Origin of the sequence: Klebsiella sp. KE9456, assembly GCF_043832615.1 — a bacterium.
GTDB classification, from domain to species: Bacteria; Pseudomonadota; Gammaproteobacteria; order Enterobacterales; family Enterobacteriaceae; genus Klebsiella; species Klebsiella indica.
Genome location: NZ_JBDYQK010000003.1, coordinates 1 through 57,671, shown reverse-complemented (window position 1 = coordinate 57,671; position 57,671 = coordinate 1). Strand labels below are relative to the sequence as shown.

The window sequence follows — 57,671 nt, the reverse complement described above, 5'->3', positions numbered from 1 at the left end:
CAGTGGCGGCAAATGGATTTGTTAACCGACGATGTTATGGCCCGTACCCCAGGAGACCTCAGTTCGCAACGTCTGGCCAGAGTGCGCCAGGTACACCATATGTCAGAACTGCGGATCAACGCGACGAAGGGGATACACGCCAATAGCCCGGTGAGCGGCAGCCGCGATCTCAACTGGGATACCGCTATTTATGGCCCGCCGCTGGCCGACAACTGGCGGTTATTCGCAGGTACTCGCTTTGCGCAAAGCAATTTTACCGAGGGTAAAGGCAGCAGCCGCAACCTGTTCGGCGGTATCGAATGGCGTCGGCGTGACTACCGGGGCGAACTGGAAGTGTCGAATAACCATTTTCACGGCACCAATAAACCGGGCTTACGTCTCTCAGCCTGGCATCGCCTGAACGACAACTGGCAGACAGGCGGTGAAATCGAACGGCTTTCCAGCACAACTCCGCTACGCGCATTACGCAATGGAGTGCATTCAAACCGTGGCGAAGTATGGGTGCGCTGGTATCAGAATGAGCAGCGCGAATATCGTCTGAGCGCCGCCGCAAGCGACTTTTCAGATAACAACCGCCGTCAGGAATATCTCCTCTCTGGTAAAGAGCAATTGTGGCAAACCCCAACGCTGACGCTCGATCTTGAGCCCGGGCTCTCCTTCAGCGCCAACAGCCGCTCTGACACCATGTACTACAACCCGAAACGGGATCTTTCCGCCGCCGCCGCGCTGACGGCTAACCATGTGATATATCAGCGCTACGAGACCGTCTGGAGCCAACAAATGGCCGTTGGCGGCGGCAGCTACTGGCAGAAAAACCACGCTCCAGGCGCGATTGCTTTGCTCGGCTATGGACAACGCATTCGTTTAAACAGCGTCATCGATGCCGGCGTGATGTTGAACTGGGATAAACGCCCCTACGACGGTAAACGTGAAAGTAATCTTTCCGTTTCCTTTGATACGAATTTACGGTTTTAAGGATAAACATGCTGAGCAAAAGTATCCGCATCAGCCTGATAGTTATCGGCTGGCTATGGGTTATCTCCGGTCCGTATGCGCAAAGCATCACGTTCCTCGCGCCAAAAGAGAGACCGCAGCTGGAGATGAACAAGCCGTGGCCTAAGAATAAGTTTCTGGTTCTGGCTTACCATGATGTTGAAGATGGCCCCGCCGACCAGCGCTATCTGGCAGTGCGCACTAGCGCGCTTAACGACCAAATAAGCTGGCTACTGCATAACGGCTATCATGCGGTCAGCGTCCAGGATATTCTGGATGCCCACAATGGCCTTAACACTCTGCCAGAAAAAGCTTTTTTACTCAGCTTCGATGACGGCTATAGCAGTTTTTACACGCGCGTCTGGCCGCTACTCAAAGCATGGAACGTACCCGCACTCTGGGCGCCGGTAGGCAGTTGGGTGGATACGCCGCTCCAGCAGCAGGTTGATTTTGGCGGCCTGATGACGCCACGAGAACGCTTTGCTACCTGGGACATGGTGCAAGAGCTCAGCCGTTCTCCGCTGGTTGAAATAGGCGTTCATACCTGGGCATCCCATTACGGAATTCTGGCTAATCCACAGGGCAGCCATGAACCCGCTATCGCTAATCGCCGGTATGACAAGGACTCTGGCCGCTACGAAAGCGATCGGCAGTTTTCCCGGCGCGTTAGCCAGGACGTGAGCAAAATAACCGAAAAAATAAAACAGGTCACCGGTAAAACGCCGCGAGCCTGGGTCTGGCCCTATGGCGCAGCCAGCGGCACCACGCTCGCTATCGCCAAAAGCCAGGGTTATCAGTTGGCCTTTACCCTTAATGATGGGCTGGCTGACGTTCGGGATCTGGAGAATATTCCACGTTTGCTTATTTCAGGAAATCCCTCGATCAAAGCCTTTTCTAACTCCGTTACGCAGATTCAGGAATCAAGCCCGGTGCGGGTTGTCCATGTCGATCTCGATTATGTGTATGACAAGAACCCTGTTCAGCAAACAAAAAATATCGACCGGCTGATTCAGCGTATTTACGATATGAAAATAAATTATGTTTTTTTGCAGGCGTTTTCCGATCCCCTGGGTGACGGCAACATAAAATCGCTCTACTTTCCGAACCGCTGGTTACCGATGAGGGCCGATCTGTTTAACTTTGTCGCCTGGCAGCTTCGGAGCCGCGCCGGGGTAAAAGTCTATGCCTGGATGCCGGTTCTCTCTTTCGATTTAGACCCGTCCCTTCCCCGGGTACAGCGCCAGGAACCGCAAACCGGCCGTTCACAGAAATCCGTCAGCCCCTATATCCGGCTATCGCCCTGGGATGCGCGGGTACGCAAACAGATCGTTGATATCTACGAGGATCTTGCCCGTTACGCCAGCTTCGACGGCATATTATTTCATGATGACGCCGTCCTCACGGACTTCGAAGATGCCGGCCCGGCTGCCATGACCGCATGGCATGAAGCGGGTTTCACGGGGGATATCGACACCATTCGCAACAATGCAAGCCAGCTTCATGCCTGGAGCCGTTTTAAAAGTCAGGCGTTAATTCAATTTACCCAAACGCTAAGTTCAGCGGTTAAAAGCGTACGCGGCCCGCAGGTTAAAACAGCGCGCAATATTTTTGCCATGCCAATCCTCGAACCGGAGAGCGAAACCTGGTTTGCGCAAAATCTTGATGATTTCCTCGCGACCTACGACTGGACGGTTCCCATGGCCATGCCGTTGATGGAGTCAGTCCCGTCAAGCGAGAGCGACGCCTGGTTGAGCAGACTGGTTCACGCCGTAGCAAGTCGGCCTGCGGCGCTGGATAAAACAATTTTTGAGCTACAGGCCAGAGACTGGAACCGCCAGCAACAAAACGGCATATCCGATAAGCAGTTAGGAGAATGGATGCGCCAGCTTCAGCTTAACGGCGTAAAAAATTACGGCTACTACCCGGATGACTTCATTAACAACCAACCTGATATTTCGCGCATCAGGCCTGAATTCTCATCGTACTGGTATCCTGCAAATGACTGATCGAATTATCGCATTCTCTCTTTTATGCCTGGTATTCGGGCTGCCGTTAAGCATGGCCGCCATCTTTACCGGCGAACTGATTCTGGATTTCGTTTTCTTCTGGCCGCTGTTTATGTCGATCCTGTGGATAACCGGCGGGCTCTATTTTTGGTTCCAACTGGAACGACACTGGCCATGGGGAAAAGAGACGCCGCCGGTACTTGATGGCAACCCATTGATCTCTATTTTAATCCCCTGCTTCAATGAGGAAAAAAACGCCAGAGAGACCATCAGCGCGGCGCTGGCCCAGCGTTATTCAAATATTGAAGTTATCGCTATCAACGACGGCTCTTCAGACAATACCGCTCAGGTTCTTAACCAGATGGCAAAAGAATCCGCTCAGTTGCGGATTATTCATCTGGCCGAAAATCAGGGTAAAGCGGTTGCCCTTAAAGCGGGCGCTGCCGCCGCGCGCGGCGATCTGCTGGTTTGCATCGACGGCGATGCCCTGCTCGATCGCGATACGGCGGCTTATCTGGTCGCGCCGCTTATTCAGTATCCACATGTGGGCGCGGTAACCGGCAACCCGCGAATCCGCACGCGATCAACGCTAATTGGCCGTATTCAGGTCGGCGAGTTTTCATCCATTATCGGGCTGATTAAACGCACTCAGCGCATCTACGGTCGGGTCTTTACGGTCTCCGGGGTTATCGCCGCATTTCGCCGTCAGGCGCTGGCGGATGTGGGCTACTGGAGCCCGGACATGATAACCGAAGATATTGATATCAGCTGGAAGCTACAACTCGGGCACTGGGCGATCTTTTTTGAGCCCAGGGCGCTGTGTTGGATACTGATGCCGGAGACGCTAAAGGGGCTATGGAAGCAACGTCTGCGCTGGGCGCAAGGAGGTGCCGAGGTCTTTCTGGTCAATCTTCGTCGGCTATTTCACTGGGAGCACCACCGTATGTGGCCGCTGCTGCTGGAGTACGCGTTCTCGACGCTGTGGGCGTTCGCCTATGGGATCACGATTGTTCTGTTTATCGCCAGCCATATTATCCCTCTCCCGGCCAATCTCACCGTGCGCAGCCTGTTTCCGCCGGAATTTACCGGCCTGTTGCTGGGCGTAATGTGTCTGCTGCAGTTTATCGCCAGCCTCTATATTGAGCGGCGCTATGAAAAAAAGGTCGCCAGCTCGCTGTTTTGGGTTATCTGGTTCCCGATGGTGTACTGGATGATTGGTCTGTTCACCACGCTGGTCGCCTTCCCCAAAGTCATGCTGAAACATAAACGTTCCCGGGCTCGCTGGGTCAGCCCGGATCGAGGAAAAGGAAGAACCTGATGAACGAAAAAACGCTAATCTTAACTGAAGACCGCTTATTACCCCGGCTTTTCGATGGCGCGTTAACCCTTCTCGCCTGGGCCGGTTTCCTGTTCTTCCTGTATGCGAATGTGCTCATGCAGATAACAGCACACAGCAGTCATCGCTGGGAAATCATCGTTGCCTCTTTTAATACCGTGCTGGTATATCTGCTGATTGCGGCAATCAACGCCTGGCTGCTTATTCTGTGGTACCAGTATAACCGTCGGCGCATTAACGCATGGCGACATGGTCGTCTGTCATCGCTGCGCCACGACGAGCTTGCCGAAAGCTTTGATGTTGCACCACAAATCATCTCGGAGATGAGCCAATATAATTTACTGACGGTTTATCATGATCAGATTGGCAGAATTATCGATCTGAAAATTAGCCAGTCAGCGGAAAAGGCGTATTGACGCCAGGCGGTATAACCTGCGAGGGCGTTATCAACCGCCCGCTTTCTTAATTGCCGCATCCAGCGAGGCCTTGTCCGCCAGCCCCGGGAACACGGTAATCGTCGCTTCCGTCGCATCGGTGGTCGGCATCACGATAACCCCAGGCGTACCGCTTAAGCCGATATCCTGCGCCAGATGGTTAATCTCCTCCAGCGCGGGCTCGACATCCGTGGCTTTCTTCGCATCGAAATTCACTTTCTTAGCCTGCTGCTGAATATCGGCAGCCGTCAGCTTGCCTTCATTATGCCCGGTCGCGTAAATCCCGTTATGGAACGTCAGATAAGCTTCAGCCCCCTTCTGCTGATAAATCTGCAGCCCCATTTTCGCTGCGTCCAGCGAAGTGGCCCAGCGGCTGCCAAAAATAGGCCACTCTTTAAAGGCAAAACGGACGCGTGGATTCTCTTTAATCACCTGCGCCATTACCGGCGCCAGGCGGCTACAGTAAACACATTGATAATCAAAAAATTCGATTACCGTCACTTTGCCGTCTTCAGGGCCATAGGTCGGTGTATTTTTATCCAGGGTCAGCTCAGCGGCGTTCTTTAGTACGGCCTGAGTGGCTGCGCTGGCCTGCTGCTCTTCCTGAATTTGTTGCAGCTTCTGGCTGGCCTGCAGCAGCACCTCCGGATGCGCGACTAAATAGTCCGCCGCGATTTTGCCAATACGGGCTTCCTGCTCGGGCGTAAAGGTCGGGGCAGGGGCATCAGCGGCGTTTGCCAGCGCGGGAAACAGCGTGGCGCCAATCAAGGTGAGTGTCAGTAAATGCTTATAGCCGGGCATGTAGGAAATCCTTGCGATAGGTGAACGGCAGGTGGGCCTCTGCCAACAAAATATCATCCTTTGCCCGCGGATCATTGCCGGACGGCACAATGATTCGTAACGATATTTTTCAATAACCGAAGACGTTCTCTCTTGGTCTGGTAGTCAACAGAGGTAAACGGGAGTACGCTTCGTCCCCTGTTTTTCCCTGTAGGGTCTCTTTTTTAGCTGCATGAGTTGAGTATGAACGCGTTTTTCAGTCAGTGGGACGTAACCATTATTTTGCTGCAAATTATCGCTATTGATCTGTTATTGGGCGGCGATAACGCCGTCGTGATCGCAATAGCCTGTCGTAAACTTCCCGCGCACCAACGAACCAAAGCCATTCTTCTCGGCACCGTCGGCGCCATAGTGGCCCGCGTACTGCTGCTGGCCATCGCAATCTATTTGCTCTCATTGCCGTGGCTAAAAGTGGTCGGCGCGCTGATGTTGTTATGGATCGGTATCAAGCTGGCCACCAGGCAGGAAGAAGAGAGCGAAATCAACAGTTCCAGTAACCTGTGGCGCACGGTGCTTACCATCACCGTCGCCGATGTTATTATGTCGCTGGATAACGTACTGGCGGTTGCGGCTGCCGGAAAAGGCCATCTGGTGCTGGTCGCATTGGGCGTATTAATCAGCATTCCCATTATCGTCGCGGGCAGTAAACTGGTGCTGGCAAGTCTCAACCGCTTTCCCTCCCTGGTGATGCTGGGAGGAGCGTTGATCGGCTGGATTGCCGGTTCAATGATGATGACCGATGTCACCATCGTCCATCTGTTTCCCCACGCCCCCGACAGCCTGCCGCTGCAAGGTGGGGCCGTCGGTGCAGCGCTGGTGTTGCTGGAGAGCATGCGCAAAAACCGCAGCGCATCTGTCAAATAGCGTTGTCAGTACTCTGTCGCCGTCAATCCCGACGGCGTCAAGTTTCCCCCCACTTTTCCCCCACATCCGTCCTCATTTGCCCTACGCTTATTACAGACACCTGATCCAGGGATCTGTAACCGTAACCTTGCGCATAAATGAGATAACATCATGGAATTAAAGGATTATTATGCCATTTTAGGGGTTAAGCCAACGGACGATCTGAAAACCATCAAGACCGCCTATCGCCGTCTGGCACGTAAATATCACCCCGATGTCAGCAAAGAAACCGATGCCGAAACCAAATTCAAAGATCTCGCCGAAGCCTGGGAAGTCCTCAAAGACGATCAACGGCGCGCTGAATACGACCAGCTCTGGCAGCATCGTAACGATCCGCAATTTGGTCGTCAGCAGCAGCATGCCCACGAGCAGAGCTACAGCCAGCAGGATTTCGACGACATCTTCTCCTCCATGTTCGGTCAACAGGAACACCGTAGCCGCCGCCAGCACAGCGCGCGGGGACATGATTTAGAGATTGAAGTTGCGGTCTTCCTTGAAGAGACGCTAACCGAACAGACGCGCACTATCAGCTATAACCTGCCGGTTTATAACGTCTTTGGCATGGTAGAAAGCGAAACGCCGAAAACGCTGAACGTCAAAATACCTGCCGGGGTCGTTGATGGTCAGCGCATCCGCCTGAAAGGCCAGGGCACTCCCGGGCAGAATGGCGGCCCGAACGGCGACCTGTGGCTGGTGATTCACATCGCCCCGCATCCGCTGTTTGATATCGTCGGCCATAACCTTGAAATCGTCCTGCCGCTGGCCCCATGGGAAGCCGCGCTGGGGGCCAAAGTCACCATTCCGACGCTGAAAGAGAGCATCCTGCTGACCATTCCGCCTGGCAGCCAGGCCGGGCAGCGCCTGCGAGTGAAGGGTAAAGGACTGGCAAGCAAAACCACCACCGGCGATCTGTATGCGGTCATTAAAATCGTGATGCCGCCAAAACCGAATGAAAAGAGCCGCGCGCTCTGGCAACAACTGGCGGATGAATACGCCAGCTTCGAGCCACGTAAGACATGGGGGAAAGCCTGATGGCTAAGATAACAGTGACGTTCACCATTACCGAATTTTGTCTCCATACCGGCGTTTCCGAAGAGGATCTTAACGAAATCGTCGGTCTTGGTATGATTGAGCCCCGCCAGCCGCAGCGGGAAAACTGGCTGTTTGATGATAGCGCGATCGCTATCGTTCACCGTGCCTTGCGCTTACGCAAAGAGCTGGAGCTGGACTGGCCGGGTATCGCCGTGGCCCTGACGCTAATGGACGAGAACGCGCGCCTTAGCCGCGAAAACCGCATCCTGCAACATCGACTGGCGCGTTTTCTGACGCACAGTTAAGTCCCTCTCTCCCGCGGAGAGAGGGACCAGGCGACGTTCCCGGTATTCTGTCAACCAGACGCCTTTCTTATTTCCCGGCTTGTGCTATGCCAGGCCGGGTTACATAAACATTCAGCCAGTAACAATCCCAGCAAACCGTCTTTTTACCCGTCTTACGCTATTCTGAACTGGAAACAGAATGCCGTTCTCCCCTCCTTAACCTATTTTCGAATGCTTATGGCGACCTGATTAGTCACCACTATTGACTGTTCCGTTTCGCCTCCCGCTTCCGGTACCCGGCGATATTTATCCAACAGGTGAATCTGAATACGTCTCAGCATATCGCCATTCAGTTTGTAGTAGCGAAAATAGAGGAATAGCGTCAGGGCAAAAAAGAGCGTTGGCAGCGCAATCATAATCGCCTGCATCCCCAACAGCGTTTGTGCCGATTGAGCGACATTCGGTACATAACCAATGACGCCCAGGACGATAGCGATAAACCAGGCCGCAAACGCCGCCCCCGCTTTCACCACCAGGGTCTGAACTGAGTAAGCGATACTCTCACAGCGGATATTCATCGTATATTCGCCGTAGTCAACGGTATCAGCCACCATAATGACTTGCAGCACCCAGAACAGTGCAGTGCCAATATTCAGCAACACGCCAGCCAGTGAAATCAGCGCGATGTTATATATCCCCCCTATTGCCATCAGAAGCAGCACGCCGCAACCCAGTACCGGCATTATTGATGCGCCTGCCCAAAGAATGCGCCGTGACAATCCTTTCACCAGCTTTGGAAAAAACAGTAACGTCAACAGGTTCGCCGCCCCAGCGTAGGACATGTAATAAGGGAACATCTCCGCGCTACCAATAACGTAAGTGAAGTAGTAAATGGCGAAGCCAGAGATAATATTCGCTGCCGTGTTATAGGCCAATGCCATCCCCAGCAGGCAAGCAAGTTGATCGTTCCGATAGATAAGCCCCACCATCTGCCGCAGCGAAAGATGGCTGGAATCCTCGCTAACACCGCTATCAGAGGAATAAACTTCATGTACATTACGCAAAGTCACGATGGTTGAAACGATAAAAAACGCAATCAACACCAGTGTGAACATCTGGAAACCAAAACCGCGATCGGCGCCACCGACAGCGCTGACAAACGGCAGCGTTATCCCTGCGGTGACAAACCCCGCCAGGCTGGCAAAAAAGCGCGGATAGGGTACCAATAACTCACGTTCGCGTTTATCAAGAGTAATTGTCGGCACCAGCGACCAGAACGGTACATCCATGATGGTATAGGTGAATCCCCATAGCAGATAAGTCACCCATACCCACGCTAATAGCGCACCACCGGAAAAGTGATGCGCACTGAACAACATGTACAGCACGATCGAGTTGGTAAGAGTTCCAATCAGTATCCATGGTTTGAATTTTCCCCATCGCGATCGCGTACAATTTACTATCCATCCCATGATTGGATCGGCTATCGCATCAAGGATCCTTGCCACCAGAAACAGTGTGCCGACCACCCCGACCGACAGTCCAACGATATCGGTGTAGTAATACATCAGATACATATAAACGATACCGATAGCGAAATCTTTACCAAAGGCACCAAATCCGTAGCTGAGCTTTGTTGTCATTGAAATACTCATAGGGCACAGATCGCTGTCACCAGCGCCTCCTTCAGGTGTTTGATAGAGCATTACGGGTGCCGCCTGGCCCATCGCGGCCAGCGGAATGTGAAGATTAGCGGCGCACCCATTCCGGCAGCCAGTCGCCGTGGCTGGCGATCAGATCGTCCACCAGGGCGTAGATCTCTTCGATCCCCAGCACGGCGGAAGTGTGCGGATCCATCATCGTGGCGTAATAGACGTAATCACGGTTTTCCGTGAGGATCGCCTCGGTGAGTAAGGTCTGCACGTTGATGTTGGTCTGCATCAGCGCCGCCAGATGTGCCGGCAGCGTGCCGACTTTGGTGGGCTGAATGCCGTTGGCGTCCACCAGACAGGCCACCTCCACGCAGCAGCCCTGGGGCAGGTTATCAATGAGACCGTCGTTGCGCACATTGCCATATATCACGCTGGGTTCGCCGGTCCAGATAGCGTTCATGATGGTGCTGGCATATTCGCGCGAAGGTTTAACGTCGATGCGTTCGCCGCTCTTATAGCTCTCCAGCTCCTTATGCCAGTTAGCCAGTTGTTCCACGCAGCGTTTCGGATATTCATCCAGCGGCACCTTGTAGCGCGCAATAAGGTCTTCCCGCCCCGGCTTGATAAACCACGGCGTGTATTCGGCGAAATGTTCTGAAGATTCAGTCACGAAGTAACCCAGTTTTTTGAACATTTCATAGCGCACGATGTTTTCGCAGCGTGGGTTGCCGTGCAGATTCGGCTTCGGCGCCCGCCCGTCGGCGTAGGCCTGCAACAGATCCGGGTAAATACTGACGTAGCTGCCGTCGGCCAGCTTTTTCTCCAGCGACAGATAAAATGCCATATGGTTGATCCCCGCGCAGCGGTAGCGTAAATCCGCCGGATCAAGATCGAGATCGCGCGCCAGCTCTTCCGAGGTTCCCTGTACCGAGTGGCACAGGCCAACCTGCTTGATATGCGGGTAGCGGGCGTACATCGCCCAGGTATTCATCGCCATCGGGTTGACGTAGTTGAGCATCGTGGCGTCCGGGCACACTTCGGCCATGTCCTCGCAGATCGCCCATAAATGCGGAATGGTGCGCAGCGCGCGCATAATGCCGCCAGGCCCCAGCGTATCGGCAATGGTCTGCTCCAGACCGTGGCGTTTACAGACCTCGAAATCGGTCACGGTGCAGGGTTCATAGCCGCCAATCTGGAAGGCGACGACGACAAAATTGGCGTCCTGCAATGCGGTTTTGCGATCGCGGTGGCAGCTGATTTTGCCGTTCGCGCCGATGGAATCCATCAGCTTACGCACCACGATATGCGACTCTTCCAGGCGGGTTTCATCAATATCCATCAGCGCGATATGCGCCGATTTCAGCGCCGGACGCTGGAAGACATCACCGAGAATATTTTTGACGAACACCGTTGAACCGGCGCCGATAAAAGTAATTTTAGGGGCGGACATCGCGCTCTCTCCATCAGGTTATTGAACCATTGCAGAGTGGCACGCCGCCGCCTCGTTACGCTGCCCTGTTCCCACCGGAGGATTCCCGGAAACTCAGATCGACCATTGAACGCCACAAAATATGAGTTTTCGGGAACAGATCGTCCGAAAAGGAGAGAAAACGGGCCATGTATTCCGCTAAGCTGTAGGCAACCCAGGACCACCGCGCAACCACTCCGACGCGCCAGGAATCACTGACATGATGGAACACCGCTTCACCTCTCTGCCCCCCGATCCGCACATGTGCAGCAGCGACGAAAAACAGAGCCGCAGCCCGCTGGCGCTCTATTCCGAATATCAGCGCATGGATATCGAACTGCGCCCGCCGCATGCCATGCCCACCAGCCACTGGCACGGCCAGGTTGAGGTGAATGTGCCGTTCGACGGCGATGTGGAATATGTGATTAACAACGAAGTGGTGCGCATTGAGAAGGGCTACATCACCCTGTTCTGGGCCTGTACGCCCCATCGGCTTACCCGCCCCGGAAATTGCCAGCAGATGGCGATATTCAATCTACCAATGCATCTGTTTCTTTCGTGGCCGCTGGACCGTGAACTGATTAATCACGTCACCCACGGCATGGTGATTAAATCCCTCGCCGCCCAGCAGCTAAGCGCGTTTGAAGTACGCCGCTGGCAGCAGGAGCTGAGCAACGACAATGAACAGATCCGTCAACTGGCGATCGATGAAATCGCCCTGATGCTCAAGCGTCTGAGTCTCTCCGGCTGGCAGCCGCTGCTGGTCAATAAAACCTCACGCACGCATAAAAACAGCGTCTCGCGCCACGCCCAGTTTTATGTCAGCCAGATGCTGGAGTTTATCGCCGCCCATTATGACCAGGCCCTGACCGTCGATGCCGTCGCCGAACACGTTAAGCTCAACTCAAACTACGCGATGGGCGTGTTTCAGCGAGTGATGCAGCAAACCATGAAGCAGTACATTACCGCCATGCGTATTAATCATGTACGCGCGCTGCTTAGCGATACCGACAAAACCATCCTTGATATCGCCCTGACCGCCGGTTTCCGTTCCAGCAGCCGTTTCTACAGCACCTTTACCCGCTATGTCGGTATGCCGCCGCAGCAGTACCGCAAATTGAGTCGCCAGCGCCGTCAGAGCCTCACGCCGATACAGGCGTAAAAAATGCCGCCGGGGTTTCCCACGGCGGCATGTATCACCATAAAAACGAATTAGTCGTTAATGCGTGGATGCTGCTGCACCAGACGGGTCCGTTTTTCCTGTAGATCAGCGATTTCCTGATCGATATCTTCGATTTTCTGTTCGATGTTATCGTAGTGTTCGCCGAGAATTTCTTTTGCTTCCTGGATATCGGAGGCCGCAGGCGTCGCCCCTTTTAGCGGACGATTCGCCGTCTCTTTCATCGACAGGCCGGTAATGAGGCCGATAGCCGCAATCACCATCAGGTAGTAAGCCGGCATCATCAGGTTCTGCGTACTCTCCACCAGCCACGCCGCCAGGGTTGGCGTCAGACCGGCAATCAGCACCGAGATATTAAAGGCGCTGGCCAGCGCGCTAAAACGGATATGCGTCGGGAACATCGCCGGCAGCGACGAGGCCATCACCCCGATAAAACAGTTCAGTACAACCGCCAGCAGCAACAGACCGGCGAAAATCAGGCCGAGAACGTTGCTGTTAATCATAATAAACGCCGGGATCGACAGCACGAACAGCGCAACGCTACCAATCAGCACGAACGGGCGGCGACCAAAGCGATCGCTGAGCATCCCGATAACCGGCTGCACGAACAGCATCCCGACCATGATGGCAATAATAATCAGTACGCCATGGTCTTCCGAATAGTGCAGGTTATGCGACAGATAGCTCGGCATATAGGTCAGCAGCATGTAGTAGGTCACGTTGGTGGAAATCACCAGACCAATACAGGTCAATAAGCTGCGCCAGTGTTTCGTCGCAATCTCTTTAAAGGAGACTTTCGGGCCTTCCTGCAAACCTTCGCGGTCGCCCTGTTCAAGGGTATCCACATGCTGCTGGAACGCCGGGGTCTCTTCCAGCGCATGACGCAGGTACAAACCGATGATCCCTAGCGGCAACGCCAGGAAGAACGGGATACGCCAGCCCCAGTCGAGGAAGTTCGCTTCCCCCACCACGCTGGAAATCAGTACCACCACGCCCGCGCCCATCACGAAGCCGGCAATCGACCCGAAATCCAGCCAGCTCCCCATAAAACCACGTTTTCTGTCCGGCGAATATTCCGCCACAAAGATCGACGCGCCGGTATATTCGCCGCCGACCGAGAACCCTTGCGCCATTTTACACAGCAGCAGCAGAATCGGCGCCCAGATACCAATTGTGGCATACGACGGAATAAGGCCGATACAGAATGTACTTATCGACATAATAACGATGGTTATCGCCAGAATCTTTTGTCGGCCATATTTATCGCCCAGCATCCCGAAAAACAGGCCACCCAGTGGACGAATTAAGAAAGGAACGGAAAAAGTACCGAGTGCGGCAATCATCTGCACGCTGGGATTCGCGTCGGGGAAAAAGACTTTACCCAGCGCATACGCAACAAAACCATAAACCCCAAAATCAAACCATTCCATCGCATTGCCCAGCGACGCTGCGGTAATCGCTTTCTTTAGTTTGCTATCATCAATGATGGTCACATCCCGAAGCGTGATTGGCTTTACTTTTTTCCTTTTAAGCATAATTTTCCTCTTTTGCTCTCGCCTTGAGCGCACGAATCTGCGCCAAATGACAACGTCATTCGCGTCATGCGTTGGGAGCGGCGAATTGCTGTGCTCCACATTTCAAGCGTAGCAGGTTTGCCTGCACTGTCTGCGGACAGTCCGTACAACCGAACCTGTTGACGCCTGCTCTGGCCATAATTAACTACGCGGAATCGCTAATACGTCGCGTAAATTGTCGATCGCGCTTTTTTACCCTAACAGCGTTTAAATTTGTGATCAACCTCACAGGTTATTCCCCTTAAGCAGCGTCGTCCGAGAAGAATAAGTTCAATGAATACTGGAGACGAGCGATATATTTCCGGAAATATCTGGATTATTTATGGAGATTATTCTGCAATGACCGGTGAGATATATTCGCTCTCGCCGCCGTAATTCATGGTAAAAAAGTCCCGACAAAAGTGCGTGATTACGTTATAATCAATGTTACTTTCGGCTATCAGCCGCCATTTAATGGACCAACGTCCTGTTTTATCCAGTAATCGCGAGGATCGTCATGCAACTGCCACACTGCCCCAAATGCCATTCTGAATACACTTATGAAGATAGCGGCATGTTTATCTGCCCGGAATGCGCCCATGAATGGAATAATGCCGAGCCTGCGGACGATCATGATGTGCTGATCGTCAAAGATGCCAACGGCAATTTACTGGCCGACGGTGATAGCGTTACTGTGATAAAAGATCTGAAGGTTAAAGGCAGCTCTTCAATGCTAAAAATCGGTACTAAAGTGAAAAATATCCGCCTGGTCGAAGGCGATCATAATATTGACTGTAAAATTGATGGTTTTGGTCCAATGAAACTAAAATCTGAATTTGTCAAAAAGAACTGATTAATCCCCCTTATCCTGACTCGCTCCTCAAACGGGAGCGGGTCAGGGTTGAAAGCAGCCGCACGCACATTTCTCCCCTGTCATCCCGCTGGCACCAACTCTTCATCCCCCGGTCATCGTCTCTTAACTGAAACGTCACAAAAAACCGTCAGGATCGCCCCATGTTCCGAAGTCAATATGCGTTTGCCCTTCGTGGAGGCTTGACTGACATGTACTTATCCAGACATCCGACCAGCTATCCAACCCGATACCAGGAAATTGCCGCCAAACTTGAGCAAGAGCTTCGCCACCACTACCGCTGCGGCGACTATCTTCCCGCCGAACAGCAGCTAGCGACCCGCTTTGCGGTTAACCGCCATACTCTGCGCCGGGCTATCGACCAGCTCGTCGAGCGCGGCTGGGTCCAGCGCCGTCACGGCGTCGGCGTACTGGTGCTGATGCGGCCGATTGATTACCCGCTCAATGCCCAGGCGCGCTTCAGCCAGAATCTGCTCGAACAGGGGAGCCATCCCACCAGCGAGAAACTGCTGTCGGTCCTGCGCCCGGCCAGCAGCCATATTGCCGAAGCCTTTGCCATTAACGAAGGCGATGACGTTATTCACCTGCGCACCCTGCGCCGTGTGAACGGCGTCGCGCTGTGCCTGATAGACCACTACTTTGCCGACCTGAATTTATGGCCGGTGCTGCAAACCTTTACCCACGGTTCTCTCCATGACTTGCTGCGCGACCAGCTTGATATCGAACTGACCCGCGTACGCACCAAAATCAGCGCCCGCCGCGCGCAGGCCAAAGAGAGCAACATTCTCGGCATACCCAATCTGGCGCCGCTGCTGTGCGTGCGCACGCTGAATCATCGCCAGGGTGCACAGAACGCGACGGAATACTCCGTCAGCCTGACCCGCGCCGACATGATCGAATTCACCATGGAGCACTGAATGCACTTTGATACCGCCACTCGCCAGCGCTGGATGTCCGTGCTGGCCCACAGTGAACCACCAGAACTTGAGGCGCGGATGCAGACCCTGAATCTCGCGCCGCAGTATGAGGTACTTCGCGCCCCGGAAACCGGCCTGGTCCAGCTACAGGCGCGCATGGGCGGCACCGGCGACCGCTTCTTTGCCGGTGATGCCACCTTAACCCGCGCGGCCATTCGCCTGGCCGACGGAACCACCGGCTATAGCTGGGTTCTGGGCCGTGACCGCCCGCACGCCGAGCGCTGCGCGGTCATTGATGCCCTGATGCAGTCGCCACACCATTTTCACACCCTGATGGAAACCCTGATAACCCCGCTGGAAGCACAACGTAGCGCGCGCATTGAAGCCCGACGCGCCGAAGTCAACGCCAGTCGGGTCGACTTCTTTACTCTGGTTCGCGGAGATAACGCATGACATTACAAACCGCCTTTGCCCTGCCGGTGCAGGATGCCCAACACAGTTTTCGCCGTCTGCTGAAAGCGATGAGTGAACCGGGCGTGATCGTCTCCCTGCAGCAGCTCCAGCACGGCTGGCAGCCGCTGAACATCGCTTCCACCAGCCTGCTGCTGACCCTGGCGGATCACGATACGCCGCTCTGGCTCGCCCCGGCGCTACATAACGATCTCGTCGCTCAGAATCTGCGCTTTCATACCGGCGCGCCGCTGGTTGAGCAGCCGCAACGGGCAACATTCGCCATCGCCGATGACAGTATCAGCAGCGAACAACTGAACGTACTTTCTGCCGGTACTGTCGTCGCCCCGGAAACCAGCGTCACGCTGATTGTTCAGCTCACCAGCCTCAGCGGCGGCCGCATGCTGCGCCTGACCGGGGCCGGGATCGCCGAAGAACGGATGATCGCCCCGCATCTGCCGGAATGCATTATTGAGGAATTAACCGAACGCCCGCACCCGTTTCCGCTGGGCATCGACCTGATCCTGACCTGCGGCGAACGCCTGCTGGCTATCCCGCGCACCACCCATGTGGAGGTCTGCTAATGTACGTAGCCGTCAAAGGCGGTGAGAAGGCGATCGCCGCCGCTCACGCCCTGCAAGAACATAAACGCCGTGGTGACAGGCGGCTTCCTGAAATCAGCGTTGAACAGATTAGCCAGCAGCTAAATCTGGCGGTGGACCGGGTAATGACCGAAGGCGGTGTCGCTGACCGGGAGCTGGCGGCGCTGGCGCTGAAACAGGCCAGCGGCGATAACGTCGAAGCCATTTTTCTGCTGCGCGCTTACCGCACCACCCTGCAAAGGCTGGCGGTGAGCGAACCGATCGACACCGCCAGTATGCGCCTTGAACGTCGTATCTCAGCGGTCTACAAAGATATTCCCGGCGGGCAGATGCTCGGCCCGACCTACGACTATACCCATCGCCTGCTCGATTTTACCCTGCTGGCCAACGGTGAATCCCCCGTGCTGGCCACCGACGACGCGCCGCAACAAGCCACCCCACATGTTTTTCATCTGCTGACCCGACAGGAACTGGCGAAAGCGGAGCAGGATACCGCTGCCCGCCCCGACGACATTACCCGTCATCCGCCGGTCTACCCCTGTTCACGCTCTTCGCGTTTACAGCAACTGGTGCGCGGCGACGAAGGTTATCTGCTGGCGCTGGCCTACTCCACCCAGCGCGGCTACGGGCGTAATCACCCGTTTGCCGGTGAAATTCGCAGCGGCTACATCACGGTGCAAATTACCCCTGAAGAGCTGGGATTCACCGTCAATATCGGCGAACTGCTGATGACCGAATGCGAAATGGTCAACGGCTTTGTCGCCCCTCCGGATGAGCCGCCGCACTTTACCCGCGGTTACGGCCTGACGTTCGGCATGAGCGAGCGCAAAGCAATGGCAATGGCGCTGGTAGACCGCGCGCTACAGGCGCCGGATTACGGTGAAGAAGCGGCGGGGCCCGCGCAGGATGAAGAGTTTGTGCTGGCTCATGCCGATAACGTCGAGGCGGCCGGTTTCGTTTCGCATCTCAAACTCCCTCACTATGTCGATTTCCAGGCCGAACTGGCGCTGCTCAAACGTCTGCAACGGGAGAATCAACGTGGCTAACGCGCTGACCGGCTATAACTTTGCTTATCTTGATGAGCAAACCAAACGCATGATCCGCCGCGCCCTTCTGAAAGCGGTGGCAATCCCCGGCTATCAGGTACCGTTCGGCGGTCGCGAGATGCCGATGCCCTACGGCTGGGGCACCGGCGGCATTCAGCTCACCGCCAGCGTGATTGGCGAGGACGATGTGCTGAAAGTGATCGACCAGGGCGCGGACGACACCACCAACGCGGTGTCGATTCGCCAGTTCTTCCGGCGTGTTACCGGTGTCGCCACCACCGAGCGCACCGAAGAGGCGACGCTGATCCAGACCCGTCACCGAATCCCGGAAACGCCGCTGACTGAAGATCAGATCCTGATCTTCCAGGTGCCGATCCCCGAGCCGCTGCGCTTTATCGAGCCGCGCGAAACCGAAACCCGCACCATGCACGCGCTGGAGGAGTATGGCGTGATGCAGGTTAAGCTGTACGAAGATATCGCCCGTTTCGGCCATATCGCGACAACTTACGCCTACCCGGTGAAAGTGAACGGCCGCTACGTGATGGACCCGTCGCCGATTCCAAAATTCGATAATCCGAAGATGCATATGATGCCCGCGCTACAGCTGTTTGGCGCCGGACGCGAAAAGCGTATCTACGCGGTGCCGCCCTATACACCGGTAGAGAGCCTTGATTTCGACGATCATCCGTTTACCGTTCAGAAGTGGGACGAGCCCTGCGCCATCTGCGGATCGCGCCACAGCTATCTTGATGAAGTGGTGCTCGACGACAGCGGCAAGCGAATGTTTGTCTGCTCCGATACCGATTATTGCCGTCAACAGAGCGAGGCGCAGAAAAAATGAGTCATCCGTTACTGGCGGTCAATCGCCTGACCCACCTCTATGCGCCGGGAAAAGGCTTCAGCGATGTGTCGTTTGAACTGTGGCCAGGCGAAGTCCTCGGTATCGTCGGCGAATCCGGCTCCGGGAAAACCACTCTGCTGCAGGCCATTTCCGCCCGCCTGACGCCGCAACGGGGCGAAGTTCTGTATCAGAACCGCTCACTGTACGCGATGAGCGAAGCGGATCGCCGTCGCCTGTTGCGCACCGAATGGGGCGTGGTGCATCAGCATCCGCTGGACGGCCTGCGTCGCCAGGTGTCGGCGGGAGGCAATATCGGCGAACGCCTGATGGCCACCGGCGCCCGGCACTACGGCAATATTCGCGCCACGGCGGCGCAGTGGCTGCAGGAGGTGGAGATCCCGCCTTCACGCATTGACGACCTGCCCACCACCTTTTCCGGCGGAATGCAGCAGCGCCTGCAAATCGCCCGCAATCTGGTGACCCGGCCAAAGCTGATATTTATGGATGAGCCGACCGGCGGGCTGGACGTTTCGGTGCAGGCGCGCCTGCTCGACCTGCTGCGCGGCCTGGTGGTGGAGCTGAACCTGGCGGTGGTGATCGTGACCCACGATCTCGGCGTCGCCCGCCTGCTGGCTAACCGTCTGCTGGTGATGAAGCAGGGCGAGGTGGTGGAAAGTGGTTTAACTGACCGGGTGCTGGATGATCCGCACCACCCTTACACCCAACTGCTGGTGTCGTCGGTATTGCAGAATTAACCCCCGGGGCAATCGGCCACACGAATATCGAAGAGGCAAAAAATGAACGCCATCCGCGTTGAAAACATCCATAAAACCTTTGTTCTGCACCAGCAGCACGGCGTGCGTCTGCCGGTCCTCACCGACGCCTCGTTAACCGTTAACGCCGGGGAATGCGTGGTGCTGCACGGCCACTCCGGCAGCGGAAAATCAACCCTGCTGCGATCGCTTTACGCCAACTACCTGCCCGATAGCGGCCACATCCATATCCGCCACGGCGACGAATGGGTGGACCTGGTCAGCGCTTCGGCGCGTAAGGTACTGGAAGTACGTAAAACCACTATCGGCTGGGTCAGCCAGTTCCTGCGGGTGATCCCGCGCATTTCCGCCCTCGACGTGGTGATGCAGCCGCTGCTCGAACTGGGCATTTCCCGCGACGAGAGCGCCGCAAAAGCCGCCCGTCTACTGGCGCGCCTGAACGTCCCTGAGCGCCTGTGGCGCCTGGCGCCTTCCACCTTTTCCGGCGGCGAGCAGCAGCGCGTCAATATCGCCCGCGGCTTTGCGGTTGATTACCCCATTTTGCTCCTCGACGAACCTACCGCCTCGCTGGACGCGAAAAACAGCGCTGCGGTGGTGGAACTGATTCACGAAGCCAAAGCGCGCGGCGCGGCTATCGTCGGTATTTTTCATGACGAAGCGGTACGCAATCAGGTCGCTGACCGCCTGCATCCGATGGGAATATCAGCATGATTATCAATAATGTAAAGCTGGTCCTCGAAAATGAGGTGGTTAATGGCTCGCTGGAAGTGCGGGACGGCAACATTTATGCCTTCGCCGCAAGCCAGAGTCGGCTGGCGGCGGCCATTGATGGCGAAGGCGGCTGGCTGCTGCCGGGGCTTATCGAGCTGCATACCGACAATCTGGACAAGTTTTTCTCCCCCCGACCAAAAGTGGACTGGCCCGCCCATTCGGCGATGAGCAGCCACGACGCGCTGATGATTGCCAGCGGCATCACCACCGTGCTGGATGCCGTCGCCATTGGCGATGTCCGCGACGGCGGCGATCGTCTGGAGAATCTGGAAAAAATGATTAACGCCGTGGAAGAGACGCAAAAGCGCGGCCTCAACCGCGCTGAACACCGTCTGCATCTGCGTTGTGAACTGCCGCACCACACCACTCTGCCGCTGTTTGAAAAACTGGTGGGCCGCGAGCCGGTCAGCCTGGTCTCCCTGATGGATCACTCGCCAGGCCAGCGTCAGTACGCCGATCGCAGCAAATACCGCGACTACTATCAGGGAAAATACCACCTGAGCCACGCCGAAATGGACCAATTCGAAGAGGAGCAGATGGCGCTGGCGGCAACCTGGTCGCAGCCCAACCGGCAGAGTATTGCCGCGATCTGCCGCGAGCGTCATATCGCTCTGGCCAGCCACGACGACGCCACCCCTGAGCATGTAGCCGAATCGCACCAGCTTGGCAGCGTCATCGCCGAATTTCCTACCACGCTCGCTGCCGCGGAGGCGTCACGTCAGCATGGAATGTGCGTTCTGATGGGGGCGCCGAATATCGTGCGCGGCGGCTCGCATTCCGGGAACGTCGCCGCCCACCATCTGGCAACCCGCGGCCTGCTGGATATCCTCTCCTCCGATTATTACCCCGCCAGCCTGCTGGACGCCGCTTTTCGCGTTGCCGATGACGACGCTAACGCCTTTACCCTGGCGCAGGCTATTCGTCTGGTGAGTAGTAACCCGGCGCAGGCGGTAGGTCTGCACGACCGGGGGACAATTGCCGAAGGTAAACGCGCGGATCTGGTGCTGGCGCGCCGTCGCGGCGAGCATATCCATATTGATAACGTCTGGCGTCAGGGTAAGAGGGTCTTCTGATGACGGGGAGACTGATTTGGCTGGTCGGCCCATCCGGCTCCGGTAAAGATAGCCTGCTGACGGCGCTGCGCCAGCGGGAACATCCGCAACTGCTGGTGGCGCACCGCTACATTACCCGTCCTCACAATGCGGGCTACGAAAATCATATCGCGCTTAGCGAACATGAATTTTTCACCCGCGCCGAACAGCACCTGTTTGCCCTTAGCTGGCATGCCAACAACACGTATTACGGCATCGGCGTGGAAATTGACCTGTGGCTGCACGCCGGGTTTGACGTGGTGGCCAACGGCTCCCGCGCGCACCTTCCACAGGCGCAGGCACGCTATGCCGATGTCCTGCTGCCCGTCTGTCTGCAGGTCTCCCCGGAGATACTGCGTCAACGTCTGGAGCAGCGCGGACGGGAGAACCAAACGGAGATTGCTCAGCGGCTGGCGCGGGCGGCGCGTTATACGCCGGGCGCGTGCCAGATCCTCAACAATGATGGCCCTCTGAGCCACTCGGTGGATGCGCTGGTATCCTTGATTCGCGTTCACGGCAACCGGCGTGAACAGCGGCTCGCCTGACAAAAATGTCCTGAAGTGAGGAGGTAGTATGAGCCTGACTCTCCGCTTAACCGGCACCGGCGGTGCGCAGCAGGTACCGGTTTTCGGCTGCGACTGCCCCGCCTGTCGCCGGGCGCGCGCCACTGAGGCGCACCGTCGCCGCCCCTGTAGCGCGGTGGTCGCGTTCAACAGCGCGGTGACGCTGCTGGATGCCGGACTGCCGGATCTGATGGAGCACTGGCCCGCCGGCAGCTTTCAGCAGTTTCTGCTCACGCATTATCATATGGATCATGTTCAGGGGCTGTTCCCGCTGCGCTGGGGCGCAGGCGACCCCATTGCGGTATACGGCCCGCCCGATGAACAGGGCTGCGACGATCTGTTCAGACATCCGGGCCTGCTGGATTTCAGCCACACCGTCGAACCGTTTGTGACGTTTACGCTACAGGGGCTGCGCGTCACCCCGCTGCCGCTAAACCACTCAAAGCTCACTTTCGGTTATCTGCTGGAATCGGCCCACAGCCGGGTTGCCTGGCTGTCCGACACCGCGGGCCTGCCGGAAAAAACGCTGAAATTCCTGCTTAACAACCAGCCGCAGATCATCATCATCGACTGTAGCCATGAACCGCGCCCGCAACCGCCGCACAATCACTGCGACCTGAACACGGTTCGGGCCATTAACCAGGTGATTGGCTGCCCGCGCGTGATCCTCACCCATATCAGCCACCAGTTCGACGTATGGATGATGGACAATGTGCTGCCTGCCGGGTTTGAAGCGGGGTTTGATGGGATGGAGATTGTGCTGGATTAACCCGCCGCGCGCCTCATCAACAACACGGTCCACGCTGACGTGGAAAAACAAACCGGTACAGAAATACGGCACAGGACCAGCCCTCGCGACTGGCCCCATATTAATCAACCTCATCGCGGAGGGATCTCAGTGCCGTTGCTGCTCAATCGCGCCGATTGCGTCGACCCGCCCCTGATGGCGTCCGCCTTCAAATTCGGCGTCCAGCCAGGCATCGACGATCATTTTTGCCAGATCCAGACCGATCACCCGCGCGCCAAAAGCCAGAACATTAGTATCATTATGCTGCCGTGAAAGCTGCGCCGAGTAAGGCTCGCTGCAAACCACCGCCCGAATGCCTGAATGTTTATTAGCAGCGATTGAGATACCGACGCCGGTGCCGCAAATCAGGATCCCGCCATCGACTTCACCCGCGGCAACAGCCTGAGCCACAGCGCTGGCGTAACGTGGATAATCGGTGCGCGCCGTTGACCATGCTCCTTTATCCACGACGTCAATGCCGCGCTGACGCAGATGCGCCAGGATCGCCTCTTTCAGGATAAAACCCACATGATCGCAGCCAAATGCAATCCGTTTCATACTCAGCCTCGCCTGTTATCAACTTTACAGATAGTGTTTGCATTGTGATTTAAACGGCGAAAACTGGCGAAACAAACCGCAATCACACTGCTTAAAGGGCCTTTCTACACGGCAAAATTTCACAAATCAAGCGCTGAAAGCATTTAAAGCGATACTGCCTCGCGCATAAGACATCCCGCAAATAACACATAATAATTTGATATAAAAATAATTTACTAAAATAACAACGCATGTCGACACCACCAAACTTCACGAAATATAGTACTTTATAAAAATATAATTTTTGTGAAGTTGATTGTATCTTTTCAGTTTCACCTGTGGTGATATAGTGTTGTCTTCATTTTATGGACGAAGAGAAAGCGATGAGTCAGTCAGAATCCAGTGCGCTCCCCAACGGTATCGGCCTTGCCCCCTGGCTTCGCATGAAGCAGGAAGGGATGACCGAAAACGAACGTCGTATCGTTGAATGGTTGCTCACCCCCGGCAATCTCAGCGATGCGCCGGCAATCAAAGATGTCGCGGAGGCGCTGTCAGTATCCGAAGCCATGATCGTTAAGGTGTCGAAACTCCTTGGCTTTAGCGGTTTTCGCAACCTGCGCAGCGCGCTGGAAGCCTACTTTTCGCAATCCGAGCAGGTGCTCCCGGCTGAGCTCTCCTTTGATGAAGCGCCGCAGGATGTCGTGAATAAGGTGTTTAACATCACCCTGCGCACCATTATGGAAGGCCAGTCAATCGTCAATGTCGACGAGATTCATCGTGCGGCGCGATTCTTTGCCCGCGCCAGGCAGCGGGACCTGTACGGCGCCGGAGGGTCCAACGCCATTTGCGCCGATGTGCAGCATAAATTTTTACGCATCGGCGTGCGCTGTCAGGCTTACCCGGACGCCCATATCATGATGATGTCCGCATCGCTGCTGAAGGAGGGGGATGTGGTACTGGTGGTCTCGCACTCAGGGCGCACCAGCGATATTAAATCGGCGGTGGAACTCGCGAAAAAAAATGGTGCAAAAATTATTTGTATCACCCATAGCTATCATTCGCCGATTGCAAAATTAGCTGACTTTATTATTTGCTCGCCAGCACCAGAGACGCCGTTATTAGGCCGGAATGCCTCGGCACGTATATTACAACTGACATTATTAGATGCGTTCTTTGTTTCCGTCGCACAGCTCGACATTGAACAAGCGAATATAAATATGCAGAAAACGGGCGCGATTGTTGATTTCTTTTCACCAGGCGCGCTGAAGTAAATACTCGTCATGTTTCAGGTCACAGATGAGTTGGCAACGCACGTTCTCCCCGGTCACATGATTTTCTATGGCGCCGGGGATTAACTCGCTTACCCTCTTTACCGTGATTTGAATGAGTTAGAGTATTAATAATTAGCTCCTGCCACAGGAGCGTCCCCTACACTGAGAATACTGCTATGAATAAATATCTGAAACTTTTCAGCGGCGCGGCTATGGGCATAATGTTATCCACCAGCGCAATGGCCGCTGCCGATTACGCCGTGGTATTGAAGACATTATCCAACCCATTTTGGGTCGATATGAAAAAGGGTATTGAAGACGAAGCCAAAACATTAGGCGTTAGCGTCGATATTTTTGCCTCGCCCTCGGAAGGCGATTTCCAGTCGCAACTGCAGTTATTTGAAGATCTCAGCAACAAAAATTACAAAGGTATCGCTTTTGCGCCGCTCTCCTCCGTTAACCTGGTGATGCCGGTGGCTAAAGCCTGGAAAAAGGGCATCTATCTGGTCAACCTCGATGAAAAAATCGATATGGACAACCTGAAGAAAGCCGGCGGCAATGTGGAAGGGTTTGTCACTACCGATAACGTGGCGGTCGGCGCAAAAGGCGCGGAATTTATCATCAATAAGCTGGGCGCGGAGGGTGGAGAAGTCGCCATTATCGAAGGCAAAGCCGGTAACGCCTCCGGTGAAGCTCGTCGTAACGGCGCGACTGAGGCGTTTAAGAAGGCGAGCCAGATCAAGCTGGTGGCCAGCCAGCCTGCCGACTGGGACCGTATCAAGGCGCTGGACGTCGCCACCAACGTGTTACAGCGTAATCCGAATATCAAAGCGATTTACTGCGCTAACGACACCATGGCGATGGGGGTCGCTCAGGCCGTCGCGAATGCCGGTAAAACCGGCAAAGTGCTGGTCGTTGGCACCGATGGCATTCCGGAAGCCCGCAAGATGGTAGAAAACGGGCAGATGACCGCCACTGTCGCGCAGAACCCGGCGGATATTGGCGCGACCGGCCTCAAGATGCTGGTCGATGCAGAAAAAAGCGGCAAGGTTATTCCGTTGGATAAAACCCCGAAATTTAAAATGGTGGACTCTATTCTGGTGACGAAATAATTCAAAGGTTGCGTCACCCCGCCCCTCTCCCGTTCCGGGAGAGGGTGAAAATATAAGGAATCACTATGCTCACGCCATATATTTCAATGGCGGGGATCGGCAAATCCTTTGGTCCGGTTCACGCATTAAAATCAGTTGATTTAACAGTTTACCCTTATGAAATACATGCGTTATTAGGGGAAAATGGTGCCGGTAAATCAACGTTAATGAAAGTGCTGTCGGGAATACATGAGCCGACCAAAGGCACCATCACAATTAATAATGTCAACTATGACAAGCTCGATCATAAATTAGCGGCTGAACTCGGCATCGGTATTATTTATCAGGAACTCAGCGTGATTGATGAATTAACGGTGCTGGAGAATTTATATATTGGTCGTCATCTGACGAAAAAAGTCTGCGGCATCAATATTATCGACTGGAAAGAAATGCGCATACGGGCGGCAATGATGCTGCTGCGCGTCGGGCTAAAGGTTGCTTTAGACGAAAAGGTGGCAAACCTCTCCATCAGCCACAAACAGATGCTGGAAATCGCCAAGACGCTGATGCTCGACGCCAAAGTGCTGATTATGGATGAACCCACTTCCTCGCTGACCAATAAAGAAGTGGATTATCTGTTCCTGATCATGAACCAACTGCGCAAAGAGGGCACCGCCATCGTGTATATCTCGCATAAGCTGGCGGAAATTCGCCGCATCTGCGATCGCTACACGGTGATGAAAGACGGTAGCAGCGTCTGCAGCGGGATGGTCAGCGAAGTCAATAACGACGACATCGTGCGCCTGATGGTGGGCCGCGAGCTGCAAAACCGCTTCAATGCCATGAAAGAGAGCACCGGCAATATTGCCCGCGAGACGGTGTTCGAGGTGAAAAATGTCACCAGTCACGACAAGAAAAAGGTGCGCGACATCTCCTTCAGCGTTAATCGCGGCGAAATTCTTGGCTTTGCCGGGCTGGTCGGCTCCGGACGTACCGAACTGATGAACTGCCTGTTCGGCGTCGATAAGCGCGCGCACGGCGAAATCCATCTCAACGGTAAAGCGATCTCCCCCCGTTCACCGCTGGACGCCTTAAAAAAAGGTATGGCCTATATCACCGAAAACCGCCGGGAAAACGGCTTTTTCGCTAACTTCTCGATCGCCCAGAACATGGCGGTCAGCCAGAGTCTGAAGCGCGGCGGTTACAAAGGGGCGATGGGGCTGTTCAACGAAGGGGACGAGCGCAAAACGGCGGAAGCACAACGTAAGCTGCTGGCGCTGAAGTGCCATTCCGTCGATCAGAACATTACCGAGCTTTCCGGCGGCAATCAGCAGAAAGTGCTGATTTCCAAATGGTTATGCTGCAACCCGGACGTCATTATTTTTGATGAGCCGACGCGCGGCATCGACGTTGGCGCAAAAGCCGAAATTTATAAAGTGATGCGCCAGCTGGCCGATGACGGAAAAGTCATCCTGATGGTGTCGTCTGAATTACCTGAAATTATCGCCGTCTGCGACCGCATTGCCGTGTTCTGCGAAGGGCGACTGACACAGATCCTGAGCAATCGCGACGATATGAGCGAAGAGGAGATTATGGCATGGGCACTACCACAAGAGTGAAAAGCGACATGGGCGAGAAAAAACCGTTTAACTTCGCGCTGTTCTGGGATAAATACGGCACCTTTTTTATCCTTGCCATTATCGTCGCGATTTTCGGTACCCTGTCGTCGGAGTACTTCCTGACGACCAACAACATTACGCAGATCTTCGTTCAGAGCTCGGTCACCGTGCTGATCGGCATGGGCGAATTCTTCGCGATCCTTGTCGCCGGGATCGATCTGTCGGTCGGGGCGATCCTCGCGCTCTCCGGGATGGTTACCGCGAAACTGATGCTGGCGGGCGTTGATCCGTTCCTCGCGGCGCTGATTGGCGGCGTACTGGTGGGCGGCCTGCTTGGCGCAATCAACGGTTGTCTGGTCAACTGGACCGGTTTGCATCCATTTATCATTACCCTGGGCACCAACGCCATTTTCCGCGGTATCACGCTGGTCATCTCTGATGCCAACTCGGTATACGGCTTCTCATTTGATTTCGTCAACTTCTTCGCCGCCACGCCGTTAGGGATCCCCGTCCCGGTCATCTTCTCGTTGATTGTCGCGGTGATCCTGTGGTTTCTCACCACGCGTCTGCGCGTGGGCCGCAATATCTACGCGCTGGGCGGTAACAAAAACTCAGCCTTTTACTCCGGTATCGACGTCAAATTTCACATGCTGCTGGTGTTTATTATTTCTGGTATTTGCGCCGGACTGGCGGGGGTAGTCTCCACTGCACGACTCGGCGCGGCTGAACCCCTGGCGGGAATGGGCTTTGAAACCTACGCCATCGCCAGCGCCATCATCGGCGGGACCAGCTTCTTCGGCGGTAAGGGGCGCATCTTCTCCGTGGTTATCGGCGGCCTGATCATCGGCACCATCAATAATGGGCTGAATATTCTGCAAGTACAAACCTACTACCAACTGGTGGTGATGGGCGGATTAATCATCGCGGCTGTCGCCCTCGACCGTCTTATCAGTAAGTAAGGAATTTATAATGAAAATTGCACCCTCTTTAATGTGTATGGATCTGCTGAAATTCAAAGAACAGATCGAGTTTATCGACCAGCACGCAGATTATTTTCACATCGACATTATGGACGGCCATTTTGTGCCAAATCTGACCCTGTCGCCTTTTTTCGTCAGCCAGGTGAAACGGCTGGCCAGTAAGCCGCTGGACTGCCATCTGATGGTCACCCGTCCACAGGATTACATTAGCCAGCTGGCGCAGGCGGGCGCGGATATTATCACCTTGCACCCGGAAACCATTAACGGCCAGGCCTTCCGACTGATTGATGCCATTCGTCGTCACGGTATGAAAGTTGGCCTCATCCTCAATCCGGAAACCCCGGTCGAGGCGATGAAATATTACATTCATAAAGCCGACAAAATCACGGTGATGACCGTCGATCCCGGCTTCGCAGGGCAACCGTTTATCCCGGAGATGCTGGATAAAATCGCTGAGCTGAAAGCCTGGCGCGAACGCGAAGGGCTGGGCTACGAAATTGAAATCGACGGCTCCTGCAACCAGGCCACTTACCAAAAACTGATCGCGGCGGGCGCGGACGTCTTTATCGTCGGCACCTCCGGCCTCTTTAACCATGCCGACAAGATTGATGATGCATGGCAAATAATGGCAGAACAAATCCTTGCGGCAAAAAACGAGGTACTGCCTCATGCAAAAACAGCGTAACGTCGTTGCTGGCGTGGATATGGGCGCGACGCATATCCGCTTTTGCCTGCAGACAGCACAGGGCGTAACGCTGCACGGTGAAAAGCGTCGAACGGCGGATGTGATTACCTCCGACGGCCTGGTTGACGGCATTAAAAACCTGCTGCAACAGCAACTGGCCCACCATGATGCCAGATGCCGTGGGCTGGTGATGGGATTCCCGGCGCTGGTAGCCAGGGACAAACGGACGATTATTTCAACGCCCAATCTGCCTCTGGCCGCTGACGATCTGTACAACCTGGCTGACAGACTGGAAGCGGCGCTGGGCTGCCCGGTCGAGTTTTCCCGCGATGTGAATCTGCAGTTGTCTTTTGACGTGCAGGAGAATCACCTGCAGGAACAGGAGGTGCTGGCGGCTTATCTCGGCACCGGCATGGGCTTCGCCGTCTGGCTGAACGGCGGACCCTGGATCGGCGCCCACGGCGTCGCGGGCGAACTGGGGCACATTCCGCTGGGTGATGACGCCCTCACCTGCGCCTGCGGCAACCCTGCCTGTCTGGAAACCGTATGCTCCGGCATCGCGCTAAAGCGCTGGTACGAGCAACAAACACGCGACTGGGCATTGGGCGAACTGTTTGTTCACGCCGGGCAAGCGCCGTTTGTCCAGACGCTGTTAAACCACGCCGCCCGCGCGATCGCCACCAGCATCAATCTTTTTGACCCGGATGCGGTGATCCTCGGCGGCGGCGTCATGGATATGCCCGCTTTTCCGCGTGATGCATTAATCGCGATGATCAAAACCTACGTTCGTCGCCCGCTACCGTATCAGGCCGTCCGCTTTATCGCCGCCTCATCTTCGGCGTTTAACGGCGCCCGGGGCGCGGCAGCGCTGGCGCGCAGCCGTTATCTGGCATAAACCGCCCCGGGAAGCGTCCTGAGCGCTTTACCCGGGCTTTGCACATCCGCGTCACCTCCCTCACTTCGACACGTCAAAACTGACGATTGCCTGTTTTTCGTCAGCATTTTGACTAAAAAAACAGCGTATCATCAGTCAATACCCACAATGAAAGCATGGCATAAAAGATGCATAGTGATTTCGTGATAGCGCAAATGCGCCAATTGATTAACTGGAGCAAGACCGATGAAAAAAGTCGTCACGGTGTGTCCGTATTGTGCATCAGGTTGCAAAATCAATCTGGTGGTCGATAACGGCAAAATCGTTCGGGCAGAGGCGGCTCAGGGGAAAACCAATCAGGGAACCCTGTGTCTGAAAGGCTATTATGGCTGGGATTTTATTAACGACACCCAGATCCTGACCCCGCGCCTGAAAACCCCCATGATCCGTCGCCAGCGTGGCGGCAAACTGGAATCCGTCTCCTGGGACGAGGCGCTTGATTATGTTGCCACCCGTCTCAGCGCCATTAAAGAGAAGTATGGTCCGGACGCGATTCAGACTACCGGTTCGTCCCGCGGGACGGGTAATGAAACAAACTATGTGATGCAAAAATTCGCGCGCGCCGTTATTGGAACCAATAACGTTGACTGCTGCGCTCGCGTCTGACACGGCCCTTCGGTTGCAGGTCTGCACCAGTCGGTCGGTAACGGCGCCATGAGTAATGCCATCACCGAGATTGATAACACCGATCTCGTATTTATCTTCGGGTATAACCCGGCAGATTCGCACCCTATTGTGGCGAATCATGTGATTAACGCCAAACGCAACGGGGCGAAAATCATCGTTTGCGATCCGCGTAAAATCGAAACCGCGCGCATCGCGGATATGCACATTGCGTTGAAAAATGGCTCGAACATCGCCCTGCTCAACGCCATCGGGCATGTCATTATTGAAGAGGATCTCTACGATAAATCTTTCGTCGCCAACCGTTCCGAAGGCTTCGAGGAGTATCGCAAAATCGTCGAAGGCTATACGCCGGAGTCGGTGGAAGAGATTACCGGCGTCAGCGCCCAGGATATTCGCGCCTGCGCCCGCATGTACGCTAACGCAAAATCCGCCGCAATACTGTGGGGCATGGGCGTCACCCAGTTCTATCAGGGCGTGGAGACCGTACGTTCCCTGACCAGTCTGGCCATTCTGACCGGCAACCTCGGTAAGCCAAGCGTCGGCGTCAACCCGGTGCGCGGCCAGAACAACGTTCAGGGTGCCTGTGATATGGGGGCGCTGCCGGATACCTATCCGGGCTATCAGTATGTTAAGTTCCCGGAAAATCGCGAGAAGTTCGCCAAAGCCTGGGGAGTCGAGAGCCTGCCGGCGCATACTGGCTATCGCATCAGCGAACTGCCGCACCGCGTGGAGCACGGCGAAGTACGGGCGGCGTACATTATGGGAGAAGATCCGCTCCAGACCGACGCCGAGCTGTCCGCCGTGCGTAAAGCGTTTGAACAGTTGGATCTGGTTATCGTCCAGGATATTTTCATGACCAAAACCGCCTCCGCGGCCGATGTCATTCTGCCGTCCACCTCCTGGGGCGAGCATGAAGGCGTCTATACCGCAGCGGACCGCGGCTTCCAGCGCTTCTTTAAAGCCGTTGAGCCGAAGTGGGACCTGAAAACCGACTGGCAGATTATCAGCGAGATCGCGACCCGGATGGGCTACCCGATGCACTACAACAACACCCAGGAGATCTGGGATGAGTTGCGTCATCTGTGCCCGGATTTCTACGGCGCCACCTACGAGAAAATGGGCGAACTGGGCTACATCATGTGGCCGTGCCGCGATGAGTCCGATGCCGATCAGGGAACCTCTTATCTGTTTAAAGAGAAGTTCGATACCCCGAACGGTCTGGCGCAGTTCTTCACCTGCGACTGGGTGGCCCCGATTGACAAGCTCACCGACGAGTATCCGATGGTGCTATCGACGGTGCGCGAAGTCGGTCACTACTCCTGTCGTTCGATGACCGGCAACTGCGCGGCGCTGTCCGCGCTGGCGGATGAACCCGGTTATGCGCAAATCAATACCGCCGACGCTGAGCGTCTGGGTATTGAGGATGAGTCACTGGTGTGGGTTAACTCACGCAAAGGCCGTATTATCACCCGTGCGCAGGTCAGCGATCGTCCGAATAAAGGGGCGGTTTATATGACCTACCAGTGGTGGATTGGCGCCTGTAACGAACTGGTTACCGAGAACCTGAGCCCGATAACCAAAACGCCAGAGTACAAATACTGCGCCGTCAACGTTACGCCGATTGCCGATCAGCGTGCCGCCGAGCAGTATGTGATTGATGAGTACAACAAGCTGAAAACCCGCCTGCGCGAGAGCGCGATCGGTTAATCAGTTGACCTTTACGGGGCGGCGCTTCGCGCCTGCCCGGACGGCAAATTTCTCGTCGTCCGGGCAAAGGGCTGGCGCCGCTTGCGTAAAATTCCGCCTGAATTTGTTGACACGAGACATTCACGCCAGCAAGCGTCGCTGCATAAAAATCCCGGTCATTCGCTTAACGGGCCTCACATAACGCCCGGCGCATTAACCGGGCCAGGGGGCTATTGGGCGGTCTTCTCAAATTTACCCAGCACTTCACGCTCATACGCCAGCGCTTTTTTGCGGTCAAATTTGTGTTCCCACTTAGCGATCACCAGCACCGCCAGCGCATTACCCACCACGTTCAGCGCAGTACGCGCCATATCAAGGATACGGTCCACACCGGCAATAAAGGCCAGACCTTCCAGCGGTATCCCCACGCTGCCCAGCGTCGCCAGCAGCACCACAAAGGAAACCCCCGGAACGCCCGCAATCCCTTTCGAGGTCACCATCAGCGTCAGCACAAGGGTAATCTCATGCCAGATAGACAGGTCGATACCGTACAACTGGGCGATAAAGATCGCCGCGATGCTCTGATACAGCGTCGAACCATCAAGATTAAACGAGTAGCCGGTCGGCACCACAAAGCTGGTGATCGACGCCGGTGCGCCATAGGCTTCCATCTTCTCGATAATACGCGGCAGCACGCTTTCAGAGCTGGCGGTAGAGTACGCCAGAATCAGCTCATCCTTCAGAATACGGATCAGGATCCAGATGCTCAGTCCGCATACCCGCGCCACCATACCGAGCACCACCAGCGCGAAGAACAGGATCGCGAAATAAACCAGAATCACCAGCTTTGCCAGCGGCCACAGGGAGGCGAAACCGAAAGTCGCCACGGTCACCGAGATCAACGCGAACACACCGACCGGCGCATAGCGCATCACCATATGCGTCACTTTGAACATGGTTTCAGAGATTGAGCGGAACACGGTGACCAGCGGTTCACGATGGGTAGCGGGCAGCGAGGAAAGGCCGAGGCCAAACAGCACCGAGAAGAAGATGATCGGCAGCATGTCGCCTTTCGCCATGGAGGCGACGATATTCGTCGGCACCAGTGAGAGGATCGTGCCCATCAGACCATGCGCGTGGCTCTGCACTTCCGCGGTGGTGTTTTGATATTTTGAAATATCCACTGCCGCCAGCTGCGACATATCAATCCCGGCACCGGGCTGGAAAACGTTCGCGAGGGTGATCCCCAGCACAATCGCCACCGTGGTGATCACTTCAAAATAGATAATGGTTTTCGCGCCGATACGACCCAGTTGCTTTGCATCGCCCACGCCAGCAATGCCGACCACCAGGGTCGAAATCACAATCGGTACGACGATCATTTTAATCAGATGGATAAAGATATCACCCGCCGGGGTCAGCAGGTTCGAGGTTAACCACTCACGACTGTCGGCGTGATAATGCAGGTAACTTCCCAGCAGTATGCCCAGCACCAGAGCCAGCAAAATTTGCCAGGCCAGGCTGACTTTCGTTTTTTTCTTCACTACAGACTTCCTCAATGAAAGGCACCATTCCAGAAGATAACGGTACCCACTGAAAAGGGTATGAATTGTGTTGCGTTGTTTTATAGGGTTATTTAACGCGCAATATCAGTATCATTTGCACGGTATGCTGCGCAAGTCTTTAAGAACCGGGGATTACACTGGTTTTCTGCATAAATCCGCTTATATTGCCGGATTAGTATGCATAACTATTTGTTATAAAAAATATTTACTCAACTCAATTTCTATAAATTCCCTCAAGAAATTATTTCATGTCAATGTTTCATTTGATTGCTTTTCATTCAGTTTAATCAATGCGTGATCTGCCCCCCAAATAGCAAACAAAGCCGTCAAAGCCCCTGATCTTAACGTTTACTTGACATATATTTAACAATTCAGAGGAGAAAAAAAGCCATGAGCCAAATACATAAACACTCTATTCCCACTAATATTGCAGAACGCTGCCTGATTAACCCGGAACAGTATCAGACGCAGTACCAGTTGTCCGTCACCGACCCTGATGTCTTCTGGGGTGAACAGGGTAAAATCCTTGACTGGATCACCCCCTACACTCGTGTTAAAAACACCTCGTTCGCCCCGGGCAATATTTCCATCAAATGGTATGAAGACGGTACCCTGAACCTGGCCGCTAACTGTCTCGATCGCCATCTGGCGGAATCCGGCGACCGGACCGCCATCATCTGGGAAGGTGACGATGCCCGCGAAAGCAAAAACATCACTTATCGCGAGCTACACCGTGATGTCTGCCGCTTTGCCAACGTCCTGCTCGATCTCGGGATCAAAAAAGGCGATGTCGTGGCGATCTATATGCCGATGGTGCCCGAAGCGGCGGTGGCTATGCTGGCCTGCGCCCGCATTGGCGCTATCCACTCGGTGATTTTCGGCGGTTTCTCGCCGGAAGCGGTCGCCGGTCGCATCATCGATTCCAATTCCCGTCTGGTCATTACGTCTGATGAAGGACTTCGCGCCGGTCGTGCCATTCCGCTGAAAAAGAATGTCGACGATGCATTGAAAAATCCCAACGTGAAAAGCATTGAGCATGTGGTTGTGCTCAAACGGACCGGCGGAAAAATCGACTGGCAGGAAGGTCGCGATCTGTGGTGGGCCGATCTGATCGAGAAAGCCAGCGCCGAACATCAGCCGGAAGCGATGAACGCCGAAGATCCGCTGTTTATTCTGTATACCTCCGGCTCGACCGGTAAACCTAAAGGTGTACTGCACACCACCGGCGGCTACCTGGTCTATGCGGCGACAACCTTTAAATACGTTTTCGATTACCATCCTGGCGATATCTACTGGTGTACCGCCGATGTCGGCTGGGTCACCGGCCATAGCTACTTGCTTTACGGCCCGCTGGCCTGCGGCGCAACGACGCTGATGTTCGAAGGCGTACCGAACTGGCCGACCCCGGCGCGCATGTGTCAGGTAGTGGATAAACATCAGGTCAACATCCTCTATACCGCGCCAACAGCAATTCGCGCATTAATGGCCGAAGGCGATAAGGCTATCGAGGGTACTGACCGCTCTTCGCTGCGCATTCTCGGTTCCGTGGGCGAACCCATTAACCCGGAGGCCTGGGAGTGGTACTGGAAGAAGATTGGCAACGAGAGGTGCCCGGTAATGGATACCTGGTGGCAGACCGAAACCGGTGGCTTTATGATCACCCCCCTGCCGGGCGCCATTGAGCTCAAAGCGGGTTCCGCCACGCGCCCCTTCTTCGGCGTCCAGCCTGTACTGGTAGATAACGAAGGGATACCGCTGGAAGGCGCGACCGAGGGCAACCTGGCGATCGCCGACTCCTGGCCGGGTCAGGCGCGCACCCTGTTTGGCGACCATGCGCGCTTCGAGCAGACCTACTTTTCCACCTTTAAAAATATGTACTTCAGCGGCGACGGCGCGCGCCGTGACGAAGACGGCTACTACTGGATTACCGGCCGCGTGGATGACGTACTCAACGTTTCCGGCCACCGTCTGGGCACTGCTGAAATCGAATCCGCACTGGTGTCGCATCCCAAAATCGCCGAAGCGGCGGTGGTGGGCATTCCGCATAACATTAAAGGCCAGGCCATCTACGCTTACGTGACGCTAAACCACGGTGAAGAACCGACCCCGGAGCTGTACGCCGAAGTACGTAACTGGGTGCGTAAAGAGATCGGCCCGCTGGCGACGCCGGATGTGCTGCACTGGACCGACTCCTTACCGAAAACCCGCTCCGGCAAAATTATGCGCCGCATTTTGCGCAAAATTGCCGCAGGCGATACCAGTAACTTCGGCGATACCTCAACGCTGGCCGATCCTGGGGTGGTGGATAAACTGCTCGAAGAGAAGCAGGCCATCGCGATGCCATCATAAACCAACCGATCCCCTACAACCTCTCCCTTCGGGGAGAGAATATAAATAACACCCCTAAGGATTTCAGGTAGCAGGAAAGCGGTAAACAGGCGGCTCCCCGACATGTCACTGTCGGGTGGATGCGTGTTGCCGATTTCTGGCGCGTGGATGACAAAAGGGAACCTCTGGAGACGCGATGATGAACGATCAAATGTGTCAGCGAATAGAGAATAGTGCGCATTTCAGGGAGCTTGTCGCCACCCGACAAAGATTTGCCACCATTCTGTCACTGATTATGTTAGTGATTTATGTCGGCTTTATTCTGCTTATTGCTTTCGCACCCGGCTGGCTGGGCACGCCGCTGCATGCGGGAACCAGCGTCACCCGCGGTATTCCGATTGGCATCGGCGTGATCGTTATCTCTTTCGTACTCACCGGAATTTACGTCTGGCGGGCAAACGGTGAATTTGACCAACTGACGAAGAGCATTCTCAGCGAGGTGAAAGCATCATGAAGAAAGTTTTGACGGCGCTTGCCGCCACACTCCCTTTTACCGCTCAGGCAGCGGATGCCATCACCGGCGCGGTACAGCGTCAGCCGACCAACTGGCAGGCGATTATCATGTTCCTGATTTTCGTCGCCCTGACGTTGTATATCACTTACTGGGCGTCAAAACGCGTGCGTTCGCGTAGCGACTACTACACCGCTGGCGGCAATATTACCGGCCTCCAGAACGGGCTGGCCATTGCCGGCGACTTTATGTCGGCGGCGTCATTCCTCGGTATTTCCGCACTGGTTTACACCTCTGGCTATGACGGGCTGATCTACTCCCTCGGTTTCCTTGTCGGCTGGCCGATTATTCTGTTCCTGATCGCCGAACGCCTGCGTAACCTCGGGCGCTACACCTTTGCTGACGTCGCCTCTTATCGTCTCAAACAGGGGCCGATTCGCACCCTTTCCGCCTGCGGTTCACTGGTGGTGGTCGCGTTGTATTTGATCGCCCAGATGGTCGGCGCGGGTAAACTGATTCAACTGCTTTTCGGCCTCAACTACCATGTTGCGGTGGTGCTGGTTGGCGTGCTGATGGTGCTGTATGTGCTGTTCGGCGGCATGCTCGCGACGACCTGGGTACAGATCATCAAAGCCGTTCTGCTACTGTTCGGCGCCAGCTTTATGGCCTTTATGGTAATGAAACACGTCGGCTTCAGCTTCAATAATCTGTTTACTGAAGCGATGGCCGTCCATCCTAAAGGATCGGCGATTATGAGCCCCGGCGGACTGGTAAAAGACCCGATATCGGCGCTGTCGCTCGGACTTGGCCTGATGTTTGGCACTGCGGGCCTGCCGCATATTCTGATGCGCTTCTTCACCGTAAGCGATGCGCGTGAGGCGCGTAAAAGCGTATTCTACGCCACCGGATTTATGGGGTATTTCTACATTCTGACCTTTATTATCGGCTTCGGCGCAATCATGCTGGTAGGTGCGAATCCGGCGTTTAAAGACGCCGCCGGGCAGCTTATCGGCGGCAGTAATATGGCCGCGGTGCATCTGGCGGATGCGGTTGGCGGGAACCTGTTCCTCGGCTTTATCTCGGCGGTCGCCTTCGCCACCATTCTGGCGGTGGTTGCCGGTTTAACCCTGGCGGGGGCGTCGGCGGTTTCCCATGACCTGTACGCTAACGTATTCCGCAAAGGCGCAACGGAACGTCAGGAACTGAAGGTCTCGAAGATTACCGTGCTGATCCTCGGCGTGGTGGCGATCCTGCTGGGGATTCTGTTCGAGAAACAGAACATCGCGTTTATGGTCGGTCTGGCGTTCTCCATTGCCGCCAGCTGTAATTTCCCCATCATTATGCTGTCGATGTACTGGTCGAAGCTGACGACCCGCGGGGCGATGGTTGGCGGCTGGTTAGGTCTGTTGACCGCGGTGATTCTGATGATCCTCGGCCCGACCATTTGGGTACAGATTCTTGGTCACGAGAAGGCGATATTCCCGTATGAATATCCGGCGCTGTTCTCCATCGCCATCGCCTTTATCGGTATCTGGTTTTTCTCAGCCACCGACGCCTCAGAAGAAGGCGTGCGGGAGCGCGCGCTGTTCCGCGCCCAGTTTATCCGTTCGCAGACCGGTATCGGCATCGAACGCGGTCAGGCACATTAAATGCGCTCTCTTTCCCCGGCCCGCAGGCCGGGGTTCATCAGCATATCGTCAGCGGCGCGGCGATTATGCGTTACTGATCTTCAATAAGCAGCGCTTCCAGCAGGTCGAGGTCATGCAGCAGCTTCTGCAGCGTCTCGTTGCTGATCTGCCGGGTCGCACGCAGATGATACAGTTCCCCGCGCTCTGAACGCAGCGCCGCCAGACGGAACCGGCGCTCAAGGCTCTCTTCCAGCATGGAGGTTTCAACATCATTACGTCCGTCGACGCGGCGGCGCAAATTACCAATCACCCGCGAACTGACCTCGGTCAGCAGCTGATTATCAATATTCTCTTTGGTATCAGCAGCCAGCCGTTCTTCCATTTTCTGAATCGCGACAATCGCCACATCCGCCGTCGCCGCTCGCGCCAGACGCTCCTCTTTGCGCTGCTGTACGTGGTCGCTCGATTCGATATGACGCAGCAGAATCGGGAGCGCGATCACCCCAACAAACAGAGAGAACAGAATCACTCCGGCGGCAAGAAACACCAGTTCATAGCGCGCCGGGAAGACGTTGCCGTCCGGCAGAAGAAGCGGAATCGACAGCACACCGGCGAGCGTAATCGCCCCGCGCACTCCGGCGACGGAAGAGATCAGCAGCTCGCGGTCGGTCCAGGAGCCAAACTCCATCGGTTTCTTTTTCAGAAAACGCTGACTCAGTTTACGCATCGTCCACAGCCAGCCAAAACGCACCAGCATCAGGGCGGCGTAAATCAGGATGATATCGGTAAACAGCATCCAGGTTTCGACGTTCGGATCCGCTTCTGCGGCCACCAGCGAACTGGACAAAATATCCGGCAACTGCAGGCCCAACAGCAGGAAAACCATGCCGTTAAACACAAACTCCAGCATCGCCCAGGTGCTGTTGGCGCGCAGGCGCATCGCCAGCGGGGCGCTGCGCATCACGCCGGAACGGGTGATGGTCATCCCCGCGGCCACCGCCGCCAGGATCCCGGAAAAACCGATATGTTCAGCGATCAGGTAAGAAGCAAACGGCAGCAGGAACAGCAGCACAATCTGCGTTGCCGGTTCATCCCCGCCCCAGCGACTGAGGAAGCGCATCGAGCGCCCGTAGAGCCAGCTGACGATGAAACCCGCGAGAATACCGCCGACCGCCACTTTGAGGAACTCCATCGTCGCACCGCCGACGGTAAAAACCATCGTGCCCATCGCCACCGCAACGGCAAACTTCAGGGAGACCAGGCCGGAAGCGTCGTTCATCAGCGCTTCGCCCTGCAAAATCCCCATGATTTTTTTCGGAATACGCCCTTCGCCAACAATCCCGGACAGCGCCACGGCATCCGTCGGCGACAGTACCGCCGCCAGAGCGAACGCCGGAATCAGCGGGATACCCGGCACGATCCAGTAGATGAGGTAACCAATACCGACCACCGTCACCAGTACCAGCGCCAACGCCAGGCCAAAAATTTCTCGCCCGTGCTCAATGAACTCGCGGGTTGGGGTCTTCCAGCCATCGGCAAACAGCAACGGCGGAATGAACAGCACCAGAAAGAGCTCAGGATCGAACTCGACATGCAGCCCGAAGGTTGGCCAGGCCAACAGCGCACCGATGCCGATCTGGATTAAAGGTAGTGGAACCTGAAAGGGCAGTACGCGTGTAACCACCCCGGAGAGAGAGACCACGAGGGTCATGATGAGTATGGTAAAGAATATTTCCATGTGTTCCCTGTTTGCGGCGTTTTCTTTTTTTACATCTGAGACGTCATGTCCCGAAATAATACGCTACTCAGATTAACGCAAAAGGAAACAGGATGTGGTTTAAAAATTAAACGGGCAGCACTAACGCCGCCCATCGTTAAACAAAAAGTTAAATCGCCCAGCCACCGGCATAGAAGATAACCAACGCCGCAGCGATAATCACCGTACCCAGATTCAGCTTACGCCACTCGCCGGACACCAGACGACCAATGACCAGCGCCGCGAAGCCAATCATGATGCCGGTCACAATATTACACGTCAGTACGATAAAGACCGCCGTAATCAGCCCCGCCATCGCGTCCACAAAATCGTTAAAATCGATTTTCGCCACGTTGCTCAGCATCAGCAGGCCGACGTACATCAGCGCCGGAGCGGTCGCATACGCCGGGACCAGATAAGAGAGCGGAGAGAGGAACAGGATCAGCAGGAACAGCACGCCGACGGTCACCGCAGTCAGACCGGTTTTCCCGCCAGCCGCCGTACCAGCCGCGGATTCAATATACACCGCCGCCGGAGCCGCGCCCACCAGGCCGGAGAAGACGCTGCTCAGGGAGTCAGTGGTCAGCGCTTTGCCGCCGTTGATAATCTGTCCGTCTTTATCCAGCAGGTTCGCCTGACCGGCTACCGCACGAATGGTCCCTGTGGCGTCAAACACCGCGGTCATCACCAGCGCCAGCACGCTTGGCAGCACGACCGGGTGCAGCGCGCCCATGATATCCAGGCTGCCGATCAGCGAGTTGCCTTTGTCGTCGCTCAGCGACGGCATGGCGAAAATACCGGAGAAATGAACATGAGGATCGAAGATCAGGCCGATAATCGACACGCCGATAATCGTCAACAGGATGCCGCCCGGCACTTTCAGTTTTTCGAGCCCGATAATCACCGCCAGTCCGATCAGCGACATAATTACCGGGAAACTGTCAAAATTACCCAGCGCCACCGGCAGACCATCCAGCGGATTTTTGATAACCAGACCCACGCCGTTGGCGGCGATCAGCAGCAGGAACAGACCGATACCAATCCCGGTGCCGTGCGCAACGCCCTGCGGCAAGTTGCGCAGGATCCAGCTACGAATGCCGGTAGCGGAAATCACGGTAAACAGTACCCCCATCAGGAAGACCGCCCCCAGCGCCACCGGAATACTGATCTGCTGACCAAGAACCAGACTAAACGCGGTAAAGGCGGTGAGCGAGATGGCGCAGCCAATCGCCATCGGCAGATTCGCCCACAATCCCATCACCAGCGAGCCAACCCCCGCCACCAGACAGGTGGAGACAAAGACGGCAGCGGGTGGAAAACCCGCTTTGCCAAGCATCCCCGGCACCACAATGACTGAGTACACCATCGCCAGAAAGGTGGTAAGACCGGCAAGGATCTCCTGACGCACGGAGCTGCCGCGAGCAGAAATTTTAAACCAGGCGTCTAATGAACCGCCGGTACGCGCTGAAGGCGTAGACATAGAAAACGTCCCCTGAGAATTTTTATCGTTCGTCTGGATGCGTGGCGAACCGTCCACTGCCAGTTAAACGCGATCTCCTTGTGCTTAACCTCGCAGCGCCAGAGGCGGCGAAAAGCAAACGTTTAACTCCGCGCATACAATACGATGAAGAATGACCTTGCTCTCCCCCTGTCATCAGGGAAAATGATGAGCAAAATAAAAAGGCAAACGATTATCCGGCCTTTAGATACGCCTTTTCAACCGAAGTTTGTCGAATTTCGCTAAATTTCACTTATGACGTTCAGGAAATAACCAGCCGATGCGCAAACGTTATCGTCCATGCGCAATCCGGTAACATTTTTGTATTGGGCTGATAGCAATTTTTCCCGGTCATCGGCTTTAGTGATGGATCGTTCCTCAGAAGCTTTGCGGCAGGGGTTAACGCAACGATACCGTTCGCAGGCCGACGGGTACTCAGCCATATCCGCTGCGAGTGAACGGCCAGGTGGCCAGTTCTGGATACGCACCTGCGTGCTCGCCAGGTTTCCTGATGCGCCTCCCTCTGCGGCGATCTGGATGCTGAAGGCCATAAAAATAAAATCTTTCAGTCTGAATCAGGATGGTAAGCGAACGGGTAACTTCTGACTTTCGCCAGAACCACCGATTAACTGAACCCTTTTATTTCTGAGTCCTCCTCCAGCAGCAGCCGCGCGCCGGTGCCCTCTGCGCCAAGCTTATCGCCGGGGTTGCGTAACGGACAGTCGCGGCGTGACAGGCAGCCGCAGCCGATGCAGCCATCCAGCTGATCGCGTAGCGCGGTCAGAGTATGAATGCGCCGATCCAGTTCCTCCCGCCACTGGGATGACAGCATCTTCCACTCTTTGGCGCTGAGCTTATGCCCTTCCGGCAGCACGCCAAATGCCTCGCCGATAGTCGCCAGCGGAATACCAATACGTTGCGCAATTTTAATTATCGCCACCGCCCGCAGGACATCGCGCCGGTAGCGACGCTGATTGCCGGCGTTGCGCTGGCTGTGGATCAGCCCTTTGCTTTCATAAAAATGCAGCGTGGAGACGGCCACACCGGTGCGTTTCGCCACTTCACCAGGGGTCAGCAGCATTTTGATACGGGGTGATTTTTTTTCCATAAAAGCGCTTTACCTCAAGTTAACTTGAGGAATTATACTCGCCCGCAGACAAAACGACGAATCGAGAATTGAGAGAGGCCGCTTTATGTCCCATCAGGATATTATCCAAACGCTAATTGAATGGATTGATGAACATATCGATCAACCGCTTAACATTGATGTAGTCGCCAGAAAATCGGGATACTCAAAATGGTATCTCCAGCGGATGTTCCGCGCCGTCATGCATCAAACTCTGGGGGATTACATTCGCCAGCGCCGCCTGTTGCTCGCCGCGGAAGCACTGAGAACCACCCAGCGCCCTATTTTTGATATTGCGATGGATCTCGGCTACGTATCGCAACAAACCTTTTCACGCGTGTTCCGCCGCGAATTCGACCGTACGCCCACCGACTATCGCCACCACATTTCCGCCTGATAACACCTTATCAGGCCAGAGGCTGACCCGATCGTTGCTCAGCCTCTGCATAAATGCCTGCCACGACAGCCTGTCGTAGAAAGCATCATCTCTTTATCATTAGCCATAAAAAATAGGGTTAATGAGCGCAAAAAAAGCACATCTTTTGACTGGTGAATAAAAGAGCTAATGTGATATAGTTCACATTAGTTGGTGAAACAAGAACACTGTTTCATTGCTGTCTTAGTTGCCTGTAGATAGCCAGAGTACCACGTCACCGTCAGTCTCATCAGGTTGTCAAAGGTGCCCAAATTTCGTTGAGGATAGGTTGATGGCTTCCATTACTACCAGTGTTGTACTTCTGCGCTGGCCACTCGTGAGCGCTGTGTTGATGTTCCTGGCCAGCTCATTAAACATTCAGCTACGTAAAAGCGATTATGCCGGTTTAGCGGTGATTTGTAGCTGTATGGGCCTGGCCGCAGCATGCTGGTTTGCCACTGGTCTGTTGGGCATTACGCTACTGGATGCAGCAAAAATCTGGGGTAATATTAAGGACGTGATGATTGACGTCATGAGCCAGACCCCGCCGGAATGGCCAATGGTCATGACCTGATCGAAAAAAGCGTCCCACAAGGAAGCAATGCCGGGGGACGATCGAAACATCCCCCTGGTCGTTCACAGGCAGCGGATATCACGCCTGTCCACACCACCTATCGTCAACGGAACATACCGCTGACTAGATGTCGTCAAAACCATCATTAACTCTCTCCGCCTGGCGCTAACAAAACCCGGTTAAGCCAGACATCAGGCACGCTTTTTTCACGCTATCTCCCCAACTTAGACAACATCTCCTGGCGCATAGCCTTATGAATAACCAGCATAAAAGTTCCGTAAAAGTCTGAGCGTACGCTGGCAAGGATTCCCCCTCCTCCGTATCGCTACGGTTGGGAATTGGGAGGGGGAAAGGGGACAACTTTAAGAATGGAAATGGCAGGATGCCATTATTAATCGTTTCCGGGATCAAGCGGATTCGATTAACAGGAACCAGTGTAAGCTGCTAAGTTGAATGAATTGCGTAGAGTCAGTGAAGATTTTGTCATAATTTATATCCGTGACATATTTCGCTGATGCTAAAAGTAAAAACATCACCTGCCGTTGTTTACCTCCGGGGAAAGGGGACCAAAATCTTAAAAAACATATCGCCTGTTTTTTTCATGACATTCAGCACCCGGGTAGCCGCTGACTGAGTGCGGGTTCACCGCAGAGGGGGTTGGGCGCATCAGGAAAGCCTGGCGAGAACGCAGGCGCACATCCAGAACTGGCCACTAAGCCAAAATGGGTGAAAACGAAAAATGCGTCATGTTCGCCAGAACCACCGATTGACAGAACCGCTCAGCCAGCCATAAACACAACTGACAGCCCTTAACTGACCAGCATTGCACAGAGCGCGGTTTTTAGCGGGCAATAAAAAGCCGGGATAAATAAAGATCCCGGCCTGTCGTTAAATGATTATCAGAAATGCGTATTCACGCTGACATAAAACGTCCGGCCTGATTCATTATAGGTTTCCGCGCCCGCGCCATACAGATAAGCGCCGGTCGTCGAGTTCCCCGTGGTCTGCGCATTACCGGCACGGTAGTGGCGAATGTCGAACAGGTTATCCACCCCGCTGGTCAGGCTCAGATTTTTGTTCACATCCCAGGTCGCGCTCAGCCCGACAATGCTATACGGACTCACTTCGTTCAGCTCACTGCCGGATACCGCCTCACCTTTATAGTTAAAGCGCTTCGGTTTCTGGCGGCCATACCAGGTGAAGGTGCTCTGCAATGAGAGATCGTCGCGCACCTGCCAACTGACGGTCGAGTTGAGCGTGAACTGCGGGATTATCGACAGGCGATCGCCGGTGGTCTTGTTCTTACTCTGCAGCATCCACGTCAGGTTATTGCTCCAGTTAACCGTTTCGCTTACCGGCAGATTTAACGTGCCTTCCAGCCCTTCAACCAGCGCCTTCGGTACGTTTTCCCACTGATAAATATTGGTGGTGCCGTTGCTGGCCGTGCCCACTGCCGAATAGCCGGATTCAATCTTATTGCGGTAATCGTTACGGAAGTATGTCACGCCAGCCTGATAGCCGTTACGCTTGAACTCAAGACCAATCTCTTTATTGACGCTGGTTTCCGCTTTCAGATCTTTATTACCCATCAGGTAACAGGCAGAGTTGCTGGCATAGCACCCCTGGCCATTGCTGTACAGAATATAGTTCGGGTTGAGCTGGTAAAGGTTCGGCGCTTTATAGGCGCGGGCAATCCCCAGCTTCAGCGTCCAGCTCTCCGACAGTTCCTGGGAGAGGTTCAGGGATGGACTCCAGTTATTGCCGACAAGGGTATGGTGGTCAAAGCGTAACGCCGGCGTCAACATGGTGCTGTCGGTCAGCGCGATATTATCTTCGGTAAATAGCGAGAAAATCTCGGCGCTGGAATAGGGACTGCGTCCGGTAGCCGATACACCGTCAATGGAACCATAAGAGAGAGACTGGGTCGTTGATACGCCGTCTTTCATCCGTTGCTGGTTCCACTCGGTACCCAGCGTCAGATTCTGCTCAACGCCGAGAGTAAACGGAATGTTCACTTCACTGTGCAACAGGACGTCCGACAGATCGATATCCGAGAATTTGCTGCTGGAGAAAATTCCCTCCGATCCCCCGGCCAGCCCCTCGTTCATGCGTGAGTTACGGGTACGTTCATACTGAGCGAATGTGTTGCTGGTCACACCGTTGTCCCAGCCGCCGGTCCACGTAATCCCGTAAGTCTGACGATAGAGACGATTGGTCTCTTTACCATACATACTTTTCACCAGTGCGCTGGTGTTGGTGTTTTGCGTGTCGCCCGCATACAGGTTGCCCTGACGGCTGTAGCCGGTTTCAAATTCCAGCGCCTGCATCGGCGCAAATTCCCAGCGCAGCTTGCCGTGGATATCTTTATTCACGACCCCTTCGCGCCCCGCCGGATAAGAGCCTGCGTAGCTACCGGTTCGTGCCGCTTCATGACCAGAGTTAATATCCTGGGCATCGGCCTGAGTTTTGCTCAGATTTCCCCATAAATTAAAGCTGACCTGATCCGAGAGCGGACCATTGAGGCTAAAGTTAGTACGCTTGGTCGCGCCCTCTTTACGGTGCTGAGGAGCGTTCAGATAGGTATTCCAGGAACCATGCCACTCGCCGGTGGCCGGTTTCGTGATGATATTGACTACCCCGCCCATCGCCCCGTTGCCGTAGCGGGCCGCCGCAGGACCGCGAATGACGTCGATATGGTCGATCATTTCCGCGGGTACCCAACTGGTGTCGCCGCGTGTATCCCTGTCGCCGCGCCAGCCATAGCGCACGGAGTTACGACTGGTCACTGGCTTACCATCAACCAGAATCAGCGTGTTCTCCGGCCCCATACCGCGAATATCAACCTGGCGGTTATTGCCGCGTTGGCCGCTGGTGGAGTTGCCTGTAAGGTTAACGCCCGGTTGTGTACGAATCAGTTCGGAGACATCGCGAGCGGGTGGATGCTTACGGATTTCATCGGCCGTAATCGTGGAAACGCCGGGGGCCTGCAGATTCTGTGTCGCCGCGGTCACCACCATCGTTTCGTCGTGATTTGTCTCAGCGGTTGTGGTCGCGGTCTCGGATTTCTTTGTTTCCTCTGAAGTGCTGCCATCAGCGGCTTGCGCTGATAATGTCACTCCCCAGATAGCCATATGGATCAGAACCGCCAGTGAATAATGTTTCATGGAATATGCCCTGTTTTCTTTTATTGCTGTCGGGGCCGCCTGTTTTATCTGTCCGATAAACAGTAATGACTTCCATGCACAGGGCATCATCTCTGCTTTTGGCATAGCAAAGCCCTCCCGCTAAAATACCGGGATAGCAATAAGCAATTAATCACCAAAAATAGGGATATATCACCCTGGCAAAATGAAGATATAAACGGGCCACGCTATTCTTTGATAGCGTTATCCGAACAGCACCAATAGGATTATTGTGCCACATAACGTTATTAGAAATGAGTTTTATTATCAAGTCGATAATTATTCATTTTAGAGTTTAATTAAATAATGAAATAAAAACATAAAGATAGATATGGTTAGCGCTACTTTTATTGATGTAAATTTTAAATAAATGAATTACATCCACATTAAAAAAACATAATTAACACATATTGTCTCCACAATTGTTTATGGCGACATAGCATGATGACTTGAATATGCCTCAGTGTTTTTTATAAAAAAATAGCGTATCACGCAGATATACAGCAGCTTATACTCTACATAATTCGCGTTGCGGGAGGGCGGCAGTCGATGAAATATTTCTTCCTGAATAACAGAAAACTGAATCTGAAGGTCAGCGGATGTGATATGAAAATACATGGCGCATCCGGCAGCGTGAAACGACAGGCTATCATAGCCGTCTGCGCCATATTAATGAGAATTAACTCATATCCCGATATTAACGCGACTTACGGTAGTGGCGGGGGCTATAACCAAACCAGCGACGAAACGCCCGTGAAAAAGCGCTTACCTCAGAATACCCCAGTAGCAACGCCATTTCCGATACCGACAAATGCTGCTGTTTCAGGTAGTGAGTCGCCATCTCTTTACGCACATGATCAACTTGCGCGCTAAAGCTGGTGTTTTCCTCACGCAGGCGCCGCTGCAAAGACCAGGCGGAAAGCCCCTGCTTTTCAGCAACAGCCTCCAGCGACGGTTCGCCATTAACCAGCTGCAGCTGAATGCCGGTTCGGGTCTGGTCAACGCAGCTCTGGTTAACCGGCACCGCGCTCAGGCGTCGAATCGCATCCTGCATAACCAGCAGCAGCATCGGGTCGTGATCGGGCATTTTGCGTGAGACATCCGCTTTATTAATGATCATGGAATTAAACGGCTGATCAAAATAAACGGGGGCATCAAATACCTTACAGTGCTCGTGCCACTGTTCAGGACGAGGGTGTTCAAAATGCACTTCTCTGGGCGCCCAGTGCTTGCCTGCCGCATGGCGGATAAGGTTCAGAAACATGCCCAGCGTAAGCTCTGCGTCCTGACGCCGGGAGAGGATCGCCCCATGGCGGACCTGATAGTCCAGTTGCCAGCTGTCATGACGTTCGGTCAGTTGAATCAGCGTGTTGTGCTGGTGAAACGGAAAGGCGCTGACCAGGTTGCGCAGCGCCTGCTCAAGGGTGGCGGAGCACAGGCCGATATAACCGATAAGCCCCAATGACTGCGGCCGGAACTGCTGGCCGTAATAAAGGCCGAAATTATCACGACCGGCCAGATGCGCCGCCTCCTCCATTACCCGGCAATAACTGACCAGATCCAGGCTCAGGGTCGGACAAGACAGACTCTCTGGATTGATGCCGCTAATCCCGAAAATTCGGTCAGCATCCCCTCCCTGGGAACCGATGAAATCACTGAGCCCCGTCGCGGCCGCAGATAATACGCCGCGGTGCATACCCACCGCTCCGGAGAGCGCAGATAACACACTATCTGATTGCATCATGGTCATTATTCCACTGGAGGCTACACATGGACAGCTCTCCAGCAAAAAACATACCAACCATAATCTTATTTATAATCATCAATTTATTAAAATACCTTCGGATTATTTGCACCATCGCGGCCATAGAATGCGCCAGGAGTGTGCGCTCATACGCCGACGGGTAACGCTGTGCCGGCCAGGTAACGTTGACACAAACGCACGGTATGGCTGGTCCAGGCATCCCCCAGGCTGCGCGCCATTTCCGTTTCCCGATGTGAAGCGACCCATGCGGTAAGCTGAATACGCCGCTGGATCAACATTGCCGGGATGACAGCCAGTTCCCGATCGCTGATATGCGCGACCTGCTCATAGCCACTTAGCCAGTTTTCGATCCACTGGGGAGCGCTGGCATGATGCTCAACAAAGCTGATGGCCGCCGCTAAATCATGCAGATACCAGCCCATACCGCAATCATCAAAATCAATTACGCGAGTCTCCCCATGATGTAACAGCAGATTGGTTAATCGCAGATCCGCGTGAATCAGGCCATAGTGCGCCGGCGACTGACCAAATTCCGTCATCTGCTGACCGACATGCCGGATCGTCTCCTCTACCAGAGGATGTTCCCGTGGATCGAGGCCGGGGGCATCCCGCCAGTCTCCCCAGTGACTGGCCGCCGACACCATGGTTTGGTGATCCCAGATAATACGGCGAAAACTCGCGGGCTTTTGCCAGCTACGGCTGTGCTGATGCAACCGCGCGGTAATATGTCCCAATTGACGGAAGGCCGTTGGATCGACCTGGGTTGTCGGCATTTCCCCGTCAATCCAGTGAAATAATACGCCATAGCGTTGGCTTCCGTCGGCCAGGGGCAACCGCTGAATCCGTTCGCCCCGGTCATCCGCGATCGCTTCCGGCACCGCAATACCGGCATCGCGCAGGGCGTCGAGCCACAGCAGTTCACTTTCAATATCCTGACGATCATGATAATCACCGCGATGAATACGCAGCGCGAACCGGTTACCGGAATGCGTCACCTGCAGGGTGGCATTTTCCGATCGGCACAGTAACCGAACCGTGGCATCAGCGTATTGCGGATAGTTAGCCAGCGCCTGATGGGCCAACCGGAGGATCATTTCGTTACTCAGGGTGTCGTACTGTTTCGCGCTCATGTCCTGCTCCATTTATCTCTGAAGGTGACTTCAGAATGGCGCTGAACCTTTTTGACTGGCTTGACGACGCGACAGAGAAAGTTGACCGCAGCCTGCATTTCCCCCTGTTCACACCTGGAGTTGACATTAGCCAGCAGTCATCTGTTTTTTACGGTCAAGTTTTTCCCCGTTTAGCGGGCCATTATCAATGTGCCAGCGTTAACGGCGTCACATTTCTTCTATGGCACAGACGGGGAATGCAGTGATGAAAAACAAACTTAAACCTACTCTCGGAGCCCTGCAGTTGTGGGGAATTGCTGTCGGACTGGTGATTTCCGGAGAGTATTTCGGCTGGAGTTATGGCTGGGGAGTGGCAGGCACTCTGGGCTTTCTGGTTACCACATTATTTATTGCCCTGATGTATACCTGCTTTATTTTTAGTTTTACCGAACTGACCACCGCGATCCCGCAAGCCGGTGGGCCATTCGCATATAGTCGCCGTGCATTTGGCGATACCGGCGGCCTGATTGCCGGTATCGCGACGTTGATTGAATTTGTTTTCGCCCCGCCCGCCATTGCCATGGCGATTGGCGCTTACCTTAATGTCCAGTTCCCGGAACTTAACCCAAAACTGATCGCCGTCTGCGCGTATCTCATCTTTATGGGGCTGAATATTGTCGGGGTCAGTATCGCCGCGACCTTCGAACTGCTGGTCACATTGCTGGCGGTAATCGAATTACTTGTCTTTATGGGCGTTGTCGCACCTGGTTTCAGTCTGGCTAACTTTGTCGCCCACGGCTGGGCGGGCAGCGATAGTTTCTCTGCGGCATCCGTGTCCGGTATTTTTGCGGCTATCCCTTTCGCCATCTGGTTTTTTCTCGCTATCGAGGGGGCGGCAATGGCGGCAGAAGAGGCCAAAGACCCGCGCCGGACAATCCCCAGGGCCTATATCGGCGGCATCATCACGCTGGTTGTCCTCGCGGTAGGCGTAATGGTGCTGGCTGGTGGGGCCGGAGACTGGCGTACTCTCTCTGATATTAACGATCCGCTTCCTCAGGCGATGAAAATGCTGGTCGGCAACGATTCCCGCTGGATGCACATGCTGGTCTGGATCGGATTGTTTGGCCTGATCGCCAGCTTCCACGGCATTATTATGGGCTATTCCCGCCAGTTCTATGCTCTTGCCCGCGCCGGTTATCTGCCCCCGGCATTGTCTAAACTGTCGCGCTTTCAGACCCCGCACCGGGCCATACTTGCCGGCGGCGTAATCGGTATCGCCGCTATCTTCTCGGATGGTATCAGCCTGCAGGGCATGAGCCTGACCGCCGCGATGATCACCATGGCCGTTTTTGGCGCTATCGTGATGTACATCATGAGCATGCTGAGTCTGTTTAAGCTGCGCCGTAGTGAACCCACGTTACTCCGCAGCTACAAGGCGCCGGGTTACCCGTTCATCCCCGCTATCGCCCTGTTCTGCGCTGTCGTTTGCCTGGCTGCCATGCTGTGGTTTAACCCGCAGATTGGCGCGTTATTCCTGGCCTTTATGGTAGCCGGTTACCTCTATTTTCTGACAACACACGCCCGGAGAAACGCGCTTGCCAGCTCTCCGGTCACGGCGACCAACGAATAAGTCTGCCTCAGAGCCTGAATAAAAGGAGTGATTATGACCGTACGATCAACCATCATGGACACCAATAGCTTTCGCGCTGAACATGCCGACAGCCTGGCTCCGGAGATCCGCCAGTTAACCGATAAACGCAGCAAGATCCTCGGCGAGTCCTACCGCCTGTTTTACCGTAATCCAGTTCATCTGGTGCGCGGGCAGGGACAGTATTTGTGGGATAAGCAGGGGAATAAATATCTGGATGTTTACAACAATGTTGCCAGTATCGGCCACTGTCATCCGGCGGTAATTGAAGCGGTTCACCAGCAGATGATGCAGTTAAATACCCATACCCGCTATCTGCATGAACATATTCTTGATTACAGCGAGTCACTCCTCGCCACGCTTCCCGGCGAAATTAATCGGGCGATGTATATGTGTACTGGCTCTGAGGCCAATGACCTGGCGATTCGCATTGCCCGCGCCTGGAGCGGCGGCACCGGCATTATTGTCTCCCGTGAGGCCTACCACGGAACCAGCGCGTTAACCTCTGGCGTATCGCCTGCTCTGGGCAGCGGCCAGCCCCTGGCGCCTGAAACGCGCCTGGTGGCCCCACCGGATTTTTACCGTAACCAGACCGCCGATCCAGGCGCCTGGTTTGCAGCGGAAATTCAGAAGCAGATTGATGATATGGCGGCCCACGGCATTAAATTCGCCGGTTTCCTGGCTGACTCCATTTTCTCTTCTGACGGCGTTTTACCTGGCCCACGCGGTTTTCTGAAACAGGCGATCGATGTGGTCCATAAAAACGGCGGGATTTTTATCGCCGATGAAGTACAGCCCGGTTTTGCCCGTACCGGCGAGGCATTCTGGGGATTTGCCCGCCACGATGTGGTGCCTGATGTCGTGACCACCGGCAAACCGATGGGCAACGGCATCCCGGTCTCAGGGCTGATGGCTAAAGGAGAAGTGCTGGCGGCTTTCAGCGACGCGCTTCCCTATTTTAACACCTTTGGCGGCAACCCCGTTGCTATGGCTGCGGCCCAGGCGGTATTGAGCGTTATCCAGCAGGAAGAGCTCCAGGCCCATAGCCTGCATATCGGCGAGCAACTGCTGGCGGCGCTGCGCACTTTGCAGGATAAGCACGAATGCGTCGGCGATGTACGCGGCGCCGGGCTATTTATTGGCTTCGAACTGGTCACCGACAGGGAAAGTAAACAGCCGAATAAGGCCCTGGCGCTTAATCTTATTGAAGCGCTGCGCGAAGAGTTTGTCCTGACTTCCGTGGCCGGACCTTACGGTAATGTCCTTAAATTACGCCCGCCGCTATGCTTCCAGGCCGAAGATATCGACTGGCTGGTGAGCGCGCTTGACCGTTGCCTGACCAGATTAGGCTCCTGATCTGCCGGGGGTGATAGAACCAGATTGTGCCGTTTCCGAAAGAACGAGTCTCATGGATGAGACGCGTCGCTCAGAAGACGGCGCGCCTGCAACCTGGAGTATGGCGGGTATAAATATTGGTAAGGCTCCAGAATAACCTTGAGCCATAGATATCCGGAAACCCACGATGAACGATTATTCAACCAATCAGGCTTAACCCGATGAAACCTGCAATGGCTGGCGCAAAGCAGGTTATTTCCCCGCAACCAGCCTTTTCCTGACATGCTACACTCCCCCTCCCTCTTTCGAGGTTCAAACCCATTACTGGGTAAGGATAAGTCAGGCTTGCAACCGGCGCTTCAGCAACCTAGCGTTAACTCAAAAAAATGAGTTAACACTTTGTTTACATATAAAAACTTCAAACTCAGAATGGGATATCGTCGTCAAAGTCCATTGGCGGTTCGTTGGATGGTGCTGCCGGAGCCTGTTGCTGCGGGCGAGACTGCGCGCCACCGCTAAACTGGTTGCCGCCCTGCGGCTGCTGAGGCTGGCCCCAACCACCCTGCTGCTGACCGCCGCCTGCCGGCGCGCCGGTGCCCTGCTGACGACCGCCGAGCATTTGCATCGTGCCGCCAACGTTAACCACCACCTCAGTGGTATATTTGTCCTGCCCGGATTGGTCTGTCCACTTGCGGGTACGCAACTGGCCTTCAATATAAACCTGAGAACCTTTACGCAGATACTCACCAGCTACTTCCGCCAGTTTGCCAAACAGCACAACGCGGTGCCATTCAGTCTGCTCTTTCATCTCACCGGTCACTTTATCACGCCAGGATTCGGAAGTAGCCAGCGTAATGTTGGCAACCGCACCACCACTCGGCATGTAGCGAACTTCCGGGTCCTGGCCCAGATTACCGACGAGAATCACCTTGTTTACGCCTCTGCTGGCCATGTCTGTGTCTCCTGAATACGATTCTTGATTAAGTGTAAACGCGCGAGTGTATCATTTCCAGGGGGTCATTTGATAGCTGGGAAGTGTGTTCCGGATATCACGCGCGGGCTGACATTGTTACATAGCTTGCCGGAAAATGCATTCGAACACTGTATATTCAAACAGGTTAAATTGTGTCATAATTAGCCGTTTCCGCCGTTTGTCCTTCAAGCAAACCAGGCAATCCGCGTATCTACCGGGAAAGGTGAATGGATAAGATCGAAGTTCGGGGCGCCCGCACCCACAATCTCAAAAATATCAACCTCGTCATCCCACGCGACAAACTGATTGTCGTTACCGGGCTTTCGGGTTCAGGCAAATCCTCATTGGCTTTCGACACGTTGTACGCCGAAGGACAGCGTCGTTACGTTGAATCGCTCTCCGCCTACGCGCGGCAGTTCCTGTCGCTGATGGAAAAGCCGGACGTCGACCATATCGAAGGGCTGTCGCCAGCAATTTCCATTGAACAGAAATCGACCTCCCACAACCCGCGTTCGACGGTAGGTACCATTACCGAAATTCACGACTACCTGCGTCTGCTGTACGCACGCGTCGGCGAACCCCGCTGCCCGGATCACGACGTCCCGCTGGCGGCGCAGACCGTCAGCCAGATGGTGGATAATGTGCTTTCTCAGCCTGAAGGCCAGCGTCTGATGCTGCTGGCGCCGATCATTAAAGAGCGCAAAGGCGAGCACAGCAAAACGCTGGAAAACCTCGCCGGGCAGGGCTACATCCGCGCGCGGATCGACGGCGAAGTGTGCGATCTCTCCGATCCGCCAAAGCTGGAGTTGCAGAAGAAACACACGATCGAGGTGGTTATTGACCGCTTTAAAGTACGTGAAGATCTCAGCACCCGTCTGGCCGAGTCTTTTGAAACCGCGCTGGAGCTCTCCGGCGGCACCGCGATCGTCGCCAATATGGATGATCCAAAAGCGGAAGAGCTGCTGTTCTCCGCCAACTTCGCCTGCCCGATTTGTGGCTACAGCATGCGTGAACTGGAACCGCGCCTGTTCTCCTTCAACAACCCGGCTGGCGCTTGCCCGACCTGCGATGGCCTGGGCGTACAGCAATATTTCGACCCTGAACGCGTCATTCAAAATCCTGAACTCTCGCTGGCTGGCGGGGCTATCCGCGGCTGGGATCGGCGGAATTTCTACTATTTCCAGATGCTGAAATCGCTGGCGGAGCATTATAAGTTCGACGTGGAAGCCCCCTGGGGAACCCTGGAGGCCAGCGTGCAGAAGGTCGTGCTGTATGGTTCAGGTAAGGAAAACATTGAATTCAAATACATGAACGATCGCGGCGACACCTCCGTGCGCCGCCATCCGTTCGAGGGCGTGCTGCACAACATGGAGCGCCGCTATAAAGAGACGGAATCCAGCGCGGTACGGGAAGAGTTGGCGAAGTTCATCAGCAACCGTCCATGCACCAGCTGCGACGGCACTCGCCTGCGTCGCGAAGCGCGGCACGTGTTCGTCGAAAACACGCCGTTACCGACCATCTCAGATATGAGCATTGGCCACGCGATGGCGTTTTTCAACAATCTGAAGCTCTCCGGCCAGCGCGCGCAAATCGCCGAGAAAGTGCTGAAAGAGATTGGCGATCGCCTGAAATTCCTCGTCAACGTCGGCCTGAACTATCTGACCCTTTCCCGCTCGGCGGAAACCCTCTCCGGCGGCGAGGCCCAGCGTATTCGCCTCGCCAGCCAGATTGGCGCAGGCCTGGTCGGCGTGATGTACGTGCTGGATGAGCCCTCTATCGGCCTGCACCAGCGCGATAACGAACGCCTGCTCGGCACGTTGATCCACCTGCGTAACCTCGGCAACACCGTTATCGTCGTCGAGCACGATGAAGACGCGATTCGCGCCGCCGACCACGTTATCGACATCGGCCCTGGGGCAGGTGTCCACGGCGGTCAGGTGGTGGCTGAAGGTAAGCTGGAAGAGATTATGGCTGTGCCGGAATCCCTGACCGGCCAGTTCATGAGCGGGAAACGCAAAATTGAGGTGCCAAAACAGCGCGTTCCCGCCAATCCGGAGAAAGTGCTGAAGCTGACCGGCGCACGCGGTAACAACCTGAAAGACGTCACGCTGACGCTGCCGGTGGGCCTCTTTACCTGCATTACCGGCGTATCCGGCTCAGGTAAATCGACGCTGATTAACGATACGCTGTTCCCGATCGCCCAGCGCCAGCTTAACGGCGCGACCATTGCCGAACCCGCGCCGTATCGTGATATTCAGGGGCTGGAACATTTCGACAAGGTGATCGACATTGACCAGAGCCCTATCGGCCGTACGCCGCGTTCCAATCCGGCCACCTACACCGGCGTCTTTACGCCAGTGCGTGAACTGTTTGCAGGCGTACCGGAATCACGTTCACGCGGCTACACGCCGGGCCGTTTCAGCTTCAACGTGCGCGGCGGCCGTTGTGAAGCCTGCCAGGGCGATGGCGTAATCAAAGTCGAGATGCACTTCCTGCCGGATATTTACGTGCCCTGCGATCAGTGCAAAGGCAAACGCTATAACCGCGAAACGCTGGAGATTAAGTACAAAGGCAAAACGATCCATGAAGTGCTGGATATGACTATCGAAGAAGCGCGTGAGTTCTTCGACGCGGTTCCGGCGCTGGCGCGTAAGCTGCAAACGCTGATGGATGTAGGGCTGACCTATATTCGTCTCGGTCAGTCGGCCACCACGCTCTCCGGCGGCGAGGCCCAGCGCGTCAAGCTGGCGCGAGAATTGTCGAAACGCGGTACCGGGCAAACGCTGTATATTCTTGATGAGCCGACTACCGGGCTGCACTTCGCCGATATTCAGCAACTGCTGGAGGTACTGCACCAGTTGCGCGATCAGGGCAACACTATCGTGGTGATTGAGCACAATCTGGATGTCATTAAGACGGCGGACTGGATTGTCGATCTCGGCCCGGAGGGCGGCAGCGGCGGTGGTGAAATCCTCGTTGCCGGTACGCCAGAAACGGTTGCCGAGTGTGAAGCTTCCTATACCGCTCGCTTCCTTAAGCCAATGTTGAAGTAACTTCACCAGCCTCTTCTCTCTTCGGGAAGAGGCGTTATCTCACCTTATTTTTGCCGCTGATATTGAGTGATTTTCACTCGAACAACATCCGGCATCAGGGCTATACGCCAGATGGCGCTGCTGACTGGAATTTTATGATAATAGTCTGCGCTTACTCTCGGAAAGCGTATCGAGCGCCTGCTGGTATGAAGCGTCAACCAGGTAGTAAATCTGCGAATCCGGCAGGGAACCGTCAAGAAACACCGTACTCCAGTGAGCTTTATTCAGATGTTTACTGGGGCGGACATCGCGATGCTGCTCCCGCAGGAGTTCCGCCAGCTTCGGACTGGCTTTTAACGATACCGCAGGCCGGTTATCTTCAACCTCTTTTACCATTGCAAACAGGACATCCCCCACTTTGATCTGTGTGGCTTTCCAGTCGCTATGCACGCTTTGCTCCGCGCCCGGTTTTGCCATGCAGTACATCAAGAGTTCCGAAATTGTCATTTTTATTCCCCCATGAGCGTCGCAATAATATGGCGCGATCCGCCGTGAATACGATGCTCCCCCAGCCAGATACCCTGCCAGGTTCCCAGACTGACGCGCCCATCCTGCACAGGCAGCATCAGCGATACGCCGAGCATCGACGACTTAATGTGCGAGGGCATATCATCGGGACCTTCATAATCGTGTTCATACGGCGCGTTATCCGGCACGGCATGGAGAAAATGTTGCTCCATATCGTTGCGGACGGTCGGATCGCAGTTTTCATTGAGCGTCAGGGAAGCGGATGTATGCTGGAGCAGCAAATGCAGCAGGCCCGTTTTCACCCGCGACAGTTGGCGAATTTGGCCCACAATTTCATCAGTTACCAGGTGAAAACCCCTGGCTTTCGGGCCTAATATCAGGGTTTGCTGATGCCACATAAACGACTCCTTTTAGCAATAAATCTTCTTAAGTGTGCAGCAATAAGTGAAAAGGTAAAACCTTTGGCACGCTAATTTTGCACAAAAAAACGGCAGCTTAAGTGACCAATGCCGTTCACTTAAGCAAATCATCGGTGTTGTCTTTTGTTTTATTTGCCTGTGGCAAACGCATTATCGGTGGTTTAAACGAAAATCTGATTCGGTTGATTCACTAACTGAGCTGATACGGGCTGAAATATAAAGGATATGACTTTTTTTATGATTTTCAGCCTCTGAAAAGCCACTGACGAATAACGGACTCACCGCATGGGGGGTGGGCGCATCAAGGAAACCTGGCGGGAACGCAGGCACGCATCCAGGACTGGCCGCCAGGACGGCGGCCAGAGGGCGGGTCGAGACAGGGACAAAATTGCCGGGAGCAATTTTGAACAGCGCTTGCGCTGGCCCTGGAAGGGCGAGTCCCAGGGATGGGACGAG

Annotated in this window: 51 protein-coding genes (1 of these 51 running past the window's edge); 35 read left to right on the top strand and 16 right to left on the bottom strand. The window is 54.9% G+C overall.

What is annotated here, in order from left to right; genetic code table 11:
• The 4 genes in view from pgaA to pgaD are tightly spaced (at most 8 nt apart) and all read left to right on the top strand, a layout consistent with a single transcriptional unit that may run on beyond the window.
• Positions 1-975, top strand: partial view of a poly-beta-1,6 N-acetyl-D-glucosamine export porin PgaA gene (gene pgaA / locus ABK821_RS03950; RefSeq protein WP_343178170.1) — the end only. 1,473 nt of this gene lie to the left of the window's left edge; the window shows 975 of its 2,448 coding nt (coding positions 1,474-2,448); its start codon lies beyond the left edge, outside the window; it ends in the stop codon at positions 973-975.
• A gap of 8 nt (positions 976-983) precedes the next feature.
• Entirely contained in the window at positions 984-2,999 is a 2,016-nt protein-coding gene (pgaB, locus tag ABK821_RS03945) for a poly-beta-1,6-N-acetyl-D-glucosamine N-deacetylase PgaB (RefSeq protein WP_343178171.1), read from the top strand.
• Positions 2,992-4,317 carry a poly-beta-1,6-N-acetyl-D-glucosamine synthase gene (pgaC, locus tag ABK821_RS03940; RefSeq protein ID WP_343178172.1) on the top strand — a complete coding sequence of 442 codons (1,326 nt, stop codon included), beginning with the start codon at positions 2,992-2,994 and terminating at the stop codon, positions 4,315-4,317. Before pgaB ends, pgaC begins: the two co-directional genes overlap by 8 nt.
• A complete protein-coding gene (pgaD, locus tag ABK821_RS03935) occupies positions 4,317-4,751 on the top strand; it encodes a poly-beta-1,6-N-acetyl-D-glucosamine biosynthesis protein PgaD (protein WP_138358416.1) in 435 nt (144 codons plus the stop codon). The genes pgaC and pgaD overlap by 1 nt, the downstream gene beginning before the upstream one ends.
• Positions 4,752-4,781: 30 nt before the next feature.
• Here pgaD and ABK821_RS03930 read toward each other — a convergent pair whose 3' ends face one another.
• The gene (locus ABK821_RS03930) at positions 4,782-5,570 is read right to left on the bottom strand and encodes a DsbA family protein (RefSeq protein ID WP_308560750.1); all 789 of its coding nucleotides are present in this window, start codon (positions 5,568-5,570) and stop codon (positions 4,782-4,784) included.
• Between the two features lie 222 nt (positions 5,571-5,792).
• Between ABK821_RS03930 and ABK821_RS03925 the strand changes: the two genes are divergently transcribed.
• From ABK821_RS03925 to cbpM, 3 genes are all read left to right on the top strand, one after another.
• On the top strand, positions 5,793-6,473 hold the full coding sequence (locus ABK821_RS03925; protein WP_343178174.1) for a TerC family protein: 681 nt from the start codon (positions 5,793-5,795) through the stop codon (positions 6,471-6,473).
• Between the two features lie 150 nt (positions 6,474-6,623).
• A complete protein-coding gene (cbpA, locus tag ABK821_RS03920; RefSeq protein WP_308560747.1) occupies positions 6,624-7,544 on the top strand; it encodes a curved DNA-binding protein in 921 nt (306 codons plus the stop codon).
• Positions 7,544-7,849 (top strand): chaperone modulator CbpM, encoded by a 306-nt coding sequence (cbpM, locus tag ABK821_RS03915; protein WP_138358408.1) that lies wholly within the window; start codon positions 7,544-7,546, stop codon positions 7,847-7,849. Before cbpA ends, cbpM begins: the two co-directional genes overlap by 1 nt.
• Before the next feature lie 200 nt (positions 7,850-8,049).
• Here cbpM and melB read toward each other — a convergent pair whose 3' ends face one another.
• Both melB and ABK821_RS03905 read right to left on the bottom strand, forming a co-directional pair.
• Positions 8,050-9,483, bottom strand: coding sequence for a melibiose:sodium transporter MelB (gene melB, locus ABK821_RS03910; RefSeq protein WP_138358649.1), 1,434 nt, complete (start codon positions 9,481-9,483; stop codon positions 8,050-8,052).
• A 94-nt stretch (positions 9,484-9,577) separates the two neighbouring features.
• A complete protein-coding gene (locus ABK821_RS03905) occupies positions 9,578-10,930 on the bottom strand; it encodes an alpha-glucosidase/alpha-galactosidase (RefSeq protein WP_308560745.1) in 1,353 nt (450 codons plus the stop codon).
• Positions 10,931-11,171: 241 nt separating this feature from the next.
• Here ABK821_RS03905 and melR point away from each other — a divergent pair, with 241 nt between their 5' ends.
• Positions 11,172-12,110 carry a transcriptional regulator MelR gene (melR, locus tag ABK821_RS03900; protein ID WP_171034803.1) on the top strand — a complete coding sequence of 313 codons (939 nt, stop codon included), beginning with the start codon at positions 11,172-11,174 and terminating at the stop codon, positions 12,108-12,110.
• Positions 12,111-12,160: 50 nt separating this feature from the next.
• Here the strand turns inward: melR and proP are convergent, their stop codons facing one another.
• Complete coding sequence (proP, locus tag ABK821_RS03895) at positions 12,161-13,663, bottom strand: glycine betaine/L-proline transporter ProP (protein ID WP_138358402.1); 1,503 nt, start codon at positions 13,661-13,663, stop codon at positions 12,161-12,163.
• Between the two features lie 535 nt (positions 13,664-14,198).
• Here proP and ABK821_RS03890 point away from each other — a divergent pair.
• The 11 genes from ABK821_RS03890 (at position 14,199) to phnP (ending at position 22,375) form a co-directional block, all read left to right on the top strand.
• On the top strand, positions 14,199-14,534 hold the full coding sequence (locus tag ABK821_RS03890) for a zinc ribbon domain-containing protein YjdM (protein ID WP_138358400.1): 336 nt from the start codon (positions 14,199-14,201) through the stop codon (positions 14,532-14,534).
• A 209-nt stretch (positions 14,535-14,743) separates the two neighbouring features.
• Positions 14,744-15,469, top strand: a complete 726-nt coding sequence (gene phnF / locus ABK821_RS03885) for a phosphonate metabolism transcriptional regulator PhnF (RefSeq protein ID WP_138358398.1) — start codon at positions 14,744-14,746, stop codon at positions 15,467-15,469.
• Positions 15,470-15,922 (top strand): phosphonate C-P lyase system protein PhnG, encoded by a 453-nt coding sequence (phnG, locus tag ABK821_RS03880; RefSeq protein WP_138358396.1) that lies wholly within the window; start codon positions 15,470-15,472, stop codon positions 15,920-15,922.
• Positions 15,919-16,503 (top strand): phosphonate C-P lyase system protein PhnH, encoded by a 585-nt coding sequence (gene phnH, locus ABK821_RS03875; RefSeq protein WP_138358394.1) that lies wholly within the window; start codon positions 15,919-15,921, stop codon positions 16,501-16,503. The genes phnG and phnH overlap by 4 nt, the downstream gene beginning before the upstream one ends.
• Positions 16,503-17,567, top strand: a complete 1,065-nt coding sequence (locus tag ABK821_RS03870) for a carbon-phosphorus lyase complex subunit PhnI (protein ID WP_343178175.1) — start codon at positions 16,503-16,505, stop codon at positions 17,565-17,567. The genes phnH and ABK821_RS03870 overlap by 1 nt, the downstream gene beginning before the upstream one ends.
• Entirely contained in the window at positions 17,560-18,408 is an 849-nt protein-coding gene (locus tag ABK821_RS03865; RefSeq protein WP_343178176.1) for an alpha-D-ribose 1-methylphosphonate 5-phosphate C-P-lyase PhnJ, read from the top strand. The genes ABK821_RS03870 and ABK821_RS03865 overlap by 8 nt, the downstream gene beginning before the upstream one ends.
• Entirely contained in the window at positions 18,405-19,163 is a 759-nt protein-coding gene (gene phnK, locus ABK821_RS03860; protein ID WP_138358388.1) for a phosphonate C-P lyase system protein PhnK, read from the top strand. The genes ABK821_RS03865 and phnK overlap by 4 nt, the downstream gene beginning before the upstream one ends.
• Positions 19,164-19,205: 42 nt before the next feature.
• Positions 19,206-19,892 carry a phosphonate C-P lyase system protein PhnL gene (phnL, locus tag ABK821_RS03855; protein WP_308560740.1) on the top strand — a complete coding sequence of 229 codons (687 nt, stop codon included), beginning with the start codon at positions 19,206-19,208 and terminating at the stop codon, positions 19,890-19,892.
• Complete coding sequence (gene phnM / locus ABK821_RS03850) at positions 19,889-21,025, top strand: alpha-D-ribose 1-methylphosphonate 5-triphosphate diphosphatase (RefSeq protein WP_142502947.1); 1,137 nt, start codon at positions 19,889-19,891, stop codon at positions 21,023-21,025. Before phnL ends, phnM begins: the two co-directional genes overlap by 4 nt.
• Positions 21,025-21,588, top strand: a complete 564-nt coding sequence (gene phnN / locus ABK821_RS03845; protein ID WP_138358382.1) for a ribose 1,5-bisphosphokinase — start codon at positions 21,025-21,027, stop codon at positions 21,586-21,588. The genes phnM and phnN overlap by 1 nt, the downstream gene beginning before the upstream one ends.
• Positions 21,589-21,616: 28 nt before the next feature.
• A complete protein-coding gene (gene phnP, locus ABK821_RS03840; protein ID WP_343178177.1) occupies positions 21,617-22,375 on the top strand; it encodes a phosphonate metabolism protein PhnP in 759 nt (252 codons plus the stop codon).
• A 126-nt stretch (positions 22,376-22,501) separates the two neighbouring features.
• On the opposite strand, the gene rpiB is transcribed toward phnP, so the two are convergent.
• A complete protein-coding gene (gene rpiB / locus ABK821_RS03835) occupies positions 22,502-22,951 on the bottom strand; it encodes a bifunctional allose-6-phosphate isomerase/ribose-5-phosphate isomerase RpiB (protein WP_138358378.1) in 450 nt (149 codons plus the stop codon).
• Positions 22,952-23,313: 362 nt separating this feature from the next.
• On the opposite strand from rpiB, the gene alsR reads away from it, so the two are divergent.
• The 7 genes from alsR (at position 23,314) to fdhF (ending at position 31,844) form a co-directional block, all read left to right on the top strand.
• On the top strand, positions 23,314-24,201 hold the full coding sequence (gene alsR, locus ABK821_RS03830; RefSeq protein ID WP_138358376.1) for a D-allose utilization transcriptional regulator AlsR: 888 nt from the start codon (positions 23,314-23,316) through the stop codon (positions 24,199-24,201).
• A 176-nt stretch (positions 24,202-24,377) separates the two neighbouring features.
• Entirely contained in the window at positions 24,378-25,313 is a 936-nt protein-coding gene (gene alsB, locus ABK821_RS03825; RefSeq protein ID WP_138358374.1) for a D-allose transporter substrate-binding protein, read from the top strand.
• A 65-nt stretch (positions 25,314-25,378) separates the two neighbouring features.
• Positions 25,379-26,911 (top strand): D-allose ABC transporter ATP-binding protein AlsA, encoded by a 1,533-nt coding sequence (gene alsA / locus ABK821_RS03820; RefSeq protein WP_138358372.1) that lies wholly within the window; start codon positions 25,379-25,381, stop codon positions 26,909-26,911.
• A complete protein-coding gene (gene alsC / locus ABK821_RS03815) occupies positions 26,890-27,870 on the top strand; it encodes a D-allose ABC transporter permease (RefSeq protein ID WP_138358370.1) in 981 nt (326 codons plus the stop codon). The genes alsA and alsC overlap by 22 nt, the downstream gene beginning before the upstream one ends.
• A 10-nt stretch (positions 27,871-27,880) precedes the next feature.
• Positions 27,881-28,576 carry a D-allulose 6-phosphate 3-epimerase gene (gene alsE, locus ABK821_RS03810; protein ID WP_138358368.1) on the top strand — a complete coding sequence of 232 codons (696 nt, stop codon included), beginning with the start codon at positions 27,881-27,883 and terminating at the stop codon, positions 28,574-28,576.
• The gene (gene alsK / locus ABK821_RS03805; protein WP_138358366.1) at positions 28,560-29,471 is read left to right on the top strand and encodes an allose kinase; all 912 of its coding nucleotides are present in this window, start codon (positions 28,560-28,562) and stop codon (positions 29,469-29,471) included. The genes alsE and alsK overlap by 17 nt, the downstream gene beginning before the upstream one ends.
• Before the next feature lie 225 nt (positions 29,472-29,696).
• On the top strand, positions 29,697-31,844 hold the full coding sequence (gene fdhF / locus ABK821_RS03800) for a formate dehydrogenase subunit alpha (RefSeq protein WP_138358364.1): 2,148 nt from the start codon (positions 29,697-29,699) through the stop codon (positions 31,842-31,844).
• Between the two features lie 209 nt (positions 31,845-32,053).
• Here fdhF and gltP read toward each other — a convergent pair whose 3' ends face one another.
• The gene (gltP, locus tag ABK821_RS03795; protein WP_138358362.1) at positions 32,054-33,367 is read right to left on the bottom strand and encodes a glutamate/aspartate:proton symporter GltP; all 1,314 of its coding nucleotides are present in this window, start codon (positions 33,365-33,367) and stop codon (positions 32,054-32,056) included.
• A 411-nt stretch (positions 33,368-33,778) separates the two neighbouring features.
• Here gltP and acs point away from each other — a divergent pair, with 411 nt between their 5' ends.
• The 3 genes from acs (at position 33,779) to actP (ending at position 37,876) form a co-directional block, all read left to right on the top strand.
• Positions 33,779-35,737 carry an acetate--CoA ligase gene (acs, locus tag ABK821_RS03790; RefSeq protein ID WP_395033816.1) on the top strand — a complete coding sequence of 653 codons (1,959 nt, stop codon included), beginning with the start codon at positions 33,779-33,781 and terminating at the stop codon, positions 35,735-35,737.
• Positions 35,738-35,915: 178 nt separating this feature from the next.
• Positions 35,916-36,230: a DUF485 domain-containing protein gene (locus ABK821_RS03785; RefSeq protein WP_142502974.1), complete on the top strand. Its 315-nt coding sequence runs from the start codon at positions 35,916-35,918 to the stop codon at positions 36,228-36,230.
• Complete coding sequence (gene actP / locus ABK821_RS03780; RefSeq protein WP_142502953.1) at positions 36,227-37,876, top strand: cation/acetate symporter ActP; 1,650 nt, start codon at positions 36,227-36,229, stop codon at positions 37,874-37,876. Before ABK821_RS03785 ends, actP begins: the two co-directional genes overlap by 4 nt.
• 70 nt (positions 37,877-37,946) lie before the next feature.
• Here the strand turns inward: actP and ABK821_RS03775 are convergent, their stop codons facing one another.
• From ABK821_RS03775 to soxR, 3 genes are all read right to left on the bottom strand, one after another.
• Positions 37,947-39,593 carry a Na+/H+ antiporter gene (locus ABK821_RS03775; RefSeq protein ID WP_138358356.1) on the bottom strand — a complete coding sequence of 549 codons (1,647 nt, stop codon included), beginning with the start codon at positions 39,591-39,593 and terminating at the stop codon, positions 37,947-37,949.
• Between the two features lie 148 nt (positions 39,594-39,741).
• Entirely contained in the window at positions 39,742-41,091 is a 1,350-nt protein-coding gene (locus ABK821_RS03770; RefSeq protein ID WP_138358354.1) for an NCS2 family permease, read from the bottom strand.
• Positions 41,092-41,734: 643 nt separating this feature from the next.
• Positions 41,735-42,217, bottom strand: coding sequence for a redox-sensitive transcriptional activator SoxR (gene soxR, locus ABK821_RS03765; RefSeq protein ID WP_138358352.1), 483 nt, complete (start codon positions 42,215-42,217; stop codon positions 41,735-41,737).
• An 85-nt stretch (positions 42,218-42,302) separates the two neighbouring features.
• Here soxR and soxS point away from each other — a divergent pair, with 85 nt between their 5' ends.
• Both soxS and ABK821_RS03755 read left to right on the top strand, forming a co-directional pair.
• Positions 42,303-42,632: a superoxide response transcriptional regulator SoxS gene (gene soxS / locus ABK821_RS03760; RefSeq protein WP_138358350.1), complete on the top strand. Its 330-nt coding sequence runs from the start codon at positions 42,303-42,305 to the stop codon at positions 42,630-42,632.
• A gap of 310 nt (positions 42,633-42,942) precedes the next feature.
• Positions 42,943-43,224 carry a YjcB family protein gene (locus tag ABK821_RS03755; RefSeq protein WP_138358348.1) on the top strand — a complete coding sequence of 94 codons (282 nt, stop codon included), beginning with the start codon at positions 42,943-42,945 and terminating at the stop codon, positions 43,222-43,224.
• An 899-nt stretch (positions 43,225-44,123) separates the two neighbouring features.
• On the opposite strand, the gene ABK821_RS03750 is transcribed toward ABK821_RS03755, so the two are convergent.
• The 3 genes from ABK821_RS03750 to ABK821_RS03740 all read right to left on the bottom strand — a co-directional run bounded on the left by ABK821_RS03750 (position 44,124) and on the right by ABK821_RS03740 (position 49,301).
• Positions 44,124-46,388, bottom strand: a complete 2,265-nt coding sequence (locus ABK821_RS03750) for a TonB-dependent siderophore receptor (RefSeq protein WP_138358346.1) — start codon at positions 46,386-46,388, stop codon at positions 44,124-44,126.
• Between the two features lie 715 nt (positions 46,389-47,103).
• Positions 47,104-48,156 carry an AraC family transcriptional regulator gene (locus tag ABK821_RS03745; RefSeq protein WP_138358344.1) on the bottom strand — a complete coding sequence of 351 codons (1,053 nt, stop codon included), beginning with the start codon at positions 48,154-48,156 and terminating at the stop codon, positions 47,104-47,106.
• 140 nt (positions 48,157-48,296) lie between these two features.
• On the bottom strand, positions 48,297-49,301 hold the full coding sequence (locus tag ABK821_RS03740; RefSeq protein WP_138358342.1) for a phosphotransferase enzyme family protein: 1,005 nt from the start codon (positions 49,299-49,301) through the stop codon (positions 48,297-48,299).
• A 35-nt stretch (positions 49,302-49,336) separates the two neighbouring features.
• Here ABK821_RS03740 and ABK821_RS03735 point away from each other — a divergent pair, with 35 nt between their 5' ends.
• From ABK821_RS03735 to ABK821_RS03725, 3 genes are read left to right on the top strand one after another with little or no spacing between them, the layout of a single operon-like run.
• A complete protein-coding gene (locus ABK821_RS03735) occupies positions 49,337-49,546 on the top strand; it encodes a hypothetical protein (protein WP_142502959.1) in 210 nt (69 codons plus the stop codon).
• Positions 49,546-50,910: an ethanolamine permease gene (gene eat, locus ABK821_RS03730; protein WP_343178179.1), complete on the top strand. Its 1,365-nt coding sequence runs from the start codon at positions 49,546-49,548 to the stop codon at positions 50,908-50,910. Before ABK821_RS03735 ends, eat begins: the two co-directional genes overlap by 1 nt.
• A 33-nt stretch (positions 50,911-50,943) precedes the next feature.
• Positions 50,944-52,284 carry an aspartate aminotransferase family protein gene (locus ABK821_RS03725; RefSeq protein WP_138358338.1) on the top strand — a complete coding sequence of 447 codons (1,341 nt, stop codon included), beginning with the start codon at positions 50,944-50,946 and terminating at the stop codon, positions 52,282-52,284.
• A 403-nt stretch (positions 52,285-52,687) separates the two neighbouring features.
• On the opposite strand, the gene ssb1 is transcribed toward ABK821_RS03725, so the two are convergent.
• Positions 52,688-53,215 carry a single-stranded DNA-binding protein SSB1 gene (ssb1, locus tag ABK821_RS03720; protein ID WP_138363131.1) on the bottom strand — a complete coding sequence of 176 codons (528 nt, stop codon included), beginning with the start codon at positions 53,213-53,215 and terminating at the stop codon, positions 52,688-52,690.
• 248 nt (positions 53,216-53,463) lie between these two features.
• Between ssb1 and uvrA the strand changes: the two genes are divergently transcribed.
• Positions 53,464-56,289 (top strand): excinuclease ABC subunit UvrA, encoded by a 2,826-nt coding sequence (uvrA, locus tag ABK821_RS03715; RefSeq protein ID WP_142502964.1) that lies wholly within the window; start codon positions 53,464-53,466, stop codon positions 56,287-56,289.
• A gap of 132 nt (positions 56,290-56,421) precedes the next feature.
• On the opposite strand, the gene ABK821_RS03710 is transcribed toward uvrA, so the two are convergent.
• The 3 genes from ABK821_RS03710 to ABK821_RS03700 all read right to left on the bottom strand — a co-directional run.
• Entirely contained in the window at positions 56,422-56,775 is a 354-nt protein-coding gene (locus ABK821_RS03710) for an MmcQ/YjbR family DNA-binding protein (protein WP_308560729.1), read from the bottom strand.
• Between the two features lie 2 nt (positions 56,776-56,777).
• Entirely contained in the window at positions 56,778-57,194 is a 417-nt protein-coding gene (locus ABK821_RS03705; RefSeq protein ID WP_138363128.1) for a secondary thiamine-phosphate synthase enzyme YjbQ, read from the bottom strand.
• Between the two features lie 171 nt (positions 57,195-57,365).
• The coding region (locus ABK821_RS03700; RefSeq protein ID WP_395033815.1) for a hypothetical protein at positions 57,366-57,671 on the bottom strand (306 nt) is incomplete at its 5' end.

What these genes read in the sequence shown, in the direction of transcription:
- phnH (WP_138358394.1), top strand. Translation starts at nt 15,919, where the DNA reads ATGACATTACAAACCGCCTTTGCCCTGCCGGTGCAGGATGCCCAACAC.
- phnG (WP_138358396.1), top strand. Translation starts at nt 15,470, where the DNA reads ATGCACTTTGATACCGCCACTCGCCAGCGCTGGATGTCCGTGCTGGCC.
- ssb1 (WP_138363131.1), bottom strand. Translation starts at nt 53,215, where the DNA reads ATGGCCAGCAGAGGCGTAAACAAGGTGATTCTCGTCGGTAATCTGGGC.
- ABK821_RS03905 (WP_308560745.1), bottom strand. Translation starts at nt 10,930, where the DNA reads ATGTCCGCCCCTAAAATTACTTTTATCGGCGCCGGTTCAACGGTGTTC.
- alsK (WP_138358366.1), top strand. Translation starts at nt 28,560, where the DNA reads ATGCAAAAACAGCGTAACGTCGTTGCTGGCGTGGATATGGGCGCGACG.
- ABK821_RS03770 (WP_138358354.1), bottom strand. Translation starts at nt 41,091, where the DNA reads ATGTCTACGCCTTCAGCGCGTACCGGCGGTTCATTAGACGCCTGGTTT.
- ABK821_RS03705 (WP_138363128.1), bottom strand. Translation starts at nt 57,194, where the DNA reads ATGTGGCATCAGCAAACCCTGATATTAGGCCCGAAAGCCAGGGGTTTT.
- phnP (WP_343178177.1), top strand. Translation starts at nt 21,617, where the DNA reads ATGAGCCTGACTCTCCGCTTAACCGGCACCGGCGGTGCGCAGCAGGTA.
- uvrA (WP_142502964.1), top strand. Translation starts at nt 53,464, where the DNA reads ATGGATAAGATCGAAGTTCGGGGCGCCCGCACCCACAATCTCAAAAAT.
- alsE (WP_138358368.1), top strand. Translation starts at nt 27,881, where the DNA reads ATGAAAATTGCACCCTCTTTAATGTGTATGGATCTGCTGAAATTCAAA.
- actP (WP_142502953.1), top strand. Translation starts at nt 36,227, where the DNA reads ATGAAGAAAGTTTTGACGGCGCTTGCCGCCACACTCCCTTTTACCGCT.
- alsB (WP_138358374.1), top strand. Translation starts at nt 24,378, where the DNA reads ATGAATAAATATCTGAAACTTTTCAGCGGCGCGGCTATGGGCATAATG.
- phnM (WP_142502947.1), top strand. Translation starts at nt 19,889, where the DNA reads ATGATTATCAATAATGTAAAGCTGGTCCTCGAAAATGAGGTGGTTAAT.
- ABK821_RS03925 (WP_343178174.1), top strand. Translation starts at nt 5,793, where the DNA reads ATGAACGCGTTTTTCAGTCAGTGGGACGTAACCATTATTTTGCTGCAA.
- soxS (WP_138358350.1), top strand. Translation starts at nt 42,303, where the DNA reads ATGTCCCATCAGGATATTATCCAAACGCTAATTGAATGGATTGATGAA.
- proP (WP_138358402.1), bottom strand. Translation starts at nt 13,663, where the DNA reads ATGCTTAAAAGGAAAAAAGTAAAGCCAATCACGCTTCGGGATGTGACC.
- acs (WP_395033816.1), top strand. Translation starts at nt 33,779, where the DNA reads ATGAGCCAAATACATAAACACTCTATTCCCACTAATATTGCAGAACGC.
- phnN (WP_138358382.1), top strand. Translation starts at nt 21,025, where the DNA reads ATGACGGGGAGACTGATTTGGCTGGTCGGCCCATCCGGCTCCGGTAAA.
- phnL (WP_308560740.1), top strand. Translation starts at nt 19,206, where the DNA reads ATGAACGCCATCCGCGTTGAAAACATCCATAAAACCTTTGTTCTGCAC.
- cbpA (WP_308560747.1), top strand. Translation starts at nt 6,624, where the DNA reads ATGGAATTAAAGGATTATTATGCCATTTTAGGGGTTAAGCCAACGGAC.
- eat (WP_343178179.1), top strand. Translation starts at nt 49,546, where the DNA reads ATGAAAAACAAACTTAAACCTACTCTCGGAGCCCTGCAGTTGTGGGGA.
- ABK821_RS03890 (WP_138358400.1), top strand. Translation starts at nt 14,199, where the DNA reads ATGCAACTGCCACACTGCCCCAAATGCCATTCTGAATACACTTATGAA.
- pgaD (WP_138358416.1), top strand. Translation starts at nt 4,317, where the DNA reads ATGAACGAAAAAACGCTAATCTTAACTGAAGACCGCTTATTACCCCGG.
- phnF (WP_138358398.1), top strand. Translation starts at nt 14,744, where the DNA reads ATGTACTTATCCAGACATCCGACCAGCTATCCAACCCGATACCAGGAA.
- ABK821_RS03745 (WP_138358344.1), bottom strand. Translation starts at nt 48,156, where the DNA reads ATGACCATGATGCAATCAGATAGTGTGTTATCTGCGCTCTCCGGAGCG.
- ABK821_RS03775 (WP_138358356.1), bottom strand. Translation starts at nt 39,593, where the DNA reads ATGGAAATATTCTTTACCATACTCATCATGACCCTCGTGGTCTCTCTC.
- phnK (WP_138358388.1), top strand. Translation starts at nt 18,405, where the DNA reads ATGAGTCATCCGTTACTGGCGGTCAATCGCCTGACCCACCTCTATGCG.
- pgaC (WP_343178172.1), top strand. Translation starts at nt 2,992, where the DNA reads ATGACTGATCGAATTATCGCATTCTCTCTTTTATGCCTGGTATTCGGG.
- ABK821_RS03750 (WP_138358346.1), bottom strand. Translation starts at nt 46,388, where the DNA reads ATGAAACATTATTCACTGGCGGTTCTGATCCATATGGCTATCTGGGGA.
- ABK821_RS03930 (WP_308560750.1), bottom strand. Translation starts at nt 5,570, where the DNA reads ATGCCCGGCTATAAGCATTTACTGACACTCACCTTGATTGGCGCCACG.
- ABK821_RS03725 (WP_138358338.1), top strand. Translation starts at nt 50,944, where the DNA reads ATGACCGTACGATCAACCATCATGGACACCAATAGCTTTCGCGCTGAA.
- ABK821_RS03735 (WP_142502959.1), top strand. Translation starts at nt 49,337, where the DNA reads ATGGCGCTGAACCTTTTTGACTGGCTTGACGACGCGACAGAGAAAGTT.
- melB (WP_138358649.1), bottom strand. Translation starts at nt 9,483, where the DNA reads ATGAGTATTTCAATGACAACAAAGCTCAGCTACGGATTTGGTGCCTTT.
- melR (WP_171034803.1), top strand. Translation starts at nt 11,172, where the DNA reads ATGGAACACCGCTTCACCTCTCTGCCCCCCGATCCGCACATGTGCAGC.
- ABK821_RS03785 (WP_142502974.1), top strand. Translation starts at nt 35,916, where the DNA reads ATGAACGATCAAATGTGTCAGCGAATAGAGAATAGTGCGCATTTCAGG.
- pgaB (WP_343178171.1), top strand. Translation starts at nt 984, where the DNA reads ATGCTGAGCAAAAGTATCCGCATCAGCCTGATAGTTATCGGCTGGCTA.
- ABK821_RS03870 (WP_343178175.1), top strand. Translation starts at nt 16,503, where the DNA reads ATGTACGTAGCCGTCAAAGGCGGTGAGAAGGCGATCGCCGCCGCTCAC.
- alsA (WP_138358372.1), top strand. Translation starts at nt 25,379, where the DNA reads ATGCTCACGCCATATATTTCAATGGCGGGGATCGGCAAATCCTTTGGT.
- cbpM (WP_138358408.1), top strand. Translation starts at nt 7,544, where the DNA reads ATGGCTAAGATAACAGTGACGTTCACCATTACCGAATTTTGTCTCCAT.
- ABK821_RS03710 (WP_308560729.1), bottom strand. Translation starts at nt 56,775, where the DNA reads ATGACAATTTCGGAACTCTTGATGTACTGCATGGCAAAACCGGGCGCG.
- alsR (WP_138358376.1), top strand. Translation starts at nt 23,314, where the DNA reads ATGAGTCAGTCAGAATCCAGTGCGCTCCCCAACGGTATCGGCCTTGCC.
- ABK821_RS03740 (WP_138358342.1), bottom strand. Translation starts at nt 49,301, where the DNA reads ATGAGCGCGAAACAGTACGACACCCTGAGTAACGAAATGATCCTCCGG.
- rpiB (WP_138358378.1), bottom strand. Translation starts at nt 22,951, where the DNA reads ATGAAACGGATTGCATTTGGCTGCGATCATGTGGGTTTTATCCTGAAA.
- soxR (WP_138358352.1), bottom strand. Translation starts at nt 42,217, where the DNA reads ATGGAAAAAAAATCACCCCGTATCAAAATGCTGCTGACCCCTGGTGAA.
- ABK821_RS03755 (WP_138358348.1), top strand. Translation starts at nt 42,943, where the DNA reads ATGGCTTCCATTACTACCAGTGTTGTACTTCTGCGCTGGCCACTCGTG.
- alsC (WP_138358370.1), top strand. Translation starts at nt 26,890, where the DNA reads ATGGGCACTACCACAAGAGTGAAAAGCGACATGGGCGAGAAAAAACCG.